49 protein-coding genes and 1 pseudogene (1 of these 50 running past the window's edge) are annotated in these 56,741 nt (G+C 72.4%); 20 read left to right on the top strand and 30 right to left on the bottom strand.

Translation table 11 applies throughout. From position 1 onward, the window contains the following. A protein-coding gene (locus IF29_RS0135240) for an ABC transporter ATP-binding protein (protein ID WP_030264177.1) crosses the window boundary here: on the bottom strand, window positions 1–294 show its 5' end (the start). It extends 531 nt beyond the left edge of the window; only the first 294 of its 825 coding nucleotides appear in the window; the start codon lies at window positions 292–294; its stop codon lies beyond the left edge, outside the window. Between the two features lie 216 nt (window positions 295–510). On the opposite strand from IF29_RS0135240, the gene IF29_RS0135235 reads away from it, so the two are divergent. Next, entirely contained in the window at window positions 511–1,074 is a 564-nt protein-coding gene (locus IF29_RS0135235) for a Uma2 family endonuclease (protein WP_030264174.1), read from the top strand. Between the two features lie 8 nt (window positions 1,075–1,082). Here the strand turns inward: IF29_RS0135235 and IF29_RS0135230 are convergent, their stop codons facing one another. Both IF29_RS0135230 and IF29_RS0135225 read right to left on the bottom strand, forming a co-directional pair. Continuing rightward, on the bottom strand, window positions 1,083–1,499 hold the full coding sequence (locus tag IF29_RS0135230; protein WP_030264170.1) for a CoA-binding protein: 417 nt from the start codon (window positions 1,497–1,499) through the stop codon (window positions 1,083–1,085). A 110-nt stretch (window positions 1,500–1,609) separates the two neighbouring features. Next, entirely contained in the window at window positions 1,610–2,941 is a 1,332-nt protein-coding gene (locus tag IF29_RS0135225; RefSeq protein ID WP_030264166.1) for a UDP-glucose dehydrogenase family protein, read from the bottom strand. A gap of 177 nt (window positions 2,942–3,118) precedes the next feature. Here IF29_RS0135225 and IF29_RS0135220 point away from each other — a divergent pair, with 177 nt between their 5' ends. Then, window positions 3,119–4,294 carry an acyl-CoA dehydrogenase family protein gene (locus IF29_RS0135220; RefSeq protein ID WP_030264158.1) on the top strand — a complete coding sequence of 392 codons (1,176 nt, stop codon included), beginning with the start codon at window positions 3,119–3,121 and terminating at the stop codon, window positions 4,292–4,294. A 94-nt stretch (window positions 4,295–4,388) separates the two neighbouring features. On the opposite strand, the gene IF29_RS0135215 is transcribed toward IF29_RS0135220, so the two are convergent. The 10 genes from IF29_RS0135215 to IF29_RS0135165 form a co-directional block, all read right to left on the bottom strand. Further along, the gene (locus IF29_RS0135215) at window positions 4,389–4,748 is read right to left on the bottom strand and encodes a luciferase domain-containing protein (RefSeq protein WP_030264156.1); all 360 of its coding nucleotides are present in this window, start codon (window positions 4,746–4,748) and stop codon (window positions 4,389–4,391) included. A gap of 404 nt (window positions 4,749–5,152) precedes the next feature. Beyond that, complete coding sequence (locus tag IF29_RS0135205) at window positions 5,153–6,610, bottom strand: aromatic amino acid ammonia-lyase (RefSeq protein WP_030264147.1); 1,458 nt, start codon at window positions 6,608–6,610, stop codon at window positions 5,153–5,155. Continuing rightward, window positions 6,607–7,962 (bottom strand): MFS transporter, encoded by a 1,356-nt coding sequence (locus IF29_RS0135200; protein WP_030264145.1) that lies wholly within the window; start codon window positions 7,960–7,962, stop codon window positions 6,607–6,609. Before IF29_RS0135200 ends, IF29_RS0135205 begins: the two co-directional genes overlap by 4 nt. Before the next feature lie 90 nt (window positions 7,963–8,052). Next, entirely contained in the window at window positions 8,053–9,228 is a 1,176-nt protein-coding gene (locus IF29_RS0135195; RefSeq protein WP_084715401.1) for a low temperature requirement protein A, read from the bottom strand. A 39-nt stretch (window positions 9,229–9,267) separates the two neighbouring features. Then, on the bottom strand, window positions 9,268–9,591 hold the full coding sequence (locus tag IF29_RS0135190; RefSeq protein ID WP_030264139.1) for a DMT family transporter: 324 nt from the start codon (window positions 9,589–9,591) through the stop codon (window positions 9,268–9,270). A gap of 14 nt (window positions 9,592–9,605) precedes the next feature. After that, complete coding sequence (locus tag IF29_RS0135185; RefSeq protein ID WP_232242723.1) at window positions 9,606–10,316, bottom strand: HAD family hydrolase; 711 nt, start codon at window positions 10,314–10,316, stop codon at window positions 9,606–9,608. 97 nt (window positions 10,317–10,413) lie between these two features. Further along, window positions 10,414–11,589, bottom strand: coding sequence for an ABC transporter ATP-binding protein (locus IF29_RS0135180; protein WP_030264129.1), 1,176 nt, complete (start codon window positions 11,587–11,589; stop codon window positions 10,414–10,416). 64 nt (window positions 11,590–11,653) lie between these two features. Then, window positions 11,654–12,559, bottom strand: a complete 906-nt coding sequence (locus IF29_RS0135175) for an ABC transporter permease (RefSeq protein WP_084715400.1) — start codon at window positions 12,557–12,559, stop codon at window positions 11,654–11,656. Beyond that, on the bottom strand, window positions 12,547–13,464 hold the full coding sequence (locus IF29_RS0135170; protein ID WP_051726443.1) for an ABC transporter permease: 918 nt from the start codon (window positions 13,462–13,464) through the stop codon (window positions 12,547–12,549). Before IF29_RS0135170 ends, IF29_RS0135175 begins: the two co-directional genes overlap by 13 nt. After that, window positions 13,461–14,624: an ABC transporter substrate-binding protein gene (locus IF29_RS0135165; RefSeq protein ID WP_030264125.1), complete on the bottom strand. Its 1,164-nt coding sequence runs from the start codon at window positions 14,622–14,624 to the stop codon at window positions 13,461–13,463. Before IF29_RS0135165 ends, IF29_RS0135170 begins: the two co-directional genes overlap by 4 nt. 264 nt (window positions 14,625–14,888) lie before the next feature. On the opposite strand from IF29_RS0135165, the gene IF29_RS0135160 reads away from it, so the two are divergent. After that, window positions 14,889–15,626: a GntR family transcriptional regulator gene (locus tag IF29_RS0135160; protein ID WP_030264123.1), complete on the top strand. Its 738-nt coding sequence runs from the start codon at window positions 14,889–14,891 to the stop codon at window positions 15,624–15,626. Window positions 15,627–15,633: 7 nt separating this feature from the next. Here IF29_RS0135160 and IF29_RS0135155 read toward each other — a convergent pair whose 3' ends face one another. The 3 genes from IF29_RS0135155 to IF29_RS0135145 form a co-directional block, all read right to left on the bottom strand. Further along, window positions 15,634–16,803 (bottom strand): LCP family protein, encoded by a 1,170-nt coding sequence (locus tag IF29_RS0135155; RefSeq protein ID WP_037597778.1) that lies wholly within the window; start codon window positions 16,801–16,803, stop codon window positions 15,634–15,636. 130 nt (window positions 16,804–16,933) lie between these two features. Beyond that, window positions 16,934–18,361, bottom strand: a complete 1,428-nt coding sequence (locus IF29_RS0135150; RefSeq protein WP_084715399.1) for an LCP family protein — start codon at window positions 18,359–18,361, stop codon at window positions 16,934–16,936. A gap of 113 nt (window positions 18,362–18,474) precedes the next feature. Next, a complete protein-coding gene (locus tag IF29_RS0135145) occupies window positions 18,475–19,992 on the bottom strand; it encodes an LCP family protein (protein WP_063757684.1) in 1,518 nt (505 codons plus the stop codon). 154 nt (window positions 19,993–20,146) lie between these two features. Between IF29_RS0135145 and IF29_RS0135140 the strand changes: the two genes are divergently transcribed. Then, entirely contained in the window at window positions 20,147–21,226 is a 1,080-nt protein-coding gene (locus tag IF29_RS0135140) for a glycosyltransferase family 2 protein (protein WP_037597775.1), read from the top strand. Between the two features lie 7 nt (window positions 21,227–21,233). Here the strand turns inward: IF29_RS0135140 and IF29_RS0135135 are convergent, their stop codons facing one another. From IF29_RS0135135 to IF29_RS0135115, 5 genes are all read right to left on the bottom strand, one after another. Beyond that, window positions 21,234–22,514: an LCP family protein gene (locus IF29_RS0135135; RefSeq protein WP_051726442.1), complete on the bottom strand. Its 1,281-nt coding sequence runs from the start codon at window positions 22,512–22,514 to the stop codon at window positions 21,234–21,236. 597 nt (window positions 22,515–23,111) lie between these two features. Then, on the bottom strand, window positions 23,112–24,698 hold the full coding sequence (locus IF29_RS0135130) for an LCP family protein (protein WP_030264089.1): 1,587 nt from the start codon (window positions 24,696–24,698) through the stop codon (window positions 23,112–23,114). 51 nt (window positions 24,699–24,749) lie between these two features. After that, window positions 24,750–25,604, bottom strand: coding sequence for a LytR C-terminal domain-containing protein (locus IF29_RS0135125; RefSeq protein WP_051726441.1), 855 nt, complete (start codon window positions 25,602–25,604; stop codon window positions 24,750–24,752). 93 nt (window positions 25,605–25,697) lie between these two features. Next, complete coding sequence (locus IF29_RS0135120; protein WP_037597773.1) at window positions 25,698–27,011, bottom strand: LCP family protein; 1,314 nt, start codon at window positions 27,009–27,011, stop codon at window positions 25,698–25,700. 188 nt (window positions 27,012–27,199) lie between these two features. After that, entirely contained in the window at window positions 27,200–27,964 is a 765-nt protein-coding gene (locus IF29_RS0135115) for a TIGR03089 family protein (RefSeq protein WP_030264077.1), read from the bottom strand. Between the two features lie 143 nt (window positions 27,965–28,107). On the opposite strand from IF29_RS0135115, the gene IF29_RS0135110 reads away from it, so the two are divergent. Next, window positions 28,108–29,037: a DNA-3-methyladenine glycosylase family protein gene (locus tag IF29_RS0135110; RefSeq protein WP_030264075.1), complete on the top strand. Its 930-nt coding sequence runs from the start codon at window positions 28,108–28,110 to the stop codon at window positions 29,035–29,037. A gap of 144 nt (window positions 29,038–29,181) precedes the next feature. Here IF29_RS0135110 and IF29_RS0135105 read toward each other — a convergent pair whose 3' ends face one another. Beyond that, on the bottom strand, window positions 29,182–30,483 hold the full coding sequence (locus IF29_RS0135105; protein WP_030264073.1) for a coenzyme F420-0:L-glutamate ligase: 1,302 nt from the start codon (window positions 30,481–30,483) through the stop codon (window positions 29,182–29,184). Then, a complete protein-coding gene (gene cofD / locus IF29_RS0135100; protein ID WP_030264071.1) occupies window positions 30,480–31,439 on the bottom strand; it encodes a 2-phospho-L-lactate transferase in 960 nt (319 codons plus the stop codon). Before cofD ends, IF29_RS0135105 begins: the two co-directional genes overlap by 4 nt. A gap of 90 nt (window positions 31,440–31,529) precedes the next feature. On the opposite strand from cofD, the gene IF29_RS0135095 reads away from it, so the two are divergent. After that, window positions 31,530–32,585 (top strand): NAD-dependent epimerase/dehydratase family protein, encoded by a 1,056-nt coding sequence (locus IF29_RS0135095; protein WP_030264067.1) that lies wholly within the window; start codon window positions 31,530–31,532, stop codon window positions 32,583–32,585. A 57-nt stretch (window positions 32,586–32,642) separates the two neighbouring features. On the opposite strand, the gene IF29_RS0135090 is transcribed toward IF29_RS0135095, so the two are convergent. Next, a complete protein-coding gene (locus IF29_RS0135090; protein WP_030264064.1) occupies window positions 32,643–33,803 on the bottom strand; it encodes a sensor histidine kinase in 1,161 nt (386 codons plus the stop codon). Next, window positions 33,800–34,624 (bottom strand): response regulator transcription factor, encoded by an 825-nt coding sequence (locus tag IF29_RS0135085; RefSeq protein WP_084715397.1) that lies wholly within the window; start codon window positions 34,622–34,624, stop codon window positions 33,800–33,802. Before IF29_RS0135085 ends, IF29_RS0135090 begins: the two co-directional genes overlap by 4 nt. Before the next feature lie 40 nt (window positions 34,625–34,664). Between IF29_RS0135085 and IF29_RS48130 the strand changes: the two are divergent. The 4 genes and pseudogenes from IF29_RS48130 to IF29_RS45475 all read left to right on the top strand — a co-directional run. Further along, window positions 34,665–35,363: pseudogene (locus IF29_RS48130) on the top strand (glycosyltransferase family 2 protein); the annotation flags it as partial. Window positions 35,364–35,366: 3 nt separating this feature from the next. Continuing rightward, window positions 35,367–36,167, top strand: coding sequence for a TIGR04282 family arsenosugar biosynthesis glycosyltransferase (locus IF29_RS48125; RefSeq protein ID WP_380523462.1), 801 nt, complete (start codon window positions 35,367–35,369; stop codon window positions 36,165–36,167). Next, window positions 36,164–36,910: a class I SAM-dependent methyltransferase gene (locus tag IF29_RS0135075; RefSeq protein ID WP_380523355.1), complete on the top strand. Its 747-nt coding sequence runs from the start codon at window positions 36,164–36,166 to the stop codon at window positions 36,908–36,910. Before IF29_RS48125 ends, IF29_RS0135075 begins: the two co-directional genes overlap by 4 nt. Next, the gene (locus IF29_RS45475; RefSeq protein ID WP_157624088.1) at window positions 36,907–38,448 is read left to right on the top strand and encodes a glycosyltransferase 87 family protein; all 1,542 of its coding nucleotides are present in this window, start codon (window positions 36,907–36,909) and stop codon (window positions 38,446–38,448) included. The genes IF29_RS0135075 and IF29_RS45475 overlap by 4 nt, the downstream gene beginning before the upstream one ends. On the opposite strand, the gene IF29_RS0135065 is transcribed toward IF29_RS45475, so the two are convergent. Further along, window positions 38,333–38,947, bottom strand: coding sequence for a cysteine dioxygenase (locus tag IF29_RS0135065; RefSeq protein ID WP_084715395.1), 615 nt, complete (start codon window positions 38,945–38,947; stop codon window positions 38,333–38,335). The genes IF29_RS45475 and IF29_RS0135065 overlap by 116 nt on opposite strands. Window positions 38,948–39,574: 627 nt before the next feature. On the opposite strand from IF29_RS0135065, the gene IF29_RS0135060 reads away from it, so the two are divergent. From IF29_RS0135060 to IF29_RS0135050, 3 genes are all read left to right on the top strand, one after another. Continuing rightward, complete coding sequence (locus IF29_RS0135060) at window positions 39,575–39,844, top strand: WhiB family transcriptional regulator (protein ID WP_030264048.1); 270 nt, start codon at window positions 39,575–39,577, stop codon at window positions 39,842–39,844. Window positions 39,845–40,069: 225 nt separating this feature from the next. Next, a complete protein-coding gene (locus IF29_RS48655; protein ID WP_063757682.1) occupies window positions 40,070–44,074 on the top strand; it encodes a glycosyltransferase family 2 protein in 4,005 nt (1,334 codons plus the stop codon). A gap of 3 nt (window positions 44,075–44,077) precedes the next feature. Next, window positions 44,078–45,580 (top strand): DUF5719 family protein, encoded by a 1,503-nt coding sequence (locus IF29_RS0135050; protein ID WP_051726439.1) that lies wholly within the window; start codon window positions 44,078–44,080, stop codon window positions 45,578–45,580. Window positions 45,581–45,613: 33 nt separating this feature from the next. Here the strand turns inward: IF29_RS0135050 and IF29_RS0135045 are convergent, their stop codons facing one another. Further along, a complete protein-coding gene (locus IF29_RS0135045) occupies window positions 45,614–46,069 on the bottom strand; it encodes a metallopeptidase family protein (RefSeq protein ID WP_030264041.1) in 456 nt (151 codons plus the stop codon). Between the two features lie 115 nt (window positions 46,070–46,184). Between IF29_RS0135045 and IF29_RS0135040 the strand changes: the two genes are divergently transcribed. The 5 genes from IF29_RS0135040 to manA all read left to right on the top strand — a co-directional run bounded on the left by IF29_RS0135040 (window position 46,185) and on the right by manA (window position 51,142). After that, window positions 46,185–46,556 (top strand): DUF3499 domain-containing protein, encoded by a 372-nt coding sequence (locus tag IF29_RS0135040; protein WP_030264038.1) that lies wholly within the window; start codon window positions 46,185–46,187, stop codon window positions 46,554–46,556. A gap of 98 nt (window positions 46,557–46,654) precedes the next feature. Next, complete coding sequence (locus tag IF29_RS0135035; RefSeq protein WP_030264036.1) at window positions 46,655–48,040, top strand: phosphomannomutase/phosphoglucomutase; 1,386 nt, start codon at window positions 46,655–46,657, stop codon at window positions 48,038–48,040. A gap of 218 nt (window positions 48,041–48,258) precedes the next feature. Further along, window positions 48,259–48,429, top strand: coding sequence for a Trm112 family protein (locus IF29_RS45470; protein WP_084715393.1), 171 nt, complete (start codon window positions 48,259–48,261; stop codon window positions 48,427–48,429). Window positions 48,430–48,463: 34 nt separating this feature from the next. Then, window positions 48,464–49,792, top strand: coding sequence for an SIS domain-containing protein (locus tag IF29_RS0135025; protein ID WP_051726438.1), 1,329 nt, complete (start codon window positions 48,464–48,466; stop codon window positions 49,790–49,792). 81 nt (window positions 49,793–49,873) lie between these two features. Beyond that, a complete protein-coding gene (gene manA / locus IF29_RS0135020) occupies window positions 49,874–51,142 on the top strand; it encodes a mannose-6-phosphate isomerase, class I (RefSeq protein ID WP_030264030.1) in 1,269 nt (422 codons plus the stop codon). 139 nt (window positions 51,143–51,281) lie between these two features. Here manA and IF29_RS0135015 read toward each other — a convergent pair whose 3' ends face one another. The 3 genes from IF29_RS0135015 to IF29_RS0135005 form a co-directional block, all read right to left on the bottom strand. After that, complete coding sequence (locus tag IF29_RS0135015; RefSeq protein WP_084715392.1) at window positions 51,282–51,770, bottom strand: hypothetical protein; 489 nt, start codon at window positions 51,768–51,770, stop codon at window positions 51,282–51,284. Window positions 51,771–51,828: 58 nt separating this feature from the next. Then, window positions 51,829–52,659, bottom strand: coding sequence for a heavy metal-binding domain-containing protein (locus IF29_RS0135010; RefSeq protein WP_030264025.1), 831 nt, complete (start codon window positions 52,657–52,659; stop codon window positions 51,829–51,831). Between the two features lie 93 nt (window positions 52,660–52,752). Continuing rightward, window positions 52,753–53,772, bottom strand: a complete 1,020-nt coding sequence (locus IF29_RS0135005) for a heavy metal-binding domain-containing protein (RefSeq protein ID WP_157624087.1) — start codon at window positions 53,770–53,772, stop codon at window positions 52,753–52,755. Window positions 53,773–54,172: 400 nt separating this feature from the next. On the opposite strand from IF29_RS0135005, the gene ahcY reads away from it, so the two are divergent. Next, complete coding sequence (ahcY, locus tag IF29_RS0135000) at window positions 54,173–55,621, top strand: adenosylhomocysteinase (protein WP_030264019.1); 1,449 nt, start codon at window positions 54,173–54,175, stop codon at window positions 55,619–55,621. A 117-nt stretch (window positions 55,622–55,738) separates the two neighbouring features. After that, window positions 55,739–56,380 (top strand): hypothetical protein, encoded by a 642-nt coding sequence (locus IF29_RS0134995; protein WP_030264016.1) that lies wholly within the window; start codon window positions 55,739–55,741, stop codon window positions 56,378–56,380. Window positions 56,381–56,741 lie beyond the last annotated feature (361 nt).

Below are 56,741 nucleotides of genomic sequence, written 5' to 3'. Positions count from 1 at the left end.
CTCGGCACCGTGCAGACCGTGCACCCGGCCCAGATGGCACAGGTAGTCATGGGCGGTGAAAGGGAGCGCGGCCGGGAACCGCTCCGGCACGTACGCCCGGCGGGCGGGCCGTTCCCGTACGGCGCCCCGGTCGGGCTCGCACGCCCCGGCGACCAGCCGCAGCAACGTCGACTTACCGCCCCCGTTGCCACCGGCCGCCCGGACCAACTGCCCCTGGTCCAGCTCCAGGCTGACGTCCCGCAGCACCCAGGGCTCACGGCGGCCGTAGCGGACGGCGATGCGGTCGAGTCGCATGCGGCACAGCGTAGATCCCCCCGGACCGAATGTGTCCCCGTTCCGGGGACAAGACGGGCGAGAGGGGCTCCGACAGCAGCGCACGCTCTGCCCTTGCCGCTCGGCTTGTCGCCGAGGGCGCGTGCGTAACACCAGCCGCACTCGCCTCGCTGCTGCGTGGATGACCGTGGAGCCTTGGCTTCGCAGGCTCTGGGTCCGGCCCGCTATCGTGGAGCCATGACGGAGCAGTCGATTTATCAGCACTTGCGTGAGTTTGCTGAGCACTTCGAGCCGCCGGCGCCGTTCGGTCCGCACATCGAGATCAGCGACGGCAAGATCGTCATGATGATAAGTCCGTCAGGGGCTCATGACCTGGACGCGATGCGTATTGCCAACCAGCTCACCCGGCAGCTGCCGGAAGGCCTCTTCGCGGGGGGATTCGACATCGAACATCCGCTTGCGGCGAAGATGCGCCGTCCCGATGTCGCCGTTGTGGACGAGGACGCCGCAGTCACGTCCGAGGCCGTCGACGCCACCGCTGTCCATCTCGCGGTGGAGATCGTCTCTCCCTCCAATCCGGAGAACGACTACATCGACAAGGTCCGGGACTACCCGCTGATGGGCGTCCCCCGCTACCTCATCGTTGATCCCCGCAACGGATCCTGCCTCTACTACTGGGACAGCGACGGCAAGACCTACCGCGAGTCGCGGCCGTACACCTTCGGCGATGTGATCTCCGTGGGCGACTGGACGGTCGACACCTCCGAGCTGGTGCTGTACCCGCCCAAGCGGCATCGCTGACCCGTGCTTCAGCGGGACAGGCGGGGGATCTCGATCGCCGGGCAGCGGTTCATCACCATGGTCAGGCCTGCGTCGCGGGTGCGTCGGTAGGCGTCCTCGTCGATGACGTCTAGCTGGAACCAGACCGCCTTGGCGCCGATGGCCACCGCCTCGTCGGCGACGGCTCCGGCCAGGCTGCTGTTGACGAAGACGTCCACCACGTCCACCGGGAAGGGCACGGCGGAGAGCGAGGGGTAGCCCTGCTCGCCGTGCACCGTCTCGGCCGACGGGTGCACCGGCACCACCCGCTTGCCGAAGCGCTGCAGCACCCTGGCCACCCCGTAGGCGGCGCGTGCGGTGTTGTTGGAGAGCCCGACCACCGCCCAGGTGTCCCCGGTGCCCTCCAGGATCGCGCGGACGGTGGCGTCGTCGCCGTAGCTGCTCATCGGTGTGCTCCCTGGCCGTAGGCCCTCGGTCCCGCCGGTTCTCCCGGTCACTCGGGAGAACCGGCGGACCGGCGGGTGCATTCCTGGCGCGGTTTGAGCTGGGCCGGGGTTCAGCTGGGGCGGCCCAGGGCGCGGTAGGTCCAGCCGGCGTCGCGCCACCGCTGCGGGTCGAGCACGTTGCGGCCGTCCAGGATCCGCGGTTCGGCGACGACCTCGGCGAGCTCGTCCGGGTCCATGGAGCGGAACTCCTGCCACTCGGTGAGGTGCAGCACCACATGGGCGCCGGTGACGGCCTCCAGCACCGACTCGGCGTAGTTCAGCGCGGGGAACATCTTCCGCGCGTTGTCCATGGCCTTGGGGTCGTAGACGGTGACCTGCGCGCCCTGCAGCTGGAGCTGTCCGGCCACGTTGAGCGCGGGGGAGTCGCGCACGTCGTCGGAGTCGGGCTTGAAGGCCGCGCCGAGGACCGCGATCCGGCGACCGAGCAGCGCGCCGCCGCACTGCTCGCGGGCCAGCTCGACCATCCGGGAGCGGCGCCGCATGTTGATGGAGTCGACCTCGCGCAGGAAGGTCAGCGCCTGGTCGGCGCCCAGCTCCCCGGCCCTGGCCATGAAGGCGCGGATGTCCTTGGGCAGGCAGCCGCCGCCGAAGCCCAGGCCGGCGTTGAGGAACCGGCCGCCGATCCGGGTGTCGTGGGCAAGAGCCCCGGACAGCTGCACCACGTCGGCGCCGGAGGCCTCGCAGACCTCGGCCATGGCGTTGATGAAGGAGATCTTGGTGGCCAGGAAGGAGTTGGCGGCGGTCTTCACCAGCTCGGCGGTGGGGAAGTCGGTGACGACCAGCGGGGTGCCCTTGTCGATCAGCGGAGCGTAGAGCTCGCGCAGCGTGGCCTCGGCCTCGGCGCTGCGGACGCCGATGACCAGCCGGTCCGGGTTCAGCGTGTCGTCGACGGCGAAGCCCTCGCGCAGGAACTCGGGGTTCCAGGCGACCTCGGCGGCGGCGCCGGCCGGGGCGGCCTCGGCCAGCCGGCGGGAGAGCCGGTCCGCGCTGCCGACCGGGACGGTGGACTTCCCGACCACCAGGGTCGGCCGCTTCAGGTGCGGAGCCAGCAGGTCGAAGGCGGACTCGACGTAGCTCATGTCGCAGGCGAACTCGCCGCGCCGCTGCGGGGTGTTGGTGCAGATGAAGTGGACGTCGCCGAAGTCGCCGACCTCCTCCCAGGAGGTCGTGAAGCGCAGGCGCCCGGTGGAGCCCTCCAGCCCGTGCAGATGCTTGCGCAGCAGCTCCTCCAGGCCCGGCTCGTACATCGGGACGTTCCCGGAGGCGAGCGCGGCCACCCGTTCGGGAAGGATGTCGAGCCCCAGGACCTCGAAGCCGAGCTCTGCCATGCAGGCTGCGTGGGTGGTCCCCAGGTAGCCGGTCCCGATGACGGTGATCTTCACGGCGCTGAACGTCCTTCCGCCGGATGGATTGTGTGGAGCAAGTAAGACGGGCCTGCGGATACTACCCGCGAAGTCTGAACGCTGTTGCGGAGGTCACGCAACGCACTGAACGCCGGAAGCTCTAGAATCTGGAGTGAGCAGATGTTACTTAACGGTAGATAACTTGGGGTGAGGCGCATGGCGTCCAATGGTTCGTCCAACGGGTCCGCGGACTTCGACCTGTTCCGGGTGTCCGAGGAGCACGAGATGCTCCGGGACGCGGTGCGTTCGCTCGCCGAGTCCAAGATCGCCCCGTTCGCCGCGGAGGTGGACGAGCAGGCCCGCTTCCCGCAGGAGGCGCTGGACGCGCTCACCGCCAACGACCTGCACGCGGTGCACGTCCCCGAGGAGTACGGCGGCGCCGGCGCCGACGCGCTGGCGACGGTCATCGTGATCGAGGAGGTGGCCCGGGTCTGTGCCTCGTCCTCGCTGATCCCGGCCGTCAACAAGCTGGGCTCGCTGCCGGTGATCCTCTCCGGCGACGAGGCGCTGAAGCAGAAGTACCTGGCCCCGCTGGCGGCCGGGCAGGGCATGTTCTCCTACTGCCTGTCCGAGCCGGACGCGGGCTCCGACGCGGCCGGGATGAAGACCCGCGCGGTGCGCGACGGCGACTTCTGGGTGCTCAACGGGGTCAAGCGGTGGATCACCAACGCCGGGGTCTCCGAGTTCTACACGGTGATGGCGGTCACCGACCCCGAGAAGCGCTCCAAGGGCATCTCCGCGTTCGTGGTGGAGAAGGGCGACGAGGGGGTGTCCTTCGGCGCGCCGGAGAAGAAGCTGGGCATCAAGGGCTCGCCGACCCGCGAGGTCTACCTGGACAACGTCCGGATCCCGGCCGACCGCATCATCGGCGCCGAGGGCACCGGCTTCGCCACCGCGATGAAGACCCTGGACCACACCCGGATCACCATCGCGGCGCAGGCGCTGGGGATCGCCCAGGGCGCGCTGGACTACGCGGCCGGCTACGTCAAGGAGCGCAAGCAGTTCGGCAAGGCGATCGCCGAGTTCCAGGGCATCCAGTTCATGCTCGCCGACATGGCCATGAAGCTGGAGGCGGCCCGCCAGCTCACCTACGCGGCCGCGGCCCGCTCCCAGCGCGGCGACGGGGACCTGACCTTCTTCGGCGCCGCGGCGAAGTGCTTCGCCTCGGACGCGGCGATGGAGATCACCACCGACGCGGTACAGCTGCTGGGCGGCTACGGCTACACCCGGGACTATCCGCTGGAGCGGATGATGCGCGACGCCAAGATCACCCAGATCTACGAGGGCACCAACCAGGTCCAGCGCATCGTGATGGCACGGAACCTGCCGTAACCACTCTTGAGGGGCGCGGGGAACTGCGCGGCCAACGCCCTACGAAGGTGCATGGTTGGCAGCGCAGTTCCCCGCGCCCCTGGAGACAAAGGACTCAGGCGGCGTGGATGATCTCGATGCGGCCCATGTTGCAGGGCTCGCTGGGGCCGCAGTCGGCCTTGAGGCACAGGCTCACCAGGGAGACCAGCAGGTCCCCGTCGGCGTCGCAGTCGAGGTGCACGGTGGCCCAGGCCGAACCCGGATGCAGCCGGAAGGCGGTGGAGCGCTCCAGCTCGTCGTGGATGCGCTCGATCACCGGGCGGGTGAGCAGCACGTCGGCATCCCGCTCGGTGTGCAGGTGCACGATCTCGCGGCCGTCCGCGAAGATCGCTGATCCGGTGCCGCAACTGGCCGGTGCGGTGCTGAGGTCGGGCCAGGTCGCTAGCTGCTCGACGGCACGACGCGTGGCGGTCATGCAGCCATCATCCCCTGGACGCCCGGGAATTCACCACCCTTCAGCAAAAGGTTCGTCCGAAGGTGCCGAACGGTGCCGAACGGCCCCGGCGGACCGCTACGGGCGGGCGTCCCGCGGCGGGGGCTGAGGCTCGGTCCGGGCAGGGTCGGGGGCGGGGGGAGGCGGCGCGTCGTCCGCGCGGGGGCCCGGGCGCAGGCGGCCGAAACGCAGCATGCGGCCTACCAGCAGCCCCAGGAAAAGAGAGCCGACGAACCAGGCGCCGAGCACCACCAGAATCGTCCCGGTCGTTCCCACGGCATATCCCTACTTCTTCTGCGTAACGGGTCGCACCTGCTCGGTGACGGCCTTCCCCCATCATCGCTCCTCCGGGGTCCTCCGCCCCAACTCCGTTCGCCTGCAAGCCTTCACAGCAAGGGCCGGGCCAACAGCGCGGCTGCCGCCTCGACGTCCGGGGTCAGGTCCCGGTCGGCGGTCCCGGGGTCGAGGACGGCGCCGGCGTCGCGCTGGAAGCGGCCCAGCTCCGTCGCCGGGTCCAGGATCACCCCGTTCATCCGCAGCGCCCGGACGGCGGCGACCAGTTCGCAGGCGAGGACCAGTCGGAACAGGGCGACGCTGTCCAGCAGGTGCCGGGCGCCGCCGGCCGCGAAGCTGGCGTGCTCCTCGACGCCGCGCGACAGCACGGCGTGGCCCAGGGTCACCGGCTGGGCCAGGGTGCGCAGGTCGGCCAGGGCCGACTGGGCGGCGTACTCGGTGATCATGACGCCGCTGCTGCCGTCCTCGTCCTGGGCCAGGAAGGCCGGCAGGCCGGTGAAGACCGGCGAGACCAGCACCCCGACCCTGGCCGTGGACAGCTGGGCCGTCCCCAGCACGGCCAGCCGGAGCTGGTCCCCGGCCAGCGCCAACGAGGCCTGGTGGAAGCCGCCGTGGTGGTGGTAGTCGGCGGGCTCCAGGGAGAGCAGGGGGTTCTCCGAGGCGGCGTTGATCTCGATGGCGAGGACGGACTCCAGCGCGTCGGCGGCGTCCAGGGCCGCGCCGTGCACCTGCGGCAGGCAGCGGAAGCCGTACGGGTCCTGCACCAGCGGCGGTTCCCAGGGGAGCGGGTCGAGCAGGTCCCGCATCCGGGCGGACAGCCGGGTCGCGCCGGCGTGCGGGCGCAGCGCGTGCACCACCGAGGAGTAGGGCTCGGTGGAGCCGTGGACCACGGTGAGGGAGAGCGCCGCGATCAGTGGGACGGCGTCCAGCAGGGCGTTCAGGTCGTGGTGCGCCAGCGCCGCCTGACCGATGGTCAGGGCGCTGCTGGACATCAGCGGCAGCGCGTCCCAGAGGTCCAGGGCCAGCGGTTCGGGGGCGGGGCCGCTGCCCTCGCCCTTGCGCCAGGGGTGCTCCCCGGCCAGGGCCAGGCCGAGTTCGCCCAGCGCGGTCAGGTCCCCGGTGCCGATCGAGCCGTAGGTGTGCACCTCGGGGACGTGGCCGCTGCCGAGGGCCTCGGCGATCCGGTCCACCACGTCGGCGCTGATCGCCGAACCGGCCCGCAGCAGCTGGTTCAGCCGGACCGCCAGCATCGCCCGGGTCTGCTCGACCGGGACCAGCGGGCCGATGGCGCCGCTGTGGCTGCGCAGCAGCCGCATGCCCTGCTCGTCGGCGGCGGCCTCGCTGATGTCGGTGGTGCGGTTGGCGCCGACCCCGGTGGTGTACCCGTAGACGCGGCGGCGGGTGACCACCTCCTCGGCCGTCCGGCGGGCCTGGAGCATGCGGTCACGGGCGGCGGGGTCGATCCTGGCCCGGGCGGTCCGCCGGGCCAGGGCCACGATCTCGGCGGAGGTGAGCGAGGCGCCGTCGAGGGTGAGTATCGGGGCGTTCAAGGGTGGTGGATGCCTTCCTGGGTGGATGCGTGCTTGGTCTCGGGGGCCCAGGCGAGGCTCGCGAACAGGCCGAGCGCGAGCACGCCGGCGAGCCACACCATGGACCAGCCCACACCGAGGGCGCTGAGGCTCACCGGCAGCACGAAGGTACCGACTGCCGAGGCCACCCTGCTGGTGCCGTTCAGGAATCCGACGCCGGAGGCCCGCAGGGCGGTCGGGAACAGCTCGGGCGGATAGACCTGGGTGATGTTGGAGGCGCCCGACATCACGAAGGTGTAGAGCAGGAACGGGATCATCAGCAGCACCGCCGAGGCGTCGCTGAGCGCGGCCAGTGCCAGCAGCGAGGCGGTGAGCACCGCGAAGGAGCCGATGGTGAAGCTGCGCCGGCCCATCTTCTGCACGAACCACAGCCCGACCACGCCGCCGAGCAGCAGGAACAGGTTGAGCAGCAGGTTCTGCAGATCGGGGTCGGAGACCTGGAGGCCGGACAGGATCGTCGGCACGAAGGTGTAGATGGCGAAGTACGGCAGCACCAGGGCGCTGTAGAAGGCGACGCCGAACCAGGTGTTCCGGGCCTGCCCCGGCGCGAACAGCTGTCCGTAGCCGTGGACCGGTGGGGCGGCCTCGTGCGGCAGGGTCTGTGCGGCGATGGCGGCGGCGTCGACGTCGAGCTCGGTCTTGAGGTAGCGCCGGCTGATGGCCTGCGCCTCGGCCACCCGGCCCCGGCTGACCAGCCAGCTCGGCGACTCCGGGGTGCCGATCCGGATCAGCAGCACCAACAGCGCGGGTAGCGCCGCGCTGGCCAGCAGCCAGTGGGCCGAGCTGTCGCCCTCGGAGAGGTAGGTGCCGAGGATGTTGGCGGTGACGTAGCCGACCGTCCACAGCACGGTGAGCGAGCCGAGCAGTACCCCGCGCAGCCGGCGCGGGGCGAACTCGGAGAGCAGGGTGGGGCCGACGGCGTAGTCGGCGCCCAGCCCGAAGCCGATCAGCAGCCGCAGCGCGAACAGCACCGCGGGGTCGTGGCTCCACAGCTGCAGCGCGGAGGCGACGGTGATCAGGATGAAGTTGTAGAGGTACAGCTTCTGGCGGCCGATCAGATCGCCGACCCGGCCCAGCACGATGCTGCCGAAGAACAGCCCGATCAGGGCGGAGGAGCCGAGCAGGCCCTGCCACACCCCGGACAGCCGCATGGTGGTGGTGAGCGTGGGCAGCGCCGCGCCGATGATGCCGAGGGCGTATCCGTCGGAGAAGTTGGCGCCGAAGGTGGTGGCGGTGATCCGCAGGTGGAAGGCGCGCAGCGGTTCCCGGTCCGCTGCGGTGCCTTCGGGAGGGGCGGTGGGGCCGGCGGCCATGTACGTGCCTCCTGGTGGTGGCCGTGCGTGATAGCCCCTCATCCTGCATGAATGTCTACAGTCGATCAATGAGCGACTGCATGAATTTCATCATTCGGACCGGGTGATCCGGATCTGCTGCTCCCAGACGTTCAGGCCGACGACCAGCGCGGCGAGCAGGCCGAGGGTGGCCAGCGCGGGCAGCAGGGGCACGGCGGGGAGCAGCAGCAGGCAGACCCCGGCGGGGAGCAGCAGCAGGCAGACCCCGGCGGCGATCAGACGGGTCGTCGAGAGCCGCCGGAACATCCGCCAGCGGGTGTAGCCGAAGGTGGCGAGGTAGAGCGCGCAGCCGCCGACCAGCAGCGAGCCGCTGCCGGTGCCGAGCCGCAGGCCGGGGTGGGCCACCGACTCGGTGAGGCCGACGGCGACCGCGATGATCCCGGCTATCAGGCTGAGATGGGCGTACGACAGCACCTGCCGGACGATGTCGACCCGGACCGCGGCGACGGTCACGGCGTGCCGCATGGCGTCGGCGGCGTAGGCGAAGTAGACCCACCACAGTCCGCCGATGAGCACGAACGAGACGGCCACGGCGACCAGTTCGGCGGCGGTGAGGTGGGCCGCGGCGGCCAGCGGGGCGCCGACGGAGATGACCGTCTCGCCGAGCGCGAGCAGCAGGAACAGGGTGAACCGCTCGGGCAGATGGGCCGGGTGGACCTGAACCCCCAGCAGCCGTCTCCGGGCCAGCACCGGCGTGGCCAGGTCCAGCGCGGCCGCCACCGCCCACAGGACGGTCCTCGCGCCCCCGTGCAGGGCGCCGCCGATCACCATCATCGGCCCGGTGACCAGGGCGCCCATGCCGAACGGGCTGACCAGCTGGCCGCCGATGGCGGCCACCCGGCCGGCCAGCACCAGCCGCGCGGCCAGGTAGGAGCAGCCGAACAGCAGCCCGCGGGAGCCGTAGGCGTGGGGCACCGAGAGCGCCATGAACAGGCCGCAGAGGCCGACCGCGAAGATGGTGAGCCGGTCCACCGGGTTGTCGATGTCATGGGTGCTGGCCTGGACGCTGGTGCCGACCCAGGCCCAGTAGACCGGGACGAAGACGATCAGCGCGTGGCCGACGCCGGCCCAGCCGTGGTGGGCGTGCAGCAGCGCCGAGACCTGGGTGACGCACAGGGCGAAGACCAGGTCGAAGAAGAGCTCGGCGTTGGTGACGCGCTTCTCGGCGACCTGCGCCGCCGCTTCCGGGTGGTCGGCGTCCTCGAGTTCGGCCGTCTGCTCGGTCACGCGTCGATAGTGCCATGGCGCCCCGGTGCTGATGGAACGTCAGTGCGACGCCCCGCCCAGGTTGAGCGCCACCACCCCGGCGATGATCAGGCCGATCCCGGCCAGCTTGAGGGCGTTGACTCCCTCGCCGAGGAAGGCGAAGCCGACCGCAGCGACCACCGCGGTGCCGGCTCCGGACCAGATCGCATAGGCGGTGCTCACCGGTATGTGCTTCAACGCCTGGGCCAGGAACACGAACGAGAGGCCGTAGCCGACCACCACCACCAGGCTGGGCAGCAGCCGGCTGAAGCCCTCCGAGTACTTCAGCGAGACCGTCGCGCAGATCTCACTGCCGATGGCGAGGGCGAGCAGCAGGTAGGGCATGGGTGGCGGGATCCTCACGGTCGACCGGGTCGCTCTTCCCCCGCGCTGACCAGGGCACGCAGCAGGGCAAGATCTACTTCCAGCAGGCTACCCACCACCAGGCGGCCCGGTGCCTGCTCGACCGGGGCGGTCGAGGGTACGGCGAGGACGGCGCAGCCGGCCGCCTCGGCCGAGGCGATGCCGGTGGGGGTGTCCTCGACCGCCACGCAGTGGGCGGGCGCCACGCCCAGCGCGGCCGCGGCGGCCAGGTAGGGGTCGGGGGCGGGCTTGGTGCGCGGGGTCTCCCCGGCGGCGAAGGAGACCGCGAAGCGGTGCCGGCCCAGTGAGTCCAGCACCACGTCGACGACATGCCGCGGCGAGGCGGAGACCAGGGCGGTGGTTACCCCGGAGGCCACCAGCGCGTCCAGCAGCGCCAGGGCGCCCGGCATCGGGACCACCTCGGCGGCGACCAGCACCGCGAACCGCTCCTCCAGCGCGTCGGCGAGCCGGTCCAGCGGGAGCGGCCGGGCGGCGTCCTCGGCGAGCAGCCGGCGGTGCAGGTGCTCGGCGGTGTCCTCGACCGCGCGGCCGAGGATGTGCGGTTGGTCCCGCTCGTCCAGGGCCAGGCCCAGTTGTTCCGCCTGCCTCCTCACCGCCTCCAGCCAGAGCTTCTCGGTGTCGACCAGGGTGCCGTCCATGTCGAAGAGGACGGCCTGGAGCTGGTCGGTGGCTTGGATCGGCGGCACGTGAGCTGCTCTCTGCAGGGGGTGGAATGCGGGCAGGCTGATGCTGCGGGGCCCCGGGGGAGCTCCGCAGTGGGCCGGTCGGGCCGGTCGGCCGGGGTCAGTCGGTGGCGCGGGCGTCCACCAGGACCGGGCGCTCGGGGAGCGAGACGGTGACCCCGCTGCCGGCCGGCAGGGCGGCGGCCTCGTGGGTGGACAGGTCGACCTTGATGCTCCGTCCGTCCGGGAGCTGGACACCGAGCCGGGTGACCGCACCGAGGAAGGTGCTGCCGGTGATGACCGCGCCGCTGCCTCCCTGGGCGCTGAGCAGCACGTTCTCCGGGCGCACCAACACCTCGACGTCCTGCTGCGCGGCGGTCCGCTCACCGTCCACCGGCAGCCGCTGGCCCAGCACCTCGACGGTGCCCGGGTCCTCGCCGACGCGTCCGGGGATGCGGTTCATGGTGCCGACGAACTCGGCCACGAACGCGGTGGTCGGGCGGGCGTACAGCTCGGCCGGCGTGGCGCACTGCTCCAGCCGTCCGGCGTGCATCACCGCGACCCGGTCGGCCATCGACAGCGCCTCCTCCTGGTCGTGGGTGACGAAGAGGGTGGTGATCCCGAGCTCCTGCTGGAGCCGGCGGATCTCCTCACGCAGCGTCAGCCGGACCTTGGCGTCCAGCGCCGACAGCGGCTCGTCGAGCAGCAGCACCCGCGGGCGCAGGGCCAGGGCCCGCGCCAGCGCGATGCGCTGCTGCTGGCCGCCGGAGAGCTGGTGCGGGTAGCGGTCGCCGTACTGGGGCAGGCCGATCAGCTCCAGCAGCTCGTCCGCGCGCTTGCGGCGCTCGGCGCCGCCGAGAGGGCGGCGCGAAGCGCGTCGAATAGGGGTGGTGGTCGGGTGAGGGGCCGGCCGCATCTTCAGGCCGAAGGCCACGTTGTCGCGGGCGTTGAGGTGCGGGAACAGGCTGTAGGACTGGAACACCATGCCGGCGTCGCGGCGGTGCGCCGGTATGCCGGTGATGTCGCTGCCGTCGACCAGGACCGCGCCCGAGTCCGGGGTCTCGAAGCCGGCCACCATCCGTAGCGCGGTGGTCTTGCCGCAGCCGGACGGGCCCAGCAGGGCCAGCAGTTCGCCGGGACGGACGGTCAGGTCCAGGCCGTCCAGGGCGGTGGTCGCGCCGAAGCTGCGGCGCAGGCCGCGGAACTCGACGGTGGCCCCGGCGCCGCTGTCGGCGGCGGCCGGTGGGACCGGATCGGTGAGGGACGGGGTGTCGGCTGTGGGGGCCGTCTCGGTCATCTGGGGCTCCCTGGAGCTTGTGGTCTTCATGGGGTCACTGGTTCGCGGGTCACGGGTTCGCTGGTCACTGGTTCGCGGGGGCGGCGGCGCCGCGGCGTCCGCCGCCGGCCGACAGGACGAGCAGCAGCAGCCAGGTGAGCACCAGGCTGACGATCGAGACGGCGACGGTCACCGGCCCCTGGCCGGCGGCGTTGCCGTTGACGATCCAGACGGCGAAGGGCACGAAGCCGAGGATCGAGGAGACGGTGAACTCCCCGAGCACCAGCGCCAGGGTGAGGAACGCGGTGTTCAGCAGCGCGCCGCGGAGGTTGGGCAGGATCACCGTGACGATGGCGCGGGTCCGCCCCGCCCCGTTGTTCTGCGCCGCCTCCAGCAGCGTGCGCACGTCCAGCGCCCGCATCCCGGCGTCCAGGGTGCGGTACGCCAGCGGCAGCGCCATCACCACGTAGGCGAGCAGCAGGATCACCGGGAAGCTGGGGTTCTGGATGTCGATCAGCAGTTGCTGGATGAAGGTGGTCTGGCCGGGGACCATGTTGTCGCTGCCCCAGCGGAGCACGCTGGTGATCCCTGCGGTGAGCGCGATCGAGGGGACGACCAGCGGCAGGGTGCAGACCAGCTCGACGAAGGTGCGCAGCCGGGGCCCGCCGAGCCGTACCGCGACGACCGCGGGGATCAGCAGCAGGTAGACCACGGCGATGGTGGCCACCGCGAGCTCCAGCGAGAGCCGCAGGGCCGGCCAGAGGCCGGCGACGCTGAAGATCTGGCTGTAGGCGCTGAGGCTGAAGCCCTTCACCGGGTCGTCGACGGTGAACAGGAAGGAGGCCAGGATCGGGACGGCGAAGTACAGCCCGAAGATCACCAGCACGGCGGCGCGGCCGAAGCGCGGCCGGCCGCGGCGGCGCGCGGAGGCCTGCTCGCCGGGGGGCGGGTCGATGGACGCCGTGAGCGTCGCCGCAGTCATACCAGCCATCGGGCGCTCCTCCGTTGCAGGGGCAGGTACACGGCCATCACCAGCACCGCGATCACCACCATGTCCAGGCTCATGGCCAGGGCCACGTTGCCGGCGTCGGCGGCCACGTTGCCGTTGAGGGCGTTGGCGATCTGAAGGGTGATCAGCGGCACCGAGGCGCCGACCATCGCGGCCGCGGTGGCGTACGCGGCGAAGGCGGTGCCGAAGAGCAGCACGAAGCCGCCCAGCAGCGAGGGCGCGAGCACCGGCAGCGCCACATGGCGCCAGTACTGCCAGGTGGTCGCGCCGTTGTTCTGGGCCGCCTCGCGCCACTGCCGGCGCAGCCCGTCCAGCGAGGGCAGCACGCTGAGCACCATCAGCGGCACCAGGAAGTAGAGGTAGACCAGGTTGAGGCCCCAGAAGGTGTAGAGGCTCCAGCCCGCGTCCTTGAGGTGCAGGTGCGTGGTCAGCACCCCGGCGTTGCCCAGGGTGGCGATGAACGCGAAGGCCAGCGGGACCCCGCCGAAGTTGGCCAGCACCCCGGAGGCGCTGAGCACGGCGTGCCGCAGCGCCTGGAACCGGGAGGTGACCACGGCCTGGGCCAGCAGCAGCCCGCCGACGGTGCCGATCAGCGCCGACATCGCGGACAGCTTGACGCTGCCGATCAGCGCGGTCAGGTAGCCGCCCTGGAGCGAGGCGCTGAGGTTGCCCGAGGTGAAGGCGGAGGGCGTGCCGGGGGTGCTGGAGGTGTTGGTGGTGAACGCACCGTAGGCCATGGCGACGGCGGGGATGCCGAAGGCCACGGCGACGAAGAGCAGCAGCGGAACGACGGCGAGGCGCCCCGCCGCCGCCCGGCGCAGCAAGCTGCCCGGACGGCGGCGGGGCGCGACGGCCCCGTCGTTGGTGGCGGGGGCGGCGGTGCTCACCCGGAGATGGCCTTCGACCAGCCGGCGGCCAGGGCGGCCTTGGCCTTGGTGATCTGGTCCTGGGTCGGGAAGGTCGGGGTGCCGCTGACCGCGGGCAGCTTGGCGGCGGCGGCCGTGTCCAGGGTGCCGGCGGTCTTCATGGCGTCCATCTCGACCGGGCGGGCGAAGCCGCCGAGGAAGAGGTTCTGGCCCTCGGTGCTGTAGAGGTACTCCTCCCACAGCCGGGCGGCGGCCGGGTGCGGCGCCCACTTGTTGATGGCCTGGTTGTAGTAGTTGGCGTACAGGCCGTCGGTCGGGACGTTGACCTGCCAGTTGATGCCCTTGGACTTGAACTCGGCGGCGTAGCCGGCGTTGAGGTAGTCCCAGTCGATGGTGATCGGGGTCTCACCGGACTCGACGGTGCTCTGCTTGGCCTGCACCGGGTTGAAGTTGCCGGCCTTCTTCAGCTTGTTGAAGAAGTCCAGGCCGGGCTGGATGTTGTCGAAGCTGCCGCCGTTGGCCAGGGCCGCCGCGTAGACGCCGGCGAAGGCCGCACCGGCCTGGGTCGGGTCGCCGTTCAGTGCGACCATGCCCTTGTACTCGGGCTTGAGCAGGTCGGCGAAGGTCTTGGGGCAGTCCTTGACCTTGGTCTCGTTGCAGCCGATGGAGACGTAGCCGCCGTAGTCGAAGGTCCAGGAGCCGTCGGCGGCGGCCTGGCCGGTCGGGATGGAGGAGAAGGTGGCGACCTTGTACGGGGCGAACAGGCCCTGCTGGGCGCCGCTGAGGGCGAAGGCGCCGCCGAGGTCCAGCACGTCGGGCGCGCGGCCCTGGCCCTTGCGGGTGGTGACGGCGTTGATCTCGTCCTGGCTGGAACCCTCGGGGTTCTCGTCGTTGATCTTGATGCCGTACTTCTTGGTGAAGCCGTCCATGATCGCGCCGTAGTTGGCCCAGTCACGAGGAAGGGTGATCGCGTTCAGCGTCCCCTCCTTCTTGGCGGCCGCGACCAGGGCGTCCATGCCCCCGAGGTCGGCCGCGGAGGTCGCGGTGGCAGCGCTCTTGGTACCGGCCGTGGAACCGGCTGCAGCGGTCTTGGAGGTCGAGGAACCACAGGCGCTGACAGCGAGCGCTGCGGCCACCAGGACGCCGGTGAGGGCGGCGGCCCGGGTACGGGAGGGGGTCACGAGGTCTCCTGACGAGGCGTCTGAAAGGCGAGACTTGTTTGGACAAGCTGGTGACAGTACGCCCGAGGATGATGACCGCATGGTTAACACGACGTAGACACTTGCGCTCCTCTGGCTGTCGTTATCCCGCCTGCCGGACCGGTGTTTCACGTCCCGTGCAGGTAACGGTACGATCACGCAGTCGGCCGCCCCAGGGCGGCGCTGGCGCCCCTCCGGTGACAGCACTGTGCACAATCCAACCGCACTGAAATGGAGGTTCACACGGTGGCAGCACGCCACGAGGAGATCGCCGAGGAGCTCCGCCGCGCGATAGACCGCGGCGAGTACCCCGTCGGCGGGACCCTTCCCACCGAGAGTGACCTCGCCGCCCGCTACGAGGTGTCCCGGGGCACGGTCCGCCAGGCCGTCGCCGCACTGACCTCCGAGGGCCGGATCGGCTCCCGGCAGGGGGCCCGCCGGGTGGTCCTCGGCAACCGGCGCAGCCAGAGCTTCGCCGAGCTGCGCAGCTTCGCCCAGTGGGCCAGGGCGATGGGGCGCACCGCCACCGGGCGGGTGATCGAGCAGTACCGCCGCCCGGCCACCGCCGAGGACGTGGAGCGGCTGCTGATCCCGCCGGGCTCGGACGTGCTCCAGGTGCTCCGGGTGCGCGGTCTGGACGGCGAGCCGGTGCTGGTCGAGCGCAACGCCTACCCGATCTGGGTGGCCGAGGCGGTGGAGCGGCTGCCCGCGGACTGCGAGTCCGTGGTCCAGGCCCTCTACGACGACATCGGCATCATCTTCGCCTACGGCGAGCACACCATCGACGCCGTCGCCGCCGGCACCCAGGACGCCGAGCTGCTGGGCATCCGCCGGGGCGGACCGCTGCTGCGGATCCGCCGCACCACCACCACCCATGCCGGGCGGCCGATCGAGTGGTCCGACGACCGCTACCGGCAGGGCTCGGTCAGCTTCGCCGTGGCCAACTCCATCGGCTCCAACCCGCTGGCCCGGCACGTGGGTTGACGTACGGTCAACTACCGGTCGTGCCGGACGGGTTGGTCTTGGTGGTGACCGGCCGGTCGTTCTGGATCTCGTCGAAGAGGGTCGCCGAACCGCTGGACGACCACAGCACCGCCGAGGCCCCGCTGGGGGTGGTGTAGTCCTGGGTGGCCAGCGGCACCGTCACGGTCTTCCCGCCCGAACCGCTGACCTGGTACATCTGCCGGCCGAACTGGGCCAGCGTCCACATCCCGGTGCCCTGGTCCACGGTCAGCGAGTCCAGGGCGGCGTTCAGGAACGGGTAGAGCGTGAACGGGTTCAGCCAGGTGCCCGGTCTGACCACCTGCTTGGCCATGGCCTGCAGGAACTGCTGCTGGTTCTGGATCCGGCTGAGGTCCGAGTCCGGCAGCGAGTAGCGGGTGCGCACCAGCTGCAGCGACTGGGTGCCGTTCAGGGTCTGGCAGCCCGCCTTGAGGTCGGCGCCCGACCGGGAGTCCACCACCGGCGCCGACAGGCAGATCGGCACCCCGCCCAGCGCGTTCACGATGTTCACCACCCCGGTGAAGCCGACCTCGGTGTAGTGGTCCAGGTGGATGCCGGTGGTCGTCTCCACGGTCTTCACCAGCAGCTGCGGACCGCCGGAGGCGAAGGCGGCGTTGATCTTGTCCTTGTGCGCGGCGTGCGCGGTCCCGCCGCTGTCCGTGTACGCGGGGATGGTGACGTAGGAGTCGCGCGGGATGCTCATCAGCACCGGGCCGTTGGAACCCTTGTGCAGCACCATGATGGTGTCGGTGTTGACCCCGGTGTCGGAGCCCACGTGCAGCTCCTGCTGCTGCTGTTTGCTCAGCCCGGCCCGGCTGTCCGAACCGACGATCAGCCAGTTGGTGCCGGGGCCGTTCGCCGGGCGCCCGCTGTAGTCGGTGATCGCGGCCACCTTGGTGAGCCTGCCGTCGGCCCAGATCCAGGTGCCGGCCACGACCAGCAGCACCAGCACCACCAGCACTCCGAGCGCCAGCAGCAGGGTCTTCCAGCGGCTGCGCCGCCGCTTCGGCCCGCCCGCGGCCTTCCGCCGGCCCCGCCTCCCGGCCCGGTAGGCGCCGCCGGCCGAGGGGTCGGCCTGCTCCTTGGGCACCCCGCCGAGTCTGGCGGCCTGCGCGCGCGGCGACAGCTCGGGCGGCAGGGGGTCCTCGGGGCTGGTCATGATCCGATCATCGGCCCCGGTCGGACGAAAGCGCGCGCGGCGCACGGCGGTGGGCCGCACATTGGCCCGTCCGCCGTACGCCCCGCGCGCCGGTCCGCGTTCGTCCCCCGCCCGTCCGCGACCGCCGGTCTCAGCTGGAGAAGGTCGGCACCGTGGTGTCGTTCTTGAAGGCGTCGAAGACCTGCTTCGCCTCGGTCATGTTCCACTTCACCGCGTCGCCGTCGGCCGGGGTCGGGTAGTTGGCGTTGGCGATCGGCACGGTGATGGTCTTGCCCTTGCCGCCCTTGACGTCCTTCATCGCGAAGAACATCGAGCCCAGGTCGGTGAGCCCGGTGTTGTTGTCCACGGTCAGCAGCGACAGGCCGCTGTCCAGGGTCGGGTAGAGGGTGAACGGGTTCAGCAGCGTGCCCGCCGAGGTCGCCTTGTGCGACAGCGCGGCCAGGAACTGCTGCTGGTGCTGCATCCGGGCCAGGTCCTGGGTGGCCTCCTGGTGCCGCTCGCGGACGAAGGCGAGCGCCTGCGCGCCGTTCAGGGTCTGGCAGCCGGCCTTGAGGTTGGCGCCCGACGCCTTGTCGACGATCGCCTTGTCCAGGCACATGTCGATGCCGCCGAGGTCGTTCACCACGTTGACGAAGCCGGAGAAGCCGATCTCGGCGTAGTGGTCGATGCGGATGCCGGTGTTGTACTCCAGCGTCTGCACCAGCAGCGCGCCGCCGCCCTCGGCGAAGGCCGCGTTGATCTTGTGCTTGGCGGCGCTGTGCTTGACGCCCTTGCTGTCGGTCCAGGCCGGGATGGTGACGTAGGAGTCGCGCGGGATGCTCATCAGCGTGTTCCCGTTGGAGCCCTCGTGCAGGATCATCATCGAGTCGGTGCGCGCGCCGGTGTCGTACCCGGTGTGCAGCGCCTGCTGCTGCGCCTTGGTCAGGCCCTGGCGGCTGTCCGAGCCGATGACCAGCCAGTTGGTGCCCTTGCCTGCGGCCGGGCGGCCGGCGTAGTCGACCAGCACATTGCTGTGGGTCAGCTTGGAGTCGGCCCAGAAGTAGGTGCCGACGCTCACCACCAGCAGCGTCAGCACCACTGCGAACAGGGTGAACCTGATCTTGCGGCTGCGGGACCACTTGCGCCGTCCGGAGCCCGGGCCGGTTCCGGCGCCGTTGCCGCCGCGCCCCGGCCCGCCGGGACCGGTGGAGCGCCCGGGACCGCGCGGGTCCAGCTCCGGCGGCAGGCCGGAACCGGGCGAGCCCTGCTTGCCGTAGGAGGGCTGGCCCCCGTACGACGGCTGCTGCTGTTGCGGCACGGGCCGGCCGACCTGCTGCCCCCCGGACCGGCGGCCGGCGCCGGGACCGCGCGGGTTGAGCTCGGGCGGCAGCGGCTGCTCGCCCTGGCTCTGCGCCCGGGGAGCCCCGGGCCAGCCGTAGCCGCCGCCCGGGTAGCCCGACCCGCCCTGCCCGGCCCGGCCGTCCTGGCCCGGCCGGCTGGTGCGGGTCTCCCAGCCGCTGATGTCGCCGGCGTCCCGGCGTCCGCCGGTCCCGTTGTCCCACCCGTCGTGCGTCGTCATACGCCAGAGGATGCCCTGTTTTGCTGTCCGTCAGGGGCGGAGAAGGTCGATTTGGGCAGGCTGTAGCAGTTTTGATGCACGTCGGTGAAGGGTCCGTGGCGCTGTCCCGGGGATCAGGTGCAGACCACGGTGTCACCGCGGGTGGCGGCGATCGGCGGCGCACCGGTCGGGGCGGCGGTCGGGGCGGCGCTGCTCGCGACCGGCGCGGGGGTGGTCGCCTTCGGCACGGGCACCTTGGCGACACCGGTGAAGTCCTTCCCCAGCACCACCTGCATGGTGCCGCCGAGCCCGGCCACCGGCACCAGCTGGGCGCCAGGCAGCGCGGCGGCCAGGGTGCGCACCGACTCGTCCCAGCGCGGGTCGTACCGGACCACGGTCCGTGCCGCGGCGTCCGGCCCGGGGGCGTTGCTGGCGTAACCGCTGGTGGCGAAGCCCTCGGCGCGCAGCAGCCGGTCCGCCCTGGCGCCGAGGCCGGCCACCCCGGAGCCGTTCTGCACCTGCACCCGGACCCGCCCGGGCGGGACGGTCGGCTGCGCCTCGGCCTTCCCGCCCGCCGCCGAGCCCGCCGACGAGGGCGACCGGGACGGCCTGGGGGCCGGCGGCGTCAGCGGCCGGTCCTCGCGCAGCGCCGTGAACAGCGCGGCGGCCCGCGGCTTGTCCCACAGCACGGTGGAGCCCCAACCGGGCACCACGTGGTTGAGGTCCGCCAGCGGCACGGTCGCGAAGGAGGCGGAGGAGGGCCGCAGGTCCTTCATCCGGGTGGCCAGGGCCAGCAGGTCCTTGTCGCTGAGCCCCTCGTCCGCCTTGACCGAGGCCAGCACCGAGGAGAGCACCCGCTGCAGCCGCAGCGGGTTGAGCAGCGTCCCGGAGCCGGTCGCCTGCTGGATGACCTGGGCGACGAACTTCTGCTGGCGCTGCATCCGGCCCAGGTCGGCGGTGGGGTCCACATAGCGGGCACGGACGTACTTCAGCGCCGTCGCGCCGTCCAGCCTGGTCGTCCCGGCGGGGAGGTCGAGCCCCGACTTGGGGTCGTGCAGCGGCCGGTCGGTGCAGACCGGTACCCCGCCCAGGGCGTCGACGGTGGAGACGAAGCTGAGGAAGTTGAGCTGGAGGTAGTGGTCGATGCGCAGCCCGGTGGCCTGCTCGACGGTCTCCACGGTCAGCGGCGGCCCGCCCATCCCGTAGGCGGCGTTGATCTTGCCCATGGACTCCGGCACCGGCTGCCGGGTGGCCAGGTCCTGGTGGGCCGGGATGTCGACGTAGCTGTCGCGCGGGATGCTGACCACGCTGGCGCCGTCCCCGGAGGCGGACAGGTGCACCAGCATCATGGTGTCGGTGCAGTGGCAGGCCTCCCCGCCGGCGTGCAGCGACTGCAGGATCCGCTCGGGCACGCCGTCCCGGTCGTCGGTGCCCACCACCAGGATGTTCATGGCGTCGTCGTCGGCCGGGCGGTGGGTCAGCCCGCCGAAGACATTGACCCGGCCGATGGAGTCGCCCACCCCGCTGACCACGGCGCGGCCGATCCCGCTGGTGGCCAGCACCGCGCAGGACAGCGCCGAGGCGGTCCACAGCACCCGCCGGCGCAGCGGCGAGGCGGCGGTGCGGGCTGGTTTCCGGGGATCGGCAGGCATCCTTCGGATCGTAGGACGGGACGGGCGGCGCACCGCGCAGCACCGCCGGGGTGTCGTCGCTGTCCCCCCGTCAGGTGAATTCATTCTGATGATGTGACCATTCCGCTGCCGGGGTTCGGCGCAGCCCGGCGCCCGACGGTACGGTTGGCCGCATATGAACGCCAACGCCGCCTCCAGCGCCTCCGGGGCGCAGCCGCTGCCGCCCGTATCAGTGATCATGCCGGTGCTCGACGAGTCCCGGCACCTGCGTGACGCCGTCCGGGAGATCCTCGCCCAGGACTACCCCGCCCCGATCGAGGTGGTGATCGCCCTCGGACCGTCGAAGGACGACACCGACCGGATCGCCGCCGAGCTGGTGGCGGAGACCGCGGGCAGCGACCGCGAGGTGCGGACCGTCGCCAACCCCAGCGGCCGTACCCCTGCGGCGCTCAACGCCGCGATCCGCGGCTCCCGCTTCCCGGTGGTGGTCCGGGTCGACGGCCACGGCCTGCTCACCCCCGGTTACATCGCCACTGCGGTGCGGCTGCTGGACGAGAAGGGCGCCGCCAACGTCGGCGGGATCATGCACGCCGAGGGCGAGACCGCGTGGGAGAAGGCCGTCGCCGCCGCGATGACCTCCCGGATCGGCGTCGGCAACGCCGCCTTCCACACCGGCGGCGAGGCCGCCCCGGCCGACACGGTCTACCTCGGGGTGTTCCGCCGTACGGTGCTGGAGCGGCTCGGTGGCTACAACGAGGAGTTCCTCCGGGCCCAGGACTGGGAGCTGAACTACCGGATCCGTCAGGACGGCGGCCTGATCTGGTTCACCCCCGAGCTGCGGGTCACCTACCGGCCGCGTCCCAGCGTGCGCGCGCTGGCCCGGCAGTACCGCGACTACGGGCGCTGGCGCCGGGTGGTCTCCCGCTACCACAGGGGCTCGGTCAACCTGCGCTACCTGGCCCCGCCGGCCGCGCTGCTGGGCGTGGTCCTCGGCCTGGTCGGCGGCGTGCTGCTGCACCCGCTGCTGTTCGTCGCCCCCGGCGGCTACGCGGCGATGATCCTGCTGGGGTCGCTGCGCGAGGGGCGCGGGCTCCCGCTCGCGTCCCGCGCCCAACTGCCGCTGGCCCTGGCCACCATGCACATGTCCTGGGGGTGGGGCTTCCTGACCAGCCCCCGCTCGCTGGCCCGCCGCGTCATCGCCAGCGCCGTCCCGGTGGCCGGTGCGGTCGACAGCTGGGGCGCGGCAGCGCGCTGAGGCTCCGTCAAAGCTTGGGCTGCGACGGCGGAGTGCTGCCCTTCCACTGGTAGTTGGGCATGACGTTCATACAGCCGCTGTTGTCGTCGGCGTTCTTGGCGTGCGAGTCGGTCGGCACCGACCCCTGCTTGGGCAGGGTGGTGCGGAAGTCGTCACCGCTGGGCCAGTCCAGGCCGATGTCCAGGGTGACCCCGGTGGCGTCGGCCGACTGCTTCAGCGCCCCGGCGGTCAGGTGCAGCGCCGTCGCCACCTCCGTGGCCTGGGCCTTCAGCGCGGCGGGGTAGGTCAGCGTGCTGGTCTTCGCGGCCGTGGCCGGGCTGTTGCCGACCTTCGACCCGGTGAAGCCTAGGCCCTTGAGCGCGGTCACCATGCCGGAGGCGCGGTTGTCGAAGCTGCCGCCACTGGCGTTGACCACGGTGACCGTGAAGCTGCCCTTGGCGGGCGGCGGGGTCGCGCTCTTGGACGGGGCAGGCGAGGGCGTCGCCGAAGCCGATGCCGATGCGGCGGGGGAGGCCGTGCTGCCGTCCAGCGGGATGTCGTTGGCGATCATCGAGAAGAGGTGCTGGGCCTTGACGGGTTCGGGCACCAGCCAGGCCGTGGGGTTCTTCGGATCCGCGATGTACGGCATGGTCACCGACTCGATCCGGTCCGTCTTCACCCCCTTGAGCTGGTCCGCCAGCCCCAGCAGCTTGGTGACGCTGTTGAGGTTGTCCGAGAAGATGATGCTCTTGATCGCGCTCTGCGCCAGGCTCAGCATCTTGCCCGGGTCGGTCACCGTCCCGTTCGAACGCAGGGTCCGGATCAGCGAGTTGAGGTACATGTGCTGGGCGTCGGCGCGGCCGATGTCGCTGCCGTCCGGGGCGAAGGCGTGCCGGGTGCGCAGCCACTCCAGTGACTGCATCGAGTTGAGCACGATGTGCTTGCCCGCGGCCAGGATCAGGTGCGAACCCTGGTCGTGCAGACCGGTCTTGTCGCGGTAGACGTAGTTGTCGTCGATGTTCTGGGCCAGGCAGACCGGGACGCCGCCGACGGCGCCGGCCATCTTCACCACCCCGCTGAAGTCCACGGTCATCGTGTCGGTGATGGAGATGCCGGTCAGCTGCTCCACGGCGGCCTCGGTGCAGCCCGCGCCGCCGCGGCCGAAGCTGGAGTTGATGATGTAGTGCACCGGCGCGTACCTGGTGCCGTTGCTGCCCGTGCACGCCGGTATGTCGGTGTCGGTGTCGCGGGGGATGCTCAGCATGGAGGCGTTGCTGCGGTCGGCGGAGACATGCAGGATGATCTCCACGTCCGCGTTGCCGGGGCCGCTCTCGTCGCAGGAGCCGCCGAGTGCGCAGTCCTCCGCGCTGCTGCGGGTGTCCGTTCCTATCAGCAGGATGTTCAGCGGGGTGTGGCCGCTGGCGTCGGCCTTCGGCGGCGGGAGTTTGTGATCGCCTGCGAAGTGGCTGGTCCTGATATTCCCGTTGAGGTACGAGACATAGGCGAAGGCGGAACCCGCTCCGAGTACCAGAATTCCGGCACTTCCGTACGCTGTGTACTTCAGTATTCGTTTTCGGCCGGTCGCTTTCGCCCGGCCGGGCCGTCCGCGCCGCCCCGAACCTGCGGCCTTGCGGGCTGCCGCCCGACCTCCCCAGGGTTCCTCCTGGCCTCCTCGGCCGGTCGATGACGACGATTGTGCATTTCGACCGGAACGGCCGTTTTCTGGCGACAAGGGACAGCACACCCCCGCAATTGTGATGGCGCGGCCCGCTGCACCCCCGGTGCGGAGCCTGACGGCCTACTTCACCCCCGGTAGCCGCTGGGGATCGACTCTATCCATTCGTGATCTGTCGTCCAGCTGTCGAGGTTCTGAGAATGGGAATCCGGACAGTTCTGGAACATTTCGTCACCATGCGTAAACGGGGTTCACCTTTGCGCATTTGCTCTGGTCCCCGCTCTGCTGCGCCGCGGTGGTCGGTACCGCGCCGGCGGAGGGGGTGGCCACGGCCGGGAAGGTGCTGCCGGTCGGCCAGTCGGAGCCGACCACCAGCAGCGGCTGCGCCGCCGTCGCCGACTCGTGCAGGTCCGCGGCGGGCAGGTGCAGGGCCCTGGCGACCAGTTGGGCCCCGGCCAGGTCCGCGGAGGGGTAGCTCAGGGTGGTGCTGTGCTGGTGCTCGGGCGCGTTGAGGCCGTTGCGGGTGCGGGTGAAGCCCTTGGCCCGCAGGGCGGAGGTGAGCGCGGTGGCCCGGCCGGCGATGCCGCTGCCGTTCTGCACGGTGAGGTGCACCTCGGCCGGGACCGCGGGGGCGGCCGGGGCGGCGCTCGGCGCGGGCGGGGGCGATGCGGGGGCGGAGGCCGAGACAGAGGCCGAGGCGGAGGCCGTGCCCGCCGGGGCGCCGTGGGCGTCCAGCGGGATGTCGCCGCGCACCATCGAGAACAGCCGCTCCGCGTCGCCCGGCATCGGGATCACCCAGGCCCTGGGGTTGCTCGGGTCCTCGGCGTAGGGCATGGTCACCGTGGTCAGCCGGTCCGGCTGCAGCCCCTTCAGCTGGTCGGCGAGCCCGGCCAGCCTGCCCACGCTGTCCAGCCCGTCGTCCACGGTCAGTGCCTTGGTGGCGGCGTCGGCCAGCGAGAGGATCCGGCCCGGGTCGGTGAGCGTCCCGGCCGAGCGCAGCTGGCGCAGCAGCGAGGTCAGGTACATGTGCTGGACCTGGGTCCGGTAGAGGTCGCTGCCGTCCCCGAAACCGTGCCGGGTGCGCAGCCACTCCAGCGCCTGGACGCCCTTGACGACATGGGTGCCCCTGGTGAGCCGCAGGTGCGAGTACGGGTCGGCCACGTTCCCCAGGGTGCAGACCGGGACCCCGCCCACCGCGTCGGCCATGCTCACCACGCCGCCGAAGTCGACCATCATGTAGTGGTCGATGTGAATGCCCGTCAACTGGTGCCAGGTGTAGACGGTGCAGCCGGGGCCGCCGTGCGACAGGCTGTCGGTGATCTGCTCGTGCGGCGACTCGGGGTAGGTCTTCCCGGTCGCCGGGTCGGTACAGGCCGGGATGTCGACCATGGTGTCGCGCGGGATGCTGATCAGCGAGGCGTTGCTGCGGTCCGCCGAGACGTGCAGCAGGATCTCCACGTCGGCGTGGACCGGTCCGCCGACGCTGGCCCGGGCCCCGCCCAGGGAGAGGTCGGCGGCGGTGTCCCGGGTGTCCGAACCGATCATCAGGATGTTCAGCGGGGTGTGCCCGAAGGCGTCCTGGGAGGCGGCGCCCTGGTCGCCGAAGCTGAGCGCACCGTGCTTGATGTTGCTGTCCAGGTACTGCACGTAGCCCCAGGCGCAGCCCGTCCCGATCAGCAGCAGCAGGGCGCAGCCCAGTGCGATCCGGCGGATCCGTACCTGCGGGCGTTCGGGCCGGCACCTGCGTCGCCGTCCCTGGGGTTCGGCCCGGCGGCGGCGGTTGCCGGTCTGGTTGCTGCCTGGCTGGTTGCTGCTCATCGGCGGTGGCCTGCCTTCGTGCTCGGGCGTCTGCGCCCGGTGCGCACCGGGCTAATGGCTGCCGCAGGCCGCCTTCGTCTGACTGCCGGCAGCGGCTGCGGGGGAGGGGGCCGCGAACGGCTTGCCTATGCCGTGGAAGTCCTGACCCAGCGTCAGCACCATGGGGTCGCGCAGGCCGGTGGTCTTCCCGTCGCCGTGCAGTGCGGACGCGGGCAGGCCCATCGCCGCGGCCACGGTGCGGGCCTGGCTGACGTGGTTGGGCGCGTACACCAGGGTGGTGGTCGGCGTCCGGTCCGCGGGGCCGCCGTTGCTGGTGCGGAGCCACTTCTCGGTGTTCTGCATCCAGCTGAGCACGGTCTCGGCCTCGCCGAGGACGCCGCTGCCGTTCAGCACGGTCACCCGGGTGTCCAGCGCGGCGGCCTTCTCCCCGGCCAGGAAGCTGCCGGAGACGGCGGGTTCGGCCACCGGGACGGCGGCCCTGGTCGGCGCTGCGGAACAGGTCGCGCTCGGGCTCGCGGCGGCGCTGCCGGTCGCCGCGGCCTGGGCGGAGCCGCTGTGGGCGTTCGCGGCCAGCACGTAGATGCAGCCTCCGCCCACGGCCAGCAGGAAGCAGGCCACCCCGGCCAGCCAGGGTCCGCTGCGTGCCTGCTGCCGACGCCGGGCGGCCCGGCGGGGGCCGACGGGCGGCTGCTCCGGACCGGCCCCGGGTACGGGTGCGGCTGCCTGTGCGGACGTGGGCACCGGCGCCGGCCGGGGCGCTGCGGGCGGTGGCAGCTCGCCGGGCAACCGCATCCGGTACTCGCCGGTCGCCGGATCCAGGACCCAGAGGTCGGCCGGGTCGACGGCTCCGACGCCGTCGGAGCTGTCGAAGCCGGGATCCGCTCCGGTCCCATGGCCCCTCTGCACGTGCCGCTCCGCTCTGCTCCGCTCAGCATTCTTCCGAGTCGGCCACACTAGCCGGTCTGTTCGTGGGGGTGGTGCGAAGGGAGGTGAGAGTGGTCAGGATGATGCGCAGATGTCCTGGTTTGCGGTACGTCCGGTGAAGGTCGGTCCGGGTGTCGCGGAGGACGGTGCGGCACTGGCGGAGGCCGATCCGGTTGCCCTGCCCTGCACCCCGGCCGCGGCGGCTCGGGACGCGGAGGCGGAAGGGGATGTGGACGGGGAGGCGGACGCGGACGGGGAAGCTGACGCGGAGCCGTCGGTCGCCCCGGAGACCTGTACCGGCTCGTCGTTCCTGATCCGGGCGAACAGTTGGTCCGCCTCGGGCTGCTGGAACTGGTCCCGGTTGGAGTCGTTGACGTACGGCTCCCTCGGTGCGGTGAGCAGCACCAGCTTGTCGCTGGGCAGGTCCTTGAGGCTGGTCGCCAGGTCGTACAGCTTGCCGACGGTGTTCAGGCCGGGGTCGACGGTGATGGCCGAGGTTGCCGCGTCCAGCAGCGGGTACAGCTTGGTCGGGTTGAAGAGCACCCCGTTGCTCTCCACCTTCTGCACCAGCGAGGAGAGGAACTGCTGCTGGCGGCCGATCCGCTCGGTGTCGCTGCCGTCGCCGATGGTCTCCCTGGCCCGGACGAACCCCAGGGCCTGGTTCCCGTTGATGGTCTGCCGTCCGGCCGGCAGCACCAGGTGCGAGTCGGGGTCGTTGACCGGCTTCGCCAGGCAGACCTGGACCCCGCCGACGGCGTTGACCATGTTCTTGAAGCCGTTGAAGTCCACCACCATGAAGTGGTCGATCCGGATCTTGGTGAGGTTCTCCAGGGTGCGGATGGTGCAGGCGGTGCCGCCGAACTCGAACGCCCAGTTGAACTGGGCGAACTGGGCCTTGGTACGGCTGCCGTCGGCGAGCTGGCAGGCGGGGATCTGCACCATGGCGTCGCGCGGGATGCTCATCGCGACCGCGCTCTTACGGTCCTGGGACAGGTGCAGCAGGATCGTGGTGTCGGACCGGGCGGTGCCGTTGGGGTCGCCGTAGGCGCTGTTCGCGCCGTCCCTGCTGTCCGAGCCGATGATCAGTATGTTCTCGGCGTTGTAGGCGACCGGGGCCACGGTGGGGCGCAGGGCCGGCGGTCCGAGCAGCTTCTCGGTGGTGGTGTCGGTGTGGATGTTGTGGTTGAGCTTCCGGTAGCCGAGCCACACCGTCACCGAGGCCCCGACCAGCACCAGGCCCAGACCCAGCGCCACCCAGCGGACGATGCGCCAGCGGCGGCGGTGGTGGCGGTACGGGATCGCCGAGGCACCCGGGTCGGTCCCCTCCGCACCGTCCTCGACCCCGGAGGGCGGATTCTGATCCTGTTCGTCCCCAGGACTCTCGGGCACCGGCGAACCACCCCCATGCAGAACAGAACGTGCGTTCACCTGTCAGACGCGCGAACGGTGCAGGTAGTTGCACAGTTTCTCCATGATCACCGCAGAACCCGACGATCATGCCGCAGACGGCACGCCGACTGCTCCGAAAGGGCGGCGGGCCCGCGCCGAATGGTCCACTCCGGGGGGAGGGCGGACCGTCAGCTGATCCTGCGGGTCACCCGCTCCGACGCCATCCGCTGCTCCAGCACCTCGTCCGCCAGCTTCTCGCTGTTGCGGCACAGCACCACCGAACCGCCCGCCGCCAGCGGCGCCAGCAGGCCGCCGCCGAGGCCGGCCCAGTCGTCGAAGGACAGCGTGCTCAGCACCCGGTCGCCGGGGCCGAGCTCCAGCCGGGCCGCCTGCTCGGCGGCCAGCGACACCACCTGGGCCCCGGTCAGCTGCTCGCCGTCGATCACCAGGGCCGGACGGTCCGGGTCCACCGGGGCGTAGGGGACGAACCGGTCGCCCTGGGCCGGCACCTCGGCCGCGTAGTCCAGGAACCCGGCCGGCAGTTCGGGGAAGCGCCCGCCCAGCGGCCGCAGCGCCAGCGCCACCCGCTCACCGGGGCAGGCCAGCGCCTGCTCCAGGGTGTCGGGTCCGCTCACCACCAGCGAGGCCTCGGCCGGATCGCCGCCCGGGAGCACCGTCAACCCCACCGACCAGCAGGCGAACAGCCAGATGGCGGTCTGCCAGTGCGCGGGCAGCAGCAGCGACGCCCGGTCGTCCGGGGCCGCGGCGAGATCGTCCTGCAACAGATTGGCGGTCTTCGCCACCCAGTTGTCGAAGGTCTTGACGGAGAGTTCGACTCTCTCGCCGGTCGCGTCGTCGTAGTAGGTGATCAGTGGACGGGCAGGGTCGGTCGCGAGGGCGGAGCGCAGCAGATCGGCGGGGGTCTCTGCGCCGCTGAGGGGTGTCTGGCTCATGGTGGTGCTCAGCCTATGCCCTGGGGATCGCGAGATTGCGACCCCATCCAGCACCGGTCGGAGAAACCCGGTCAGGAAACGACAACCTCTGCTAGCTCCGCAACCTCGCTCCCCACCCCCGCCACACCCCGTACCCTGGCGGGATGCGTACGGACGAGGCTGCTGAGGCCCAGCGGGTCTGGCGTCCGGAAGGGGCGCTCGATGTCGCCGGCACGCTCGGGGTGCTGAGGTTCGGTCCGCGCGACCCCGCCTACCGGCGCACTCCGGACGGCGCGCTCTGGCGCTGCTCGCGCACCCCCGGCGGGCTCGGCACGCTGCGAGTGGCCGGCACCCCGACCGAGGTCGAGGCCAGGGCCTGGGGCCCCGGCGCCGACTGGCTGCTGGACCGGCTGCCGGCGCTGCTCGGCGCCGAGGACGACCCCTCCGGCTTCGACCACTGCGGCAACGCCCTGCTCCGCGAGGCGCACCGGCGCAACCCCGGGCTGCGGATCGGCCGCACCGGGCTGGTCATGGAGTCCCTGGTGCCCGCGGTGCTCGGCCAGCGGGTCACCGTCGGCGAGGCGCACGACGCCTGGCGCACCCTGCTGCTGCAGCACGGCGCGCCGGCGCCGGGACCGGCGCCGGCCGGGATGCGGATCATCCCGTCCGCCCGGGACTGGGCCGTGATCCCGTCCTGGGAGTGGCACCGCGCCGGCGTCGACGGCAAGCGCTCCGCCGCGGTGGTCCGCGCCGCGAGGCTGGCCGCCCGCCTGGAGCAGGCCTCGGTGCTGCCGACCCCGGAGGCCACCGCGCTGCTCACCGCGGTCCCCGGCATCGGTGTCTGGACCGCCGCCGAGACCCTGCAGCGCAGCAACGGCGACGCCGACGCGGTCACCGTCGGCGACCTGCACCTGCCCAACACCGTCGGCTGGGCCCTGGCCGGGCGCGAACGCAGCGACGACGCGGTGATGCTGGAACTCCTGGAGCCCTACCGCGGCCACCGCCACCGCGTCTGCCGACTCCTCCGCGCCGCGCGCCTCCGCGCGCCCCGGCATGCACCGCGGTACGCCCCGATCGACTACCGAGGGATCTAGGGTGCGGCGTGTGCATGGCTGGTCGCGCAGTTCCCCGCGCCCCTGCACGTTTGCAACTGGCCCAGTTGCAGCCCCCTAGGGGCGCGGGGAACTGCGCGACCAACCCACCACAGCCCGCACCCGAAGTCCCGTCAGGAACCTGCTTCAGCGCACCTCGATGAACGCCGCCTCATCCCGCCGAGCCCGCTCCGCCGCGCCCCCCGCGGGGTGTCCCACGGCGACCGCCCCCATCGGATCCCACCCGTCCGGCAGCGCCAGCACCCCCCGCACCACGTCCCGGCAGAACATCGTGGAGGACACCCACGCCGTCCCCAACCCCTCTCCCGCCAGCGTGACCAGCAGATTCTGCACCGCGGCGCCCATCGCCACCACGAACATCTCCCGCTCCGCGGCCGCCCGGCCGGCGTCGGGATAGTCGTGCGAGCCGTCCATCACCAGGCAGGGCACCACCAGGTACGGCGCATTGCGCAGCACATCGCCCCGGCGCACCCGGGTCGCCACCCGCTCCTCGCTCCAGCCGTCGAGCTCCCGGAGGTCCCGGTTCCAGGCCGCGAGCATCGCGTCCAGCAGCCGGGTCCGCACCTCCGCGCTCTCCAGCAGCACGAACCGCCACGGCGTGGTGTGGTGCGGCGCCGGCGCGGTCACCGCCGCCGCCACCGCCCGCCGCACCGCGGCGCCGTCCACCGGCTCCGCCGTGAACGTGCGCACCGTACGGCGCCCGAACACGGCCTCCCGCACCGCCTCCGAGGTGCCCAGCCGGAACATGTCCTCGGCCGCGCTGCGGATCATCGGGCGGACGCCAGCGCCGTCCTGCTCCGTCACCAGCCGGCCCAGGCCGCGGACCACGGCCACCGGGAGGCCGCCGGCCTTGCCCTTGACCAGGTCGGCCGCGGCCGCCAGTTCGTCGGCGGTGGCGGTGACCGTCATCGACAGTTCGTTGCCGTGCGAGTCCAGCCGGCCGCGGTGGTCCTCCAGCACGTCGATCCCGGCCGCGCCGATCGCGACGTCCGTCAACCCGTTCCGCCAGGGTCGCCCGAAGGTGTCGGTGACCAGCACCGCCACCCGACGGCCCGTCAGTTCGCCGACCCGCTTGCGCAGCGCCCGGGCCGAGGCGTCCGAGTCCTCCGGCAGCAGCAGCACGGTCCCGGCCGGGGTGTTGGAGGCGTCCACCCCCGCCGCGGCCATCACCATCCCCTGCCGGTTCTCCACGATCCTGGTCCGTCCGCGCCGGGCGACCACCCGCACCGTCTCGGCGTCGATCGCGGCCTCCCGGTCGTCGGCCCGCACCGTCCGGCCCTCGGCCTTGCTGACCACCTTGGACGTCACCAGCAGGACGTCGCCGTCCGCCAGGGTGTCGCCCACCGCCGCGGCGACCAGCTCGCCCAGGTCGTCGCCGGCCGCGATCTCCGGCAGGCCCTCGACCGCCCACACCCGCAGCGCCGTCACCGGGCCCGCACCGCCTCCGCGAACGCCAACGCCTCCCGCGCCATGGCCGCGCTGGCGTCCACGTCCGTCATCCACAGCGGCACCGCACGGCACGGGATCCCGGCGGCCTCGACCTCGGCCACCGCTCCGGCGTCCGACTCGTCCACCAGCCACCCGTCCAGGAGTTCGCTGCCGTAGTGCCCGGCCACCGCGGCGGCGGAGGTCTCCACGCCGACCGCGGCCAGCACCTTGTCCGCCATCCCGCGCACCGGCGCCCCGCCGATGATCGGCGAGAGCCCGATCACCGGGGCCTGCGCCGCGACCACGGCCTGCCGGATCCCGGGCACCGCCAGGATCGTCCCCACGCTCACCACCGGGTTCGACGGCGGCAGCAGGATCACGTCCGCCTCGGCGATCGCCTCCAGCACCCCCGGCGCCGGGGTCGCCGTCTCCGCACCTACCGGAATGATCGCCAGGGCCGGCACGGTGGCATGGTGCTTCACCCAGTACTCCTGGAAGTGCACCGCCTTGCGCTCCCCGTCGATCTCGGTCAGCACATGGGTCTCCACCCGGTCGTCCGACATCGGGATCAGCCGCACCCCCGGCTGCCACCGGGCGCACAGCGCCTCGGTGACCGCGCTCAGCGGGTACCCGGCGCCCAGCATCTGGGTCCGCACGATGTGCGTGGCGAAGTCCTTGTCCCCGAGCCCGAACCACTCGGGCCCGACCCCGTACGCCTTCATCTCCTCCTTGATGGAGAAGGACTCACCGGCCCGGCCCCAGCCCTGCTCCTCGTGGATGCCGCCGCCGAGGGTGTACATCACGGTGTCCAGGTCGGGACAGACCTTCAGCCCGAACAGATGGATGTCGTCGCCGGTGTTGCCGACGACGGTGATCTCCCCTCCCTGGACCGCCTGCTTCAGCCCGCGCAGAAAGCGCGCGCCCCCGATTCCTCCGGCCAACACCACGATGCGCATGGCGCCATCCTCGCAGGTACCTCTGACGATCCCCTTACGTGACCCCGCGGCGCACCCCGTCGCGCCCGCCCGGGTCCTAGCGTCGGCGGCATGGATGTCCTCCTCACCGGCGGCGCCGGTTTCATCGGTTCCGCCGTCGCCACCGCCCTCACCTCGGCCGGCCACCGCGTCCGCGTGCTGGACGCGCTGCTGCCCGCCGTCCATCCGACCCGGCAGCCGCCGCCGTTCCCCGACGGGGTCGAGTTCGTCCGCGGCGACGTACGCGACCGCGCCACCGTGGACGCGGCCCTCGACGGGGTGTCAGCCGTCTGCCACCAGGCCGCCATGGTCGGCCTCGGCCTCGACTTCGACGACGCCCCCGAGTACGCCGGCTGCAACGACCTGGGCACCGCCGTGCTGCTCGCCGCCATGGCCAGGGCGGAGGTGACGCGGCTGGCCCTGGCCGGATCCATGGTGGTCTACGGCGAGGGCCGCTACCGCTGCCCCGAGCACGGCGACGTCGCCCCCGGACCGCGCCGCCCGGCCGACCTCGACGCCGGCCGCTTCGAACCCCCGTGCCCGCGCTGCGGCGCCACCCTCACCCCGCACCTGGTGGACGAGACCGCGGCCGCCGACCCCCGCAACGTCTACGCCGCAACCAAGCTGGCCCAGGAGCACCTGGCCTCCGCCTGGGCCCGCGCCACCGGCGGCAGCGTGATCGCGCTGCGCTACCACAACGTCTACGGCCCCAACATGCCCCGGGACACCCCCTACGCGGGGGTGGCCTCGATCTTCCGTTCCGCCCTGGCCCGCGGCGAGGCCCCGCAGGTCTTCGAGGACGGCGCCCAGCGCCGCGACTTCGTCCACGTCGCCGATGTGGCCTCGGCCAACGCGGCGGCGCTGGCCGAGCTGACCCGGTGCGGTCCGGGCCACTTCCGGACCTACAACGTCGGCAGCGGCACCGTGCACACCATCGCCGACATGGCCGGGGCGCTGGCCGAGGCCGCCGACGGCCCCGCGCCCGTCGTCACCGGCCGGTACCGCCTGGGCGACGTCCGCCACATCACCGCGGACTCGCGCCGGCTGCGCGAGGAACTGGACTGGCAGCCGCAGATCTCCTTCGAAACCGGCATGAAGGAGTTCGCGACCGCCCCGCTCCGGTCCTGACCGGGCAGGACCGACCTGCTCCGGGCCCCTCGGAACGGCCCTGTCGGCGAGCGGATCTCAGCCGCCCGCCGGCAGGGCGATCTCGAAGCAGCAGCCGCCCATCACGTTGTGCACCGAGGCTCGGCCGGCGTGCGCCTCCACGATCCCGCGCACGATCGCCAGCCCCAGCCCCGCGCCGGTGTCCCCGTGGTGCTGCACGGCTCCGCCCTGCACCGTCCCGCCCCACGGGGCACGGGGGGTCCGGGCGCTGCCGCTGCGCCACCCGGTCTCGAAGACCCGGGCGAGGTCCTGCTCGTCGATGCCGCCGCAGCCGTCGGTGACGGACACCACGACCTCCCGCTCGTCCCGCCGGGCCGCCACCGCGACGGTCCCGTCCGCCGGGGTCGACCGGATGGCGTTTATCAGCAGATTGCCCAGCACCCGGGTGATCTCCCGGCTGTCCACCTCCACCGGCGCCGGCGCCACATGGCCGCCGATCAGATGGACCCCGCGCTCCTGCGCCAGCGGGTACGCCCCGGCGATGGCATCGCCCACCAGGTCGTAGACGGACACCCGGGACAGGCTGAGGGTCAGCGCCCCGGCCTGGATCCGCGACAGCTCGAACAGGTCGTCGACCATCCCGGTGAGCCGGTCGACGTCGATCCGCATCCGCGCGTGGTACCGGCCCGGGTCGTCGGCGACCCCGTCCTCCAGGGCCTCGGCCATGGCCCTGAGCCCGGCCAGCGGTGTGCGCAGGTCGTGCGAGATCCAGGCGATCAGCTCGCGCCGTGAGTGCTCCAGGGCCCGCTCGCGCTGCCGGGACTCGGCCAGCCGCGCGCTGGTCGCCTGCAACTCCGAACTCAGCGCCGACAGTTCGGAGTTCAACGGAGCGGCCGGGGCGGTGAAGCCCTCGTCGCTGCCGACCGTGCGGGCGGCGCGGGCGAGGGCCCGGCTGCCGACGACCACCTGCCGGCTGAGGAACGCCGCGACGATCAGCGAGACCACGCAGCCCATGCCCAGGATGATGGTCACCACGACGTAGTCGTGCTTGTCCAGCAGCATGGCCTGGGCGACCGCCACGGTGCTCGCGGTCAGCGAGGCCGCGGTCACCAGGGCGACGGTGAACAGCGACAGCGCCAGCGACCGCCGGCGCAGCAGCACCACGGCGGGCCAGCCCAGCAGCCCGGCCGAGGCGGCGCCGAGCGCGGCGTAACAGGCCATCGTCACGTAGTCGTTCATGCCGCAGCCTCCACGACCGGGTCGAAGCGGTAGCCCACGCCCCACACCGTGGTGATCAGCTGCGGGGCGGCCGGATCGTCCTCGACCTTCTCCCTGAGCCTGCGCACATGGACCGTCACCGTCGACATGTCGCCGAAGTCCCACCCCCACACCTTGTTCATCAGCTCCTCGCGCCCGAAGGCGGTGCCGGGGTGCTGCACCAGGAAGGCCAGCAGGTCGAACTCCCGCAGCGTCAGCGTCAGCTCCCGCCCGGCCCGGTGCGCCCGCCGCGCGGACGGGTCCAGCACCAGGTCCCCGGCCTGCACCGGAGCCGTCGGCTCGGCCGCCTCCGCGGTGCCGGGCGTTCCGGCCGTCCCGGACGCCGAGGACGCCGCGCTGCGCCGCAGCACCGACTGGATCCGCAGCACCAGCTCGCGCGGCGAGAAGGGCTTGGTGACGTAGTCGTCCGCGCCCAGCTCCAGTCCGCTGATCCGGTCCTGCTCGTCCCCCTTGGCGGTCAGCATGACGATCGGCACCCCGCGGGCGCCGGGGTCGGCGCGCAGCCGTCGGCAGACCTCCAGGCCGTCCATCTCGGGCAGCATCAGATCCAGCACGACCAGATCGGGCCTGCCGGCGGTGGCCTGCGCCAGGGCGGCCACACCGTCGGCAGCGCGCTCGACCGAGTAGCCGGCGTGGTGCAGATAGCGGGTGACGACCTCGGCGACGGTGGGGTCGTCGTCGACAACCAGAATGCGGGAAGGGGACACAGGTCGAGGGTAGAAGGCTCCGGGCCGTGCCGACCGGGTTCGGACGGACGGCGTAGGACTTCCGTAAGGATCCATTGAGGCATTTGTCCCCCTTGTCGCTCATACCGTGAGCGCCATGACCAATCCTCATCAGCCCCTCCAGGCAGCCGCCCCTCGGGTAGATGTCGTGCTGCCCTGCCTCGACGAGGCGGAGGCCCTTCCCTGGGTCCTCGACCGGATGCCGCCGGGATTCCGGGCGATCGTCGTGGACAACGGTTCGAGTGACGGTTCCGCGGAACTCGCGCGCAGTCTCGGCGCCCTGGTGGTCCCCGAGCCCCGGCGCGGCTTCGGCGCCGCCTGCCACGCCGGGCTGCTCGCCGCCACGGCGGAGTACGTCTGCTTCTGCGACTGCGACGCCTCGCTGGACCCGGCCGAACTGCCGTCGCTGCTCGATCCGGTCCGCGACGGTACGGCGGACCTGGTGCTGGGGCGCCGCCGCCCCACCGCGCGCGGGGCGTGGCCGCTGCACGCCCGGCTCGCCAACGCCGAACTGGCGCGGCGGCTGCGGGCCCGCACCGGCGCGCCGCTGCACGACCTCGGGCCGATGCGGGTCGCCCGCCGGCGACGGCTGCTGGACCTCGGACTGGGCGACCGGCGGTCCGGCTACCCCCTGGAGATGGTCCTCGGGGCCGCGGCCGCCGGCATGCGGATCGCCGAGCGGGAGGTGGCCTACCGTCCCAGGGCGGGCCGCTCCAAGGTCACCGGCACCCTGCGCGGCACCCGGCAGGCGGTCCACGACATGGGCGCCCTGCTGGCGGCCCCGGCGCCGACGCTGCTGGTGCTGGCCAAGTCGCCGGTCCCGGGCCGGGTGAAGACCAGGCTCACCCCGGCCTGCACGCCCGAGCAGGCCGCCGCCCTGGCCGAGGCCGCCCTCGCGGACACCCTGGAAACCCTCGGCCGGGTCCCGGCCGGCCGGCGGATCCTGGTCCTGGAGGGTGCGCCGGGACGCTGGCTCCCCCCGGGCTGGGAGGTCTTCCCGCAGGCCGGCGGCGGCCTGGACGTACGGCTGGCGCAGGCCTTCGCGGCGGTGGCCGGCGGTCCGTCAGGTGACCGGACGCCGGCCCTGCTGGTCGGCATGGACACCCCGCAACTGAGCGCCAGGACCCTGGCCGAGGCACTCTCCGCACCGGCCAGGGCCGGGGTCGACGCCTGGTTCGGCCCGGCGGTCGACGGCGGCTTCTGGGCCCTGGGGCTGGCCCGCCCCGACGCCGAACTCGCCCGCCGGCTGCTGGTCGGTGTCCCGATGTCCACCGGGACCACCGGAGCGGTGCTGCGCGGACGGCTCGCGGCCGAGGGCCTGCGCGTCGCCACGCTGCCGCCGCTGACCGACGTCGACACCGTCGCTGAGGCCGCGGAGGTCGCCGGACTCGCCCCGAACACCCGCTTCGCCGAGACCTGGCGCGGGCTGTCCCCGACGGTCCCGTCCCGGTCGGTCCCGTCCCGGGCCGCTCTGCTCCCGCCCGCCGTTCCCCGCTCCGCCGTCTCTGCGTCAGCTCTCTCCTCGTCCGCATTCTCTTCGTCCGCTGTGTCCGCATCCGCCCTGTCCACGACGCCCGCCCCTGGGGGTACGACCCGGTGACCCCGACGACCACCGCCGCCGCTCCGAGCCAGATCCACACCCCGACCCCCACCCCGATCCCGACCGTCACCCCTGCCCTGCACCCCGCCCCCACGCCCACGCCCACACCCTGGGCGGCGGACCCCTTCGCCGAGGCGATCCGCCGCGGCCGCGGCCCGCTCTGGCTGCGGCGCACTGACGGGCACCGCTACCCCCTGGACGTGGCGCGCTGGTGCGCCGCCCCGGACGCCGCCGATCGGACCCTGCTGCGCCGCTGCCTGCACCGGGGCCTGCCCGCCATCGACCTGGGCTGCGGCCCCGGCCGCCTGGTCGCCGAACTCCAGGCGCACGGGCTGCCCGCGCTGGGCGTCGACATCACCCGCGCCGCCGTCGCCCGCACCCGGGGCCTCGGCGGAAGCGCGCTGTGCCGCTCGGTGTTCGACCCGCTGCCGGGGGAGGGCCGCTGGGGCACCGCCCTGCTCGCCGACGGCAACGTCGGCATCGGCGGCGACCCCGGTGCGCTGCTGGCCCGCGCCGCCGACCTGCTCGGACCCTGCGGCCACCTGCTGGTCGAGGTCGAGTCGGAGGAGTTGGAGGAACGGGTCACGGTGGCCGTCGAGGACGCCTCGGGCCGCCGCGGGCCGACCTTCCGCTGGGCCAGGCTGGGCGCCGCCGCGACCCTGCGCGAGGCGGTCGGCCGGTTCGACCTCGCCGACTCCTGGACTGCCGGCGGCCGCAGCTTCCTCGCCCTGGAGCGGCTATGAGCTCCGGCCCCCGAAGCCTCCGCGGCCGCCGTGGCTTCCGCGACTCCCGGCGCGCCGGGACGGTATGGACCCTGCTCTGCGCCGCCACCCTGGCCGCCCTGACCGCCTGCCTCGCCAGGACCTTCACCAGCGGCGCCACCCTCTGGCAGCTCGGCCCGCTGCACCACCTGTACGTCGCCGACGGCCTGCTGTTCGCGCTCGCGGTGCTGCTGCTGCGCCGGGTCCCGCTGCGGCACACCGCCGCGCTGGTGCTGGCCGGCTCCGCTGCCGTCGCCCTCACCGGACTGCTCGCACCACCCCGGACCAGCGACGACGCCTACCGCTACCTCTGGGACGGCCATGTCCAGGCGGCCGGGATCTCGCCGTACACCTATGCCCCGACCGACCCGGCGCTGGCTCACCTCCGCGCCGCCGATCCCGCGCTGTTCCCGGTCACCGGTTCCTGCCAGGGCTGGGACCTGCACCAGGCCGGGTCGGTCTGCACCCACCTGAACCGGCCGACCGTGCACACCATCTACCCGCCGGTCGCCGAGGTCTGGTTCCTCGGCCTGTACGAGGCCGGCCGGCTCACCGGCGGCCACGGGGTGCGCACCGCACAGGTCGGCGGAGCGGCGCTGGCGGTGACCACCACGGCCGCGCTGCTGCTGGTGCTGCGCCGGAACCGGGCGCCGCTGCACCGGGCGGCGCTCTGGGGCTGGTGCCCCGGGGTGGCGATGTGGGCGGTCAACGACGCCCATGTGGACACCCTGGGGGTGCTGCTGGTGGTCTGCGGACTCGCCGGGGCGGCCCAGGGCCGGAGAACCGGGGCCGGGGCGCTGCTCGGGGCCGCCGTGGCGACCAAGCTCATCCCGGCCCTGGTCCTCCCCGGCGCGCTGGCCGGGGTGCTGCGCCGGCGCCCGGCCTGGCGCGACGTGGTGGTGCCCGCCGTCGCCACGCTGACCTTCCTGCTCTGCTACCTGCCCTACGTGCTGCTCTCCGGCCCGGCCGTGCTCGGCTACCTGCCCGGCTACCTCCAGGAGGAGGGCTACGACCAGGGCACCCGGTTCGGCCTGCTCACCCTGCTGGGACTGCCGCAGCGGGAGCTCCCCGCCCTGGTCGCGGCGGTGCTGCTGGCGGCCGTGCTGCTGGTGCTGCGCTACGGCGACCCGGCCCGGCCGTGGCGCGGGGCGCTCACGGTCACCGGCACGGCACTGTTCCTGGCGGCTCCGGGCTACCCCTGGTACGGGCTGCTGGTGGTGGGCCTGGTCGCGCTGGACGGCGGCTGGGAGTGGCTGGCCCTGCCGGCGGCGGCCGAGGTGATGATCGTGCTGGGCCGCGGTATGCAGCAGCCGGCCTACGCCGGCGCCCTGTGCGTGGTGCTCGCGGGCACCGCCCTGCGGCTGCTCGCCCGGACGGCGGACCGGGTCGGTGCGATCGGTGCGGTCAGTGCTCCGGGAGCGCCTCGGCCACCGCTTGCTGCGGCTGTGCCTGGGTCGGCGCCTGCGGCTGTGCCTGCTGCTGCCGTCCCCAGCCCGATCCGTACGGGGTCATCTCGGTGAGTCCGGGGAAGTAGACGTGCAGGCTCACGGCTGGCTCCAGCGAGGTGTTGACCATCTCGTGCAGGTAGCCGGGGGCGAACACCCGCTGCGCGCCCTCGGCGAGCAGCCGTTCCGACTGCCCGGCGCCGGTGAGCGAACGCTCCGTCAGTTCGCCTTCCAGGACCGTGAGCACGCCGGACGAACGGCCGTGGTCGTGCCGTCCGCTGCCCTGCCCGGGCAGCCAGCTGAGCAGCCACACCTCGTACCCGGCCCCGGTCTCCAGCCGCGCGTACCAACGGGTCAGTGCGTCGTAGCGGACCAGCGGGCGCCAGCGGTCGCGGTCGGCGGCGACCCGTCGGGCCAGGGCGGCGAAGTCGCCGACGCTGACGGGGTGGGGCAGCGGTGCGGGCGCGAGGTGCGGCCAGGCGAGCGGGTCGCCGGCGATGCTGACGTCGCTGAGCCCGTCGGCCCAGGGCGAAACCGTGCCGGAACCCGGCACCGGGGGTGGGAACGAAGACATGGGGTGATGTCCTTGCTGGCGCTGCGGCTGGGGGTGGGTGCTTCCCTAAGGGGCCGCACGCGGCGACCGGGAGGTTCGGCACCGGGAACGACCACAGGGCCCGACCGGAGGTCAGGCCCTAGCTACAGCGGCAACAGAGCGCACTGGCGGCACGGCGGAGCTCAGTGACGAGGCTCTCGGAGTGGACGCGCTGCTCTGACATAGCCGACAGCACATCCTTTTCTCCTACCCGCTGTCAAACCTGACCCTCCGGACAGTGGCTGACATCACCCGATCGGGGGATAAATCACCTCTCGGGTTTGCCGGTCAAGATCGCCGGGAACGACGCGCTCAACGCCCGTGTTTCGGCACTGCCTCCTGGGGCTGCTGTGCAACCGGGTTCTTCGCAGTCCTCGTCCTCCCCTCCGTGGGGTTGCACGGGACGCGAATGACGGCTCATCCGGTTTGCCCGGTTATGCACACTTATGGTGGCGGCTTGGTTCCAGGGAGTGAATCCCGGGCCCAATACCAGAGCATGGCTTGACTGGGCCAGAGTTGCGCACTTGTAATTTCACTCGTGTCGTTCAGTCGCAAAGGCAACGACCGCACCACGGGGACGCACGCTGAAGAGGGGCAGGAGGCGCGCTGATGAGCGAGCTCTTTGAGTTGATGATCGCCGACGAGGACGCCGGCGAGGAAGAGCTTGGCTGGCAGGAACGCGCCTTGTGCGCCCAGACCGATCCTGAGTCGTTCTTCCCGGAGAAGGGGGGATCGACCAGGGAGGCCAAGAAGGTGTGCCTCGCCTGCGAGGTCCGTTCCGAATGCCTGGAGTACGCGCTGGCCAACGACGAGCGCTTCGGTATCTGGGGCGGCCTCTCCGAACGGGAGCGGCGCCGCCTCAAGAAGGCCGTGGTCTGATTCGAACCTCCGCAGAGCCCCGCCGACCATCCCTGGTCCACCCAGGTCGGCGGGGCTCTGACGCGTCCGGAGCGATGACCGGGTACCGGGCCCGGCCCGGGAGCACATCCGGAACCCCTGCCGCTGCTATTTCCACACCGGCACTCAACGCCCTCAGTCGCAACCGTTAGTGTGGGGCGCTCATCCAGCACTCAGCCACTCAGCGAACCGGGGCCACCCACCGCGATGACTGCCACAGCGACGAGTCCCTACGGCCAACCCGCTCCCCAGCGGCCCCCCGCCTACCCGAGGCACCTGGTCACCGCCGTCCTGGTCAGCCACGACGGCGCCCGCTGGCTGCCGCAGGCCCTGAACGGGCTGCTCGGCCAGGAGCGCCAGGTCCAGCGCGTCCTCGCGGCCGACACCGGCTCCGCCGACCAGTCGCTGCAACTGCTGTCCGACGCCCTCGGCCCGGACGCCGTGCACCAGTTCGGACGCCGCACCGGCTTCGGCACCGCCGTCAACGAGACCGTGCGCGCCACCTCGCCGCTGCGCCCCCACGACCTGCCCTACGCCATCTCCGCCAGCGGCTACGACCCGGTCGGCGGCGCCGCGCACGACCAGTTCGGCGACCCGCTGGGGCACCACGACGAGCTCGCCGACGAGCAGTTCGGCGCGGGCACCTCGGTCGAACCGGTGGAATGGCTGTGGCTGCTCCACGACGACTGCGAACCCCGCCCCGACGCCCTGCTGAAGCTGCTGCAGGTGGCCGAGACCACCCCCAGCGCCGCCGTGGTCGGCCCCAAGCTGCGCAGCTGGTACGACCGCAGGCAACTGCTGGAGGTCGGCGTCAGCATCGCCCGCAGCGGGCGCCGTTGGACCGGCCTGGACCGGCGCGAGCAGGACCAGGGCCAGCGCGACCAGGTCCGTCCGGTGCTCTCGGTCTCCAGCGCCGGCATGCTGATCCGCCGCGACGTCTTCGAGGAACTGGGCGGCTTCGACCCGGTGCTGCCGCTGATGCGCGACGACGTCGACCTCTGCTGGCGGGTCGCCGCCGCGGGCCACCGCACCGTGGTCGCCCCCGACGCCGTGCTGCGGCACGCCGAGGCGGCCAGCCGCGAGCGCCGCCCGGTCGACTGCGCCCGCTCGGACCGCCCGCACCGGGTCGACAAGTCCGGCGCCGTCTACACCCTGCTGGTCAACTCCCGTACCGCGCTGCTGCCGTACCTGCTGCTGCGGATCACCCTCAGCACCGTGCTGCGGGCCCTCGGCTACCTGCTCGGCAAGACCCCCGGCCAGGCCGTGGACGAGTTCGCCGGGCTGGCCCAGGTGCTGCTGCGCTTCGGCCGGATCCTCGGCGGCCGGGTCCGCCGGGGACGGACCCGCAGACCGGACGCGCTCGACGACCGCAGCCTGTTCCCCGCGCCCGGCGCCACCACCCGGGCCGCGGTGGAGAACCTGGTCGCCGAGTTCGCCGGGAAGACCGGCAACGAGGCCCAGTCCAGCCGGCACGGCTCGGTCGAGTCGGGCCCGGTCGACGACGACTCGGAATTCCTGGAGATCGAGCAGTTCGCCAGGATCAAGCGGATCGCCCGCAAGCCCGCCCCGGTGCTCTTCGCCGGACTGCTGGTGCTCACCCTGATCGCCTGCCGCGGCCTGCTCGGCAGCGGCACCCTCTACGGGGGCGCGCTGCTGCCCACCCCCGGCGGCGCAATGGAGCTGTGGCGGCAGTACGCCGCCTCCTGGCAGGCCACCGGCGTCGGTTCGTCCGGCGGGGCGCCCCCGTACCTCGGCGTGCTGGCCGCGCTGGGGACGATCACCCTGGGCAACCCCGGGCTCGCGGTCACCCTGCTGCTGCTGCTCTCCGTGCCGCTGTCCGGGGTCTCCGCCTACCTGGTCTCCCGGCCGCTGATCGACTCCCGGCTGGTCCGGGCCTGGGCCAGCGCCGGCTACGCGCTGCTGCCCGCCGCGACCGGCGCGCTGGCGCAGGGCCGGCTCGGCACCGCGGTGCTCGCCATGCTGCTGCCGCCGCTGGCCCGCGCCGCGGCGATCGCCGTGGGCCTCGGCATCCGCAGCGAGACCGCGGCCAAGGGCGGCCGTCCCGGCTGGCGCAGCGCCTGGGTCGCCGCCCTGCTGCTCACCCTCACCACCGCCTTCGTGCCGCTGGCCTGGCTGCTGGGCCTGCTGCTGGCCCTCGGCGCGCTGCTCGCCGCGTTCCTGCGCGGCGGCGCCTTCGGACAGGGCCCGGACGTGCTGCGCAGCCTCGGCCCGCGCTGCCTGGCCATCGTCGGCACCCCGCTGCTGGTGCTCGCGCCCTGGTCGCTGGGGCTGCTGACGCACCCGGCCCGGCTGCTGCTGGAGGCCGGCATCCCCGGCGCCGTCGGTGCCACCGCGACGCCCACCGGACTGCTGCTGCTCGACCCCGGAGGCAGCGGGGCCGTGCCCGGCATCCTGGTCGTCGGCATCGTGCTGGCCGCCCTCGCCGCGCTGCTGCGCGCCGACCGCCGCCGCGCGGTGGCGGTCGCCTGGGGTGCCGCCTCGGTCGCCATCCTCGGCGCGGTCCTGGTCGGCACCACCAAGGTCGTTCCGGGACCGGGGGCGCAGGCCGTCTCCGCCTGGGCCGGACCCGCCACCCTGATCGCCGGGATCGCGCTGCTGTCCGCCGCCGCCATCGGCGCCGACGGCGCCCGCGCCCGGGTCGCCGGTATCGACTTCGGCTGGCGCCAGCCGGTCGCCGCGCTGGTGCTGGTCACCGCCGGACTGGCGCCTGTCGCCGCCGCCGGGTGGTGGCTGCTCAACGGCGCCGGCGGCCCGCTGCACCGCGGCAACGGCCAACTGGTCCCGGCCTTCATCGCCGAGCAGGCCGACACCGTCGACCAGATCCGCACCCTGGTGCTCAGCACCAGCAATAACGGAGGGGTCGTCAGCTACTCGCTGGCGCGCGGTGCCGGGCCCACCGTCGGCAGCGCCGAGACCACCATCGCGGCCGGACCCTCCAGCAACCTCAACGCGCTGGTCGCCAACCTGGTCGCCGGGGCCGGCGGCGACCAGGCCGACGCGCTGGCCGGGTACGCCATCCAGTACGTGCTGGTGCAGGCGCCGGTCAGCACCAAGGTCAACGACACCCTGAACGCCACCGCGGGACTGACCCGGGTGAACCAGCAGCAGGACGCCAGCATCTGGCGGATCACCGCCAATGTGTCCAGGGCCGTCATCCAGACGCCCGGGGCCGCGGACACCGCCGTCCCCGCGGGTGCCGTCGCGGTCGACGCGACCATCCCGGCCGGGGCCGAGGGCCGGGTGCTGCGGATCGCCGACGCGGCCGACCCCGCCTGGCGGGCCACCGTGGACGGCAAGGCGCTGACGGCGGTCACCGTGGACGGCTGGGCGCAGGGCTTCCAGCTGCCGGCGGCCGGCGGCCGGCTCGCGGTCAGCTACCACGAGAGCCCGGTGCACCTGGCCTGGATCGCCGGGCAGGGCTTCCTGGCCCTGGTGGTGCTGGTGCTGGCCCTTCCCGGGCGGCGCGACCACAACGACGACGACCTGCCGGACGAGGGCGACGTGGACCAGCAGGCGGCGGCCGAGCCGCCGCTGCCCGGTTCCCGCCGGGCCCGCCGCCTGGCGGCCGAGGACCCGGGCGCGGACGCAGGTACGGACGGCCGGGCCGGGGAACCGGCGGAGGCTCCGGCCGCGGCGGCTCCGGCGGGGGCTCCGGCCTTCGCGGAGGCGGCCGCCTTCCAGCAGCAGCCCGCCGCCGAGCCGCCCCCGTACCAGCAGCCCGTCCCGGAGCAGCCGGTGTACGCGGCCTACCCCGGGCAGCAGTACCAGGACCCGGCGTACGGAGACCCGGCGTACCAGGACCCCGGCTACGCGGCACAGGGCTATCCGGACGCCGGTTACCAGGACCCGGCGTACCAGGGCCCCGGCTACCATGACCCGGCCTACCAGGGGCAGCCGTACCCGCCCTATCCGGAGCAGCCGCCGCAGCCGTACTACGACGAGCAGGGCTACCCGGTCCAGCCGCAGCAGTACGCCGATCCGCAGCAGTACGCCGACCCCCAGTACGCCCAGCAGCCCGCGCCCCCGCACGGCTACGACTGGAACGGCGGCGCGGCTCCGGCGGCGGTGCCCAACCAGGCCGGGGCCGCGCACGACGCGCCGGCCGGCGCCTACGGTTCGCTGCCGCCGGACGACCCGTGGCTGCAGGCGCAGCAGCCGGTCCGCCACCCGAACGACGAAGCCGGGAGCTGAGTGATGATCAGCCGTACCACCCAGTCCCTGCTCGCCGCCGTCGGTGTGCTGGCCCTCGCTGTCGGCATCGCCGAGGTGCATCCGCCGACCGGGCAGGCAGCGGTCACCGGGGCCACCGTGCTGACGGCGGTTCAGCACAGCACGCTCATCTGCCCGCCGCCGCTGCAGGGCGGGAGCGGCAGCACCGGCTACAGCCTCGCCGTGCCGGGCGGGCTCGCCGGCGCCGGTTCGGCGGCCGCGAGCGGTTCCGGCAGCAGCGCCTCCGCCTCCAGCACCGCCAGCGGTGCCTCGCTCGGCAGCCTCACCGCCGGCGGGAACGGCTCCAAGGCGCTCGTCAAGCAGACCGCGGCCGGTGGCAGCACCACGGCCAAGGCGGTCGGCGGTGACAAGGCCCCGGCGCTGCTGGCCGAGTCCGACGGCAGCACCGCGCCCGGCTTCACGGTCCAGCAGATCACCAGCGGCATCGGCACGACGCTCTCGGGCACCGGCTGCACCGCCCCCGGCACCGAGTTCTGGTTCTCCGGGGCGGACACGGACAAGGGCAGCACCGACTACCTGGAGCTCAGCAACGCCGAGGCGACCGCGGCCGACGTGGACATCCAGATCCTCGGCCCCAACGGCGAGGTGGACAACACCACGGCCGCCAACATCAATGTGCCGGCCGGCGGCACCGCCTCACTGCTGCTGTCCACCCTGATCGGCCCGGGCAACGAGAACAGCTCGCTGGCCGTGCACGTGCTGGTCCGCAGCGGCCGGGTGGCCGCCGCCCTGCACGCCGACAGCGGCTCCAAGGGCGCCGACTGGATCCCGGCCACCACCGCGGCGGGCACCCAGGTCGTCTCCGGGCTGCCGGGCGACCTCAGCGACGCCACCCTGGTGGTGGCCGCCCCGGGGACGGACGACGCCGACCTGAAGGTGCAACTCGCCTCGCAGACCGGCTGGATCACGCCGGCCGGGCATGAGACCGTGCACGTCAAGGCAGGGATGGTGACCACGGTCGACCTCGGGAACATCACCCGCGGCCAGCCGGCGGCGCTGCGGCTCACCCCCACCGACCCCAAGCAGGCCACCCCGGTGGTCGCCGGGATCCAGGTGGTCCGCGGCGGCAAGAGCGGGACCGACACCGGCTACCTGGCCGGCAGCGGTTCGATCGGCCAGCGGGCCACAGCAGCCGGCAGCACCGGCAGCGACACCACGCTGCTGCTCACGGCCACCGACACGGCGGCCGTGGTGAAGGTCGGTACGGTCGGCTCCGGCTCCACCCCGACCAGCACCAGCGTCTCCATCCCGGCCGGGGCCACCGTGGCGGTGACCCCCAAGGCACCGGGCAACGGAACGTACGCGGTGACGGTCGAACCGGTGTCCGGCGGCAGCGTCTACGCGGCGCGCATGATCACTCGTAAGAGCGGCTCGGTCCCGGCGTTCACCATCCAGCAGATGGTCGACGACCGCAGCACCGTGCAGATCCCGCACGCCCTGCAGGACAACTCGATCCTGACGCGCTGACAGCTCGGGGCGTCGGGGTCGGGTGGGGGCGGGTCAGTCGCCGTCCGGGGCGGGGTCGACCGCGTCGGGGTCCATCCCGAGCAGCTCGGCGACCTGCTCCACGACGATCTCGTGGACCAGCGCGGCGCGCTCGTCGCGTCCCTTGGCCCGGGTCTCCACCGGCCGCCGGAACACCACGATCCGGTCCGGCCGGCCCTGGCCTGCCGGGATCAGCCGGCCCAGCGGCACGTCCTCGGCGCGGACGTTCTCCAGGTCCGCCTCCGGCTCCCCGGGCAGCGGGGCCGGGACGTCCTGCACGGCGAACTCCACCGAGGTCAGCTGCGGCCAGCGTCGCTCCAGCCGCTCCACGGACTCGCGCACGTAGTCGTCGAAGAGCTCGGAGCGGCTGAGCGACAGCGGCACCTGCGGGGGCGCGAGCGGCCCGCGCAGTCCGCGGCCGTGCCGGTCACGTCGGCGAGGGCGACGGCCCGAGCCTGCTGGTCTGTCCATCCCGGCAGCTTAGAGGCTCCGGGGACCGCTGAACTCCGGCGACGCGGCGCCGGATTGCGGCGACACGGGGCGAGTCGTCGCGGACAGGTCGCCCGGTGAGGTACCGTCCATCGTCGTGAGCCCTGTACGTCGCTGTTCGCGCACCGCGTGCGGTCGTCCCGCCGTCGCGACGCTGACGTACGTCTACGCGGACTCGACCGCGGTCCTCGGCCCGCTCGCGACCTACGCCGAACCGCACTGCTACGACCTCTGCGCCGAGCACTCCGAGCGGCTCACCGCCCCGCGTGGTTGGGAGGTGGTACGGCTCACCGTCGACTCCGGCCCGATCCGGCCCAGCGGCGACGATCTCGAAGCCCTGGCCAACGCGGTCCGTGAGGCGGCCAAGCCCCCGGTGCGCCGTCAGGACGGCGGCAGCCCGGCCGACCCCACCGAGGTCGGCCGACGGGGCCACCTCCGGGTACTGCGGTCGCCCGACCCGCAGCAGTAGCCTGCTCACAGCCCGTCCTTAACATGCACCGGGTAATCTCCCCCTACCAGCTGTGACCGCAGACCTGTGACCGCAGACCAGAATGGCGGAGATCCCGAGTGCGTGACCTGAAGCAGATCGTGAAGGCGTACGACGTGCGCGGCGTCGTCCCCGACCAGTGGGACGTGCCGCTCGCCCGCGCCTTCGGTGCCGCTTTCGTACTCGTCACCGGTGCGGACGCGATCGTCACCGGACACGACATGCGCCCGTCCTCCCCGGGGCTGTCCCGCGCCTTCGCCGAGGGGGCCGCGGCCCAGGGCGCCGACGTGGTCGAGATCGGTCTCTGCTCCACCGACCAGCTCTACTTCGCCAGCGGCAAGCTCGACCTGCCCGGCGCCATGTTCACCGCGAGCCACAACCCGGCCCAGTACAACGGCATCAAGATGTGCCGGGCCGGCGCCTCCCCGGTCGGCGAGGACACCGGCCTGGTGGAGATCCGCGAACTGGTCGAGTCCTGGACCGCCGAGGACGACACCGTCACCGTCCCCGCCTCGGACGCCGCTACCGGGACCATCACCCAGCAGGACGAGCTGCAGCCCTACGCCGACCACCTGAACGGGCTGGTCGACCTCAGCGGCATCCGTCCGTTGAAGGTCGCCGTGGACGCGGGCAACGGCATGGGCGGCCACACCGTTCCCACCGTGCTCGGCGGCCTCCCGCTGGAGATCGTGCCGATGTACTTCGAGCTCGACGGCACCTTCCCCAACCACGAGGCCAACCCGCTGGACCCGAAGAACCTGGTCGATCTGCAGGCCAAGGTCCGCGAGGTGGGCGCCGACATCGGTCTCGCCTTCGACGGCGACGCCGACCGCTGCTTCGTCGTCGACGAGCGCGGCGAGCCGGTCTCGCCCTCCGCCATCACCGCCCTGGTCGCCGTGCGCGAACTGGCCCGGGCCAAGGCGGACGGTGAGGAGCAGCCGACGATCATCCACAATCTGATCACCTCCTGGAGCGTCCCCGAGGTCGTCCGCGAGCACGGCGGCAAGGTCGTCCGGACCCGCGTCGGACACTCCTTCATCAAGCAGGAGATGGCCCGCACCGGCGCCGTCTTCGGCGGCGAGCACTCCGCGCACTACTACTTCCGCGACTTCTGGCGCGCCGACACCGGCATGCTGGCCGCCATGCACGTGCTGGCCGCCCTCGGCACCCAGCAGGGCACCCTGTCCGAGCTGGTGGCCGAGTACGACCGCTACGCCGCCTCCGGCGAGATCAACAGCACCGTCGCGGACCAGGCCGCGAGCAGCGCCGCCGTCCGCGAGGCCTACGCCGCGACCCCGGGGGTGACCTTCGACGAGCTCGACGGTATGACCGTCACCGCCGGGGACTGGTGGTTCAACCTCCGTGCCTCCAACACCGAGCCGCTGCTCCGGCTCAATGTCGAGGCCCGCGACGAGGCGACCATGGCGAAGGTCCGCGACGACGTGCTCGCCATCGTCCGCGGCTGACGGCCCGTCGATCTGACGGTCCGTCGGTCAGTCGGTCCGGCCGGGTCTACCGGTCTTTCCGGGCCGGCCGGCCCGGCCCGCGCCGAACTGCTGTGTCCCGTACCGCCGCCGTGCCCCTGCCGTCCCGGCCTGCCGGGCGGCGGCGGTACGGTAGCCACCAGGGGCGGAACGCCGCCCCTGTCCCCATCCCTCCCGTCCCCTCTCGGAGCGCACCGGCCATGAGCATCGACCCCGCCCTGCTGGAGATCTTCGCCTGCCCGCAGTGCCACTCCCCGCTGCGCGAGTCGGAGCAGGAACTCATCTGCACCTCCGCCGACTGCGGCCTGGCCTACCCCGTACGCGACGGCATCCCGGTGCTGCTCATCGACGAGGCCCGGCGCTCGGCCTGACCGCCGCCACCGTCCCCGCCCGGGAGGCCAACGCATGATCGAGGAATGGGTGCTCGACAACCCCGATGAGTTGGCGCGTGCCGACGACACCGAGGTCCTGCTCGATCTGGCCTCCGCCGGGGCCACCGTGCGCACCGCGGTCCGCTTGGCCGGGGAAGCCGGCCTCGACCGGCTCAACCCCGAAGGGCGGCCCCGGGCGGTCTTCGTCGCCGGCCACGGCACCGCCGCCCTGGCCGGGGAACTGCTCGCCGCCCTCGGCAACGGCAGCTGTCCGGTCACCGTGCTCCGCCCGAGCACCGCGGACGACCCCGCAGGCTCCGCCATCGCCTTCACTTCCGCCCTGGTGTGGAACCTGCCCGGTTGGGCAGGACCGTCCGATCTGCTGCTCGCGCTGTCCGGCACCGGGACCGAGCCCGGCCTGGTCTCCCTGCTGGAGCAGGGCTATGCCCGCGGCTGCTCCAACGTCGTCGTCGCCCCGGCGGACAGCCCGCTCTCCGAGGCGGCGCTGCAGACCCGGGGCCTGCCACTGCCCTTCGTGCCCCCGACCGGGGCACCGGGCCACCGCACCGCGTTCCGGGAGGGTGACCTGCCCCGGGAGCTCCCCTCGTCGCTCTGGGGTCTGCTCGCCCCGGCCCTCGCCCTGACCGACCTGGTCGGAGTGGTCGATGCCGGGCCCGGCTCGGTGCAGGCCGCGGCCGACCGGCTCGACGAGGTCGCGGTGCGCTGCCGGCCCGGCGCGGAGACCTATGGCAACCCGGCCAAGACCCTCGCGGTGCAACTCGACGGGGTGCTGCCGCTGCTGTGGAGCGACGGCCCCTGCACCGGAGCGGTGGCCCTGAGGTTCGCCGCCGTGCTGGCCGACCTGGCGGGTCGCCCGGCCGTCCCGGCAACCCTGCCCGAGGCCCTGAGCACCCAGTACGGCCTGCTGGCCGGACACCTCGCGCCCGATCCCGACGAGGACGACTTCTTCCGGGACCGGACCGAGGACGGGGCCGAGCTCAGGCTCAAGGTGCTGCTGCTGCACCGCTCGCCGGAGCCGGAGCAGCACCCCGACCAGTACCTCGACCCGCAACCCGACCACCGCTCGGATCACCGCTCGGACCCCGCCGTCGACGAACGGGCCGACCAGCAGGTCGACCGCGGCCCGTCCCGGCCGCCGACCTCGCGTCGGATCCTGGCCCGGGCGCGACGCCTGGCCACGGACCATCAGATCGCCGTCGGCGAGCTGGTCAGCGCGCACTCCGACGACCTGGAAGCGATCGCGGAACTCGTCGCCCTGACCGACTTCGCCGCCGCCTACCTCGGTCTCGCCTCCTCCGGCGCCGCCGACGTCGCCGCCGGAGCGGCACCGGCCGACACCTAGAACTCCCATGGACAGAACTCCCGTGGAACGGCCGACCACCGGAACCTCCTCTCATTGACCGCCAGAATCAGGAATCTCACCGTGGACCGCCTCAGCAACACCATCCGTCCCTACGCCTGGGGTTCCCGTACCGCCCTGCCGGCCCTGCTCGGCACCCCGGCCACCGGCGAGCCGCAGGCCGAGCTGTGGATGGGCGCCCACCCCGGCGCGCCCTCCACCGTCGCCCGGGAGCGTGGTCCGCAGACCCTGGACGCCGTCATCGCCGCCGACCCCGAGGGCGAGCTCGGCTCAGCGGTCGTGGAGCGCTTCGGCCCCACCCTTCCCTTCCTCCTCAAGGTCCTGGCCGCGGGCGAGCCGCTCTCGCTCCAGGTCCACCCGGATCTGGAGCAGGCCAAGGCCGGGTTCGCCGACGAGGAGCGCCGCGGCGTGCCCATCGACGCCCCCTACCGCAACTACAAGGACGCCAACCACAAGCCCGAACTCATCTGCGCCCTCGACGACGCCGACGCCGGCGCGTTCGAAGGGCTCTGCGGATTCCGCGCACCGCACGAGACCGCACGGCTCCTGGAGAGCCTGGCCGTACCCGCACTCGCGCAACTGGTCGAGGTCCTGCGCTCCAAGCCCGAGGAGGAGGCCCTCCGCGAGGCGCTGACCCTCGTCCTCACCACCGACCCGGCCAGGGTCCGCGAAACCGTGGCCGACACCGCCGCCGCCCTGGAGCGCGCCGCCGCGGACCGGCCCGGCGACCTGTCCGCGGAGATCCACTCCGCCCTGGCTTCCTACGCCGCCCTCGGCCGTGCGTTCCCGGACGACCCCGGGGCCATCGCGGCGCTGCTCCTCAACCACGTCCGGCTGCAGCCGGGCGAGGCGCTCTATCTCGGCGCCGGGATCCCGCACGCCTACCTCAGCGGCATCGGCGTCGAACTCATGGCCAACTCGGACAATGTGCTCCGCTGCGGGCTGACGCCCAAGCACGTGGACGTCCCCGAACTGCTCCGTATCGTTCACTTCCGCAGCACCGACCCCGGCGTGCTGCGCCCCGTCCCGGTCCCCGACTCGGACGGCGAGGAGCTCTACCCGACGCCCATCGACGAGTTCCGGCTCTCCCGCTACCTGCTGGACCCGGCCGACGCCGGCAGCCACCGCATTCCCACGAGGACCCCGCAGATCCTGCTCTGCACCGAGGGGACCGCGGTCCTCACCGACGCGGACGGTAGCTCACTCACTCTTCGTCGCGGTGAATCCGCGTTCATTCCCGCCCACGGCCGAGGTACCGACCTGCTCGTCACCGGGGCATCCGCCGGAGCCCGCAGCACGGTGTTCCGTGCCACGGTCTCGCTGACCCAATAAGTACACCCGGGGACCGACAGACGCCCCGGGTTCCGGCGGAAAAGACCGGAACCCGGGGCGAATACCACTCGGACGAGTGATGCCGGGTCGAACCCCTCGCTGAACCCCCTCGCTGAACCCCTCGGACGAGCCGCCGGGGTCAGCCCCCGAGCACCAGCTTCTGCAGTGCGGCCCGGGCCCGGGCGTCGGAGCGTGCCCGCAGCGAGACCGCAGTCGCCAGCGCGGTGGCCCACTCGTCCAGGGCCACCGGCTTGCGGGACAGCACGACCCCGCGCACCACGGTGGCGACCTCGCCCTGGGGGCGTCCGTGCGCCAGGGTGAGGATCAGCCGCCGGTCGTCCAGTGAGACCTCGAGCTTCTCGACCCTGCCCTCCCGGCCGGCCAGCCGGTCCCCGACCGACCGCTTGCGCTCGAAGGCCACCGACCCGGGCGGCAGCGCGTCGGCCAGCGAATCGGTCAGCACCCTGACATAGATGTCCAGGTCCGCCGAGTCCTGGCGCAACGCGGCCGCCAGCATGTCGATCGACGCCTCCGGAGCCTCGGCCACGCCGTCGACGGCACCGTCCGCGCCCTCGACGCTGCCGTTCAGGTCCTCCGGCCGCGCGGGCAACGGGTCCTGCTCACTCATCGTCCATCCCCTGCGTCGTCCATCCCTGCGTCAACACCAACCGGACCTTGGAAGCTTCTCACCCGTCGAGGCTCAGCACCATCGTCGGCCGCTCGATCTCGTGGTCGGCCCGCAGCGGGCGCACCGCCGTGCCGATGGAGAAGAACTCGGTGGTGTGACCGCCCCAGCGGTGGTTGTGCGCGTTCAGCTGCACACCGACGACGCCCTCGGCGTGCAGCGCCTCCGCCTCCGCCTGCATCCGCGCCATGGCCAGCTCGCGGGCGTCGTAGAGGGCCTGGGTGAACTGCTCGATCTCCACGTTCTTGCCGAGGTTGGAGAAGACCGCGCCCATCTTCTGGTGGGCGATGTGGTAGACGCAGGTGCCCATCACCATGCCCAGCGGTGCGTAGCCGGCCCGGATCAGGGTCCAGAAGTCCTGGCCGGACAGGTCCGAGGTGAAGGGCTGGCCCTTGTTGTTCCGCCAGCTGCCACCGCCGGGGGGCGGGTTGTCCGCCTTCACGGCGGTGCCGATCGCGATGAATTCGGCCACGTCGTTGCCGAACTCGCGCGCCTCGACCGTGAGCCGCACCCCGACGATCCCGTCCGCGCCCAGCGCCGCGGCCTCGGCCTCCATCCGGGTCATGGCCAACTCGCGGGCGTGGTACATGGCCTGACTGAGCGTCTCCAGTTCCTGGTTCTTGCCCCAGCGGCCGATCTGGATGCCCACGTGGTAGATCGAGCTGCCCAGCACCAGGCCGATCGGCTTGAAGCCGGCCTCCCGCACCAGCAGGAACTCGTTCACCGACAGGTCACTGGTGAAGATCGAACCGGGCTTGCCCGGCTCCAGCTCGGCCAGCCGCCGCATCGCATCTGCCGGAACACCCTGGGCGTTCGGCTCCGTGTTCGTCATCTCGCTACCCCTCGTCACACCAAGCAGTTCGGACAGTCGGTCGGACAGTCGGTTTGGTTCCAGTGGGTTCGGCCGGCCGGTGGCCCGGAGGCGCTAGCCACCCGTCTCGTTCAGTTCCTGCACCAGCCGCTGGTACTGCGCCCGGTCCCCGTAGGGGCTGGACGCGACGGCGGCCAGCCGCCGCTTCAGCAGCTCGCCGCGGTCGCCCAGAGGCATCACCGAGAGCGTCCGGGGAGGCTCGCGCCGGGCCTTGAACCTGGCGATGGTGGTGCCCACCATCGTCGACTCGGCGACATGGTCCTCCTGCTCGGAGTTGCTGCGGTTGCGGGCGCGCAGGCAGGACTCGCGCCAGACCCGCAGATCGCTGCTGGCCATGATGACCGCGTCGCCGCCCTGCCGGGAGCCCTGGAGCTGCAGCTGCCGGCGGGCGTCGGAGCGGACCTCGTGGATCAGGTCGCTCCACCCGGTCACCTCGATATTGCGCCAGGAGTAGCTCTGCGACTGGGTGCGGTAGTCGTCGTGGCGCACTCCGATCGACATCCCCACCAGCAGCTCGACCGGCACCCACCCGGAGGCGACCAGTTTGCCGAAGCCCTGCCCGTCCAGGTGCGAGGTGAACGGGTGCTTCGGCCGCACCGGCCCCTGCGCCCGTACCGCCGTCCCGATCACCTTGAACTCCAGGCAGTTCGGCTGGGCCGCGAACGGGGCCATGGTGAGGGCCGCCGACACCACCCCGTCGCCGCCCAGCGCCAGGCACTCCGCCGTCATCCGCTGCAGCGCGCTCTGCCGTGCGTTGTTGAAGACGGCCACCAGCGCCGCAGCCGGCGACCCCTGCCCGGACACCGCGATCGGCGCGTTGCCCACATTGCCGTAGCTGAAGCCGTAGCCGGCTCCGGGGAAGAGGCAGTCGTGATAGCCCCAGTAGCGGCCGCTCCGGCCGACGTGGTAGACCGCCGACCCCATCACCTGCCCGACCGGCTCGAACCCGACCGAACGGATCGCCGCGAACTCCCCGGTCGACAATGCCGAGGTCCAGGTCCCGCTCGCCCTGACCTCGGCCATGCGCTCAGCGGCCGCAGGCGGCAGCCCGCTGCCGCTCCAAGGCACCGACATCCACTCCACCCCATCCGCCGCGTCCCCAGGACGCGCCCCAGGACGAAGATTCGACCGTGCGTATCGGAATGTACGCCTGTCCTCTCGAATCCATCACACACCCCCGAGGCCGAATCCTGCAGTCCTGCGGGCAGCGCGTCGGCGGGTCGGTGTAGATTCGTCACAGAGCCAGACGTCGCTGCTGATGGCGGTCGGTGAGTTCGGGCAGGTCGTCCCGCGAGGGAGGACGTGCTCCGGGCCAGCCGAGGGAGAGAGGGCCTCCGACGCACTGGGCCGCACCAGGTACGACCCCGCAGGCCCGCGCATCCGCGCGACGTCGGCGCTGTTCGTCGTGCCTGCGGTCCACACTGCCCGGGCCGGCGCAGCCGGCGCCTCGTAGCGATAGCGATGGAGACCAAGCATGTCCGCAACTCCCACCGGTGACTTCAAGGTTGCCGACCTCTCCCTGGCCGCCTTCGGGCGCAAGGAGATCCAGCTGGCCGAGCACGAGATGCCCGGCCTGATGTCCATCCGCAAGGAGTACGCGGCCTCGCAGCCGCTGGCCGGCGCCCGCATCACCGGCTCGCTCCACATGACCATCCAGACCGCCGTGCTCATCGAGACGCTCACCGCGCTGGGTGCCGACGTCCGCTGGTGTTCCTGCAACATCTTCTCCACCCAGGACCACGCCGCCGCCGCGATCGCGGTCGGCCCCGAGGGCACCCCGGAGAACCCGCAGGGCGTCCCGGTCTTCGCCTGGAAGGGCGAGACGCTGGAGGACTACTGGTGGTGCACCGAGCAGGCGCTCACCTGGCCCGGCGAGGTCGGCCCCAACATGATCCTCGACGACGGCGGCGACGCCACGATGCTGATCCACAAGGGCGTCGAGTTCGAGAAGGCCGGCGCCGCGCCGGACCCCTCGACCGCTGACAACGACGAGTTCCGGATCGTCCTGGAGGTGCTCAACCGCACCCTCAAGGAGTCCCCGCGCAAGTGGACCGAGGCCGCCGCCGCGATCAAGGGCGTCACCGAGGAGACCACCACCGGCGTGCACCGCCTGTACGAGATGTTCCGCGACGGCAGCCTGCTGTTCCCGGCCATCAACGTCAACGACGCCGTCACCAAGTCGAAGTTCGACAACAAGTACGGCTGCCGCCACTCGCTGATCGACGGCATCAACCGCGCCACCGACGTCCTCATCGGCGGCAAGGTCGCCGTGGTCTGCGGCTACGGCGACGTCGGCAAGGGCTGCGCCGAGTCGCTCCGCGGCCAGGGCGCCCGCGTCATCGTCACCGAGGTCGACCCGATCTGCGCCCTGCAGGCGGCGATGGACGGCTACCAGGTCACCACCCTGGACGACGTCGTCGGCATCGCCGACATCTTCATCACCACCACCGGCAACAAGGACATCATCCTTGCCAGCCAGATGGAGAAGATGAAGCACCAGGCCATCGTCGGCAACATCGGCCACTTCGACAACGAGATCGACATCGCCGGCCTCTCCAAGCTGCCGGGCATCGTCCGGACCGAGGTCAAGCCGCAGGTCCACGAGTGGCGCTTCGCGGACGGCCACACCATCATCATGCTGTCCGAGGGCCGTCTGCTGAACCTGGGCAACGCGACCGGTCACCCGTCGTTCGTGATGTCCAACTCCTTCGCGAACCAGACCATCGCGCAGATCGAGCTCTTCACCAAGACCGAGGAGTACCCGGTCGGCGTCTACGTGCTGCCCAAGCACCTGGACGAGAAGGTCGCCCGCCTCCACCTGGACGCCCTGGGCGTCAAGCTCACCGTTCTGACGGACGAGCAGGCCGCCTACATCGGCGTCCCGGTCGAGGGCCCGTACAAGCCGGAGCAGTACCGCTACTGATCCGGCAGCGGCACTGACAGCGGTAGCGCTGTGAGTAGTCTGCAGTGAGCGTTGGTGTGGCCGGCCTCCCGACCCCGGGAGGCCGGCCACACCGCTGTCCACCCATAGAGTCGGACCATGCCCAGCGGCCGCTACTCCTTCCACGACACGCACGACGACACCCCTCTCGGCGAGGAACGCTTCAGCTGCGCCCGCGGCCCGTCCGGCTGGCGCTACACAGCGCAGACCTTCTCCGCCTCGGGCGAGCCCGAGGGCTCGATCGACCTCACCCTCGACCTGCACAGCCGCCCGCTCCGGCTGGAGCTCCGGCACCGGGGCTGGCAGATCCGAGGCGGCCTGCTGGACGGCCTCAGCTGGGTCCGCAGCCACCAGGACGACCCCACCGGCGAGCACGCCCGCGAGGGCACCGAGCGCGCCCACGCCTTCATGGGCCGCTCCCCGGCCTTCCTCGTTGCCACGGCCCGCCTGCTCCGGCTCCAGCCCGGCGGCGCGACCCGGCTGCGCCTGGTGCACTTCACCGATCCGGTGCTGGCACCGCACACCATCGACCAGGGCTGGACCCTTGAGGCCACCGACATCCACGCCACCGACAGCGGCCCGCTCCTGGTCGAGCGCTACCGCGTCGCCGACCTGGGCACGGGCGAGGAGAGCATCGTCCACCTGGCCGGCGACGTCCTGCTGGCGGCCCCGGGCATCGAGCTGGAGCAGCTGGAAACTCCCCCCAGCAAAGCCGTTGACGGGCCTGCCGAGGCCGGGTAGGTTCGAGCAGTTGCCTGCGATTGGACAAGTCGCATGGCAGGTGAGTAGTCTCTGACACCTCGCCCCCACGGGCAGTCGAAATCCAGCAGGGAATCTGGCAGAAATGCCGGGTCGATGCTGTTCGCGCTGTGACGGGGATGCGGGCCGCGAAAGCGGGTCAGAAAGCCTGATAAGCTTTCTGACAACGGCGGGGAAATTCGCCGCCAGTGCAGCTGGAAACGGAATTCGACTGGTTCGACCGGCCGAAACGAATCTGCTAAGCTGGAAAACGAAGGAAGCGCCCGGAGGGCTGGTGTGAAAGCCGCTCGAAGGAAGCGTCCGTACCTTGAGAACTCAACAGCGTGCCAAAAGTCAACGCCAA

The sequence above is a fragment of the Streptacidiphilus jeojiense genome (assembly GCF_000719095.1).
Lineage (GTDB): Bacteria > Actinomycetota > Actinomycetes > Streptomycetales > Streptomycetaceae > Streptacidiphilus > Streptacidiphilus jeojiensis.
This window is presented reverse-complemented; position numbering and strand designations above follow the sequence as displayed.

Bases quoted from the DNA above. Each gene is read 5' to 3' on its own strand.
- IF29_RS0135235 (WP_030264174.1), top strand. From the start codon at position 511: ATGACGGAGCAGTCGATTTATCAGCACTTGCGTGAGTTTGCTGAGCAC.
- IF29_RS0135230 (WP_030264170.1), bottom strand. From the start codon at position 1,499: ATGAGCAGCTACGGCGACGACGCCACCGTCCGCGCGATCCTGGAGGGC.
- IF29_RS0135220 (WP_030264158.1), top strand. From the start codon at position 3,119: ATGGCGTCCAATGGTTCGTCCAACGGGTCCGCGGACTTCGACCTGTTC.
- IF29_RS0135215 (WP_030264156.1), bottom strand. From the start codon at position 4,748: ATGACCGCCACGCGTCGTGCCGTCGAGCAGCTAGCGACCTGGCCCGAC.
- IF29_RS0135200 (WP_030264145.1), bottom strand. From the start codon at position 7,962: ATGGCCGCCGGCCCCACCGCCCCTCCCGAAGGCACCGCAGCGGACCGG.
- IF29_RS0135190 (WP_030264139.1), bottom strand. From the start codon at position 9,591: ATGCCCTACCTGCTGCTCGCCCTCGCCATCGGCAGTGAGATCTGCGCG.
- IF29_RS0135180 (WP_030264129.1), bottom strand. From the start codon at position 11,589: ATGACCGAGACGGCCCCCACAGCCGACACCCCGTCCCTCACCGATCCG.
- IF29_RS0135175 (WP_084715400.1), bottom strand. From the start codon at position 12,559: ATGGCTGGTATGACTGCGGCGACGCTCACGGCGTCCATCGACCCGCCC.
- IF29_RS0135155 (WP_037597778.1), bottom strand. From the start codon at position 16,803: ATGACCAGCCCCGAGGACCCCCTGCCGCCCGAGCTGTCGCCGCGCGCG.
- IF29_RS0135150 (WP_084715399.1), bottom strand. From the start codon at position 18,361: ATGACGACGCACGACGGGTGGGACAACGGGACCGGCGGACGCCGGGAC.
- IF29_RS0135145 (WP_063757684.1), bottom strand. From the start codon at position 19,992: ATGCCTGCCGATCCCCGGAAACCAGCCCGCACCGCCGCCTCGCCGCTG.
- IF29_RS0135140 (WP_037597775.1), top strand. From the start codon at position 20,147: ATGAACGCCAACGCCGCCTCCAGCGCCTCCGGGGCGCAGCCGCTGCCG.
- IF29_RS0135130 (WP_030264089.1), bottom strand. From the start codon at position 24,698: ATGAGCAGCAACCAGCCAGGCAGCAACCAGACCGGCAACCGCCGCCGC.
- IF29_RS0135115 (WP_030264077.1), bottom strand. From the start codon at position 27,964: ATGAGCCAGACACCCCTCAGCGGCGCAGAGACCCCCGCCGATCTGCTG.
- IF29_RS0135110 (WP_030264075.1), top strand. From the start codon at position 28,108: ATGCGTACGGACGAGGCTGCTGAGGCCCAGCGGGTCTGGCGTCCGGAA.
- cofD (WP_030264071.1), bottom strand. From the start codon at position 31,439: ATGCGCATCGTGGTGTTGGCCGGAGGAATCGGGGGCGCGCGCTTTCTG.
- IF29_RS0135095 (WP_030264067.1), top strand. From the start codon at position 31,530: ATGGATGTCCTCCTCACCGGCGGCGCCGGTTTCATCGGTTCCGCCGTC.
- IF29_RS0135090 (WP_030264064.1), bottom strand. From the start codon at position 33,803: ATGAACGACTACGTGACGATGGCCTGTTACGCCGCGCTCGGCGCCGCC.
- IF29_RS0135085 (WP_084715397.1), bottom strand. From the start codon at position 34,624: ATGGATCCTTACGGAAGTCCTACGCCGTCCGTCCGAACCCGGTCGGCA.
- IF29_RS45475 (WP_157624088.1), top strand. From the start codon at position 36,907: ATGAGCTCCGGCCCCCGAAGCCTCCGCGGCCGCCGTGGCTTCCGCGAC.
- IF29_RS0135065 (WP_084715395.1), bottom strand. From the start codon at position 38,947: ATGTCTTCGTTCCCACCCCCGGTGCCGGGTTCCGGCACGGTTTCGCCC.
- IF29_RS0135060 (WP_030264048.1), top strand. From the start codon at position 39,575: ATGAGCGAGCTCTTTGAGTTGATGATCGCCGACGAGGACGCCGGCGAG.
- IF29_RS48655 (WP_063757682.1), top strand. From the start codon at position 40,070: ATGACTGCCACAGCGACGAGTCCCTACGGCCAACCCGCTCCCCAGCGG.
- IF29_RS0135050 (WP_051726439.1), top strand. From the start codon at position 44,078: ATGATCAGCCGTACCACCCAGTCCCTGCTCGCCGCCGTCGGTGTGCTG.
- IF29_RS0135045 (WP_030264041.1), bottom strand. From the start codon at position 46,069: ATGGACAGACCAGCAGGCTCGGGCCGTCGCCCTCGCCGACGTGACCGG.
- IF29_RS45470 (WP_084715393.1), top strand. From the start codon at position 48,259: ATGAGCATCGACCCCGCCCTGCTGGAGATCTTCGCCTGCCCGCAGTGC.
- IF29_RS0135025 (WP_051726438.1), top strand. From the start codon at position 48,464: ATGATCGAGGAATGGGTGCTCGACAACCCCGATGAGTTGGCGCGTGCC.
- IF29_RS0135015 (WP_084715392.1), bottom strand. From the start codon at position 51,770: ATGAGTGAGCAGGACCCGTTGCCCGCGCGGCCGGAGGACCTGAACGGC.
- IF29_RS0135010 (WP_030264025.1), bottom strand. From the start codon at position 52,659: ATGACGAACACGGAGCCGAACGCCCAGGGTGTTCCGGCAGATGCGATG.
- IF29_RS0135005 (WP_157624087.1), bottom strand. From the start codon at position 53,772: ATGTCGGTGCCTTGGAGCGGCAGCGGGCTGCCGCCTGCGGCCGCTGAG.
- ahcY (WP_030264019.1), top strand. From the start codon at position 54,173: ATGTCCGCAACTCCCACCGGTGACTTCAAGGTTGCCGACCTCTCCCTG.
- IF29_RS0134995 (WP_030264016.1), top strand. From the start codon at position 55,739: ATGCCCAGCGGCCGCTACTCCTTCCACGACACGCACGACGACACCCCT.